The organism is Calditrichota bacterium (genome assembly GCA_016867835.1).
Taxonomy (GTDB): Bacteria; Electryoneota; AABM5-125-24; order Hatepunaeales; family Hatepunaeaceae; genus VGIQ01.
This window is the reverse complement of the sequence record VGIQ01000010.1, coordinates 1-41,953: the sequence shown is the minus strand read 5'-3', so window position 1 is coordinate 41,953 and position 41,953 is coordinate 1. Positions and strand designations below refer to the sequence as shown.

Here is a 41,953-nt window from a genome sequence, read left to right as displayed (position 1 = left end):
CTCCGCAAGCGGATGCCACTGGAAGCAGATCCGACGATTCAATACATCATTCACGACGGCCCCCGCAGACTTTATCGGAGCGACCTCGCCATCGACAGCCCATACAACACCTATCGTCGAACCGGCCTTCCGCCGGGACCGATCAACAGCCCGGGCCTGCGGGCGATTCGCGCCGCCTTAAATCCAGCGGACGTCGATTTCATCTATTTCGTCGCGCAAGGCGACGGTTCGCACCATTTCTCTTCTTCCTATAATGACTTCCTGAAGGCAAAGCAGAAACTGCAAGCCCTTCGACGTGAACTGGCTGCGTCGCGAGGCAGCGATGGATAACCTGCAACCTGCTTCGAACGGGATTATCCCCAAAATTGCCATAGTCGGCTACGGGAGGCTTGGCAAAGCCCTCGCAAGGGCGCTCAGCGAGGTTGAAGACGTCCTCCTTGCAGGGATAGTTGCGCACAAGTTAGACAATGTCGAGCGCAACGGGTATCGGGGATTTTCGAGCATTGGCGAATTGCCGACTGATATCGGGATGGTCATTTTGGCAGTCCCGGACTCAAGCCTTGCAGGGTGCGGAGTCGATGTCAGCAACTGGATCGCTGCAAAACAGCAGCGAGTCGTGGCCGCACACACGGCTGGTGCGGTGTCGTCGGAAGTGCTGGAGCCGGTGCGGGCAGCGGGAGGATACGCACTCGCCTGGCATCCCTTTCAGACCTTCACCGGTCGGGAGGGATGGGAGTCGTTTCAGGGGATTACGGTAGGTCTGGAAGGCGACGATGAAGCGGTCGTCATGGGAATGGCTCTTGCCGTGCGGCTCGGCGCAAAGGCCGCGATTGTCCCTCCGGAGACAAGGGTCTTTTATCACCTCGCGGCGGTTTTCGGATCGAGCCTGATGGTCGCGCTCCTCGAAGTGGCTGTCGATTTGCTTGATAGAGGAGGCTTCACGCGCGCGGAAGCGCTCAAGACCCTTCGACCGCTGGTCGATAAGACCCTCGCCAACTACCACGAGCGAGGCTTCTTCGGGGCTTTAACCGGACCGGTCGTTCGATCTGACGCTGCGACGGTCGCAAGGCACCTGCAAGCCCTTGACGATTTTCCTAATCTGGAGCGAATCTACAGCCTCTTAAGCCGGGAACTATTGAAGCGGCTGCCACCCGACCGGCGCTTTGACGAACTGGCCACCCTCTTGACAAAGACTCCCGATAGATAGCCACCCATGTCATCCTCATATACCGAAAGGAAAGAGGAGGATAGGCGTCCTAAAATGGCACAACGCATTGACGACGAGTGACTGATCTTCCTGATATCTACCGCCGTCTCCACGACCATTTCGGGTATCGCAACTGGTGGCCGGGCGATACGCCGTTTGAGATTGTCATCGGCGCAATCCTGACTCAGAACACAAACTGGCATAATGTCGAGCGAGCCATCTCCAATCTCAAAGCCTCGAATGCGCTTTCGCCCGAAGCGATCATTGCCCTGCCGGACGACGACCTGAAGGTTATTATTCGATCCGCCGGATTCTTCAATCAGAAGGCGGAACGACTGAAGTCAATTTGCCGGTGGTGGTTAGTCAGATCGGGTTCGCCAGTTGATACCGGGACGCTGCGGCGGGAGTTGCTTGCAATAAAGGGCATCGGTCCCGAGACCGCGGACTGTATACTACTCTATGCCCTCGGCAAGCCGGTCTTTGTGATCGATGCCTACACGACGCGAGCCTTAGCCCGGCTGGGGCTATCCAATGGTAGGGTCAAGTATGAGCAATTGAGGGCCTGGTTCCAGCGGCAATTGCCGCCGGATCCGGCCCTCTATAACGACTTCCATGCCCAATGGGTAGCGCTCGGCAAGGAGTATTGCAGAATGGAACCTAAATGTCTGACATGCCCGCTAAGGGAGATTTGCGAGTATGGTAAGCGGGTAAGCGCGTAGGCAGATAAGCGAGCGATGTCTCACTTGTCTTCTTGGATCTGGGGGAACAGGCTCCCCCCCTGATCGCCCGCCTACTTGAGTAAGACCACCTTCTTCAAAGCGATTCCTTGACTCGACTCCATCCACACCCAGTAAGTCCCGTTGGCGGCATCAGCTGCGTCCCATGTAAGGCGTCTCCCTGCAACACCCAAGTTGCCTTCTACATCCCACTCTCTGATCAGTCGCCCGGAAAGGTTATAGATACCGATGCGTGTAGGTTTTGCTTGTAATCCCTCATAAGAGATCGTAAGAGCGGCATTAAAAGGATTGGGATAGATGGCAAAGAGGTGGTCTTTCGGCACGGGATGAGCGTTTTGTTCGACCCTCATCGCTTCGGCCACATCAAGTATGCGAATGCTGCCGGTATCGACCACCGCTACCACATTGTCGGCAAGCAGGGTAAATCCCAGACACGGCGAAAACTCAGCATCGAAGTCATAGTAGCCGACTTCATTAGGCGCATCCGGTGCCGACAAGTCGAAGAGCCGATATCCGTCTTCACCGTTGGCAACATGTAGATGATCTCCCCGTTGCGCCATCTTGTGGACGGGACCTGTCAATTCAATGAATCCGAGGAGCGACTCCTCCCGATCGATAGCCAGTATTGCTATGCCGCTGCCATCCACGGCTGCATAGACCCGATCGACCTCGCCGCCAGAGGCGACATTATAGACCGGCCCGCCAAGGTCGAACGTCCGAACCTGAACCTGATCGGGCTGCCGCGGATCCGAGATGGTCATCGTCGCAAGCCCCCTCTCGCCGGCCGCCCAATAGACTCGACACGAATTGCCCATCCGAAAGACCGCAAGCGACCGTGTCCCGCCTAACTCATCGACCGTAAGGACAAGTTGTGGCGATTCGGGTGCTGATACATCGAAGAACTGCACACCGGCTGCTGGACTGGCAACAAGCATATAGGGCGCCGCCATTGCTCCCAATTCGCCGGCATATTTCACTTGAACGGCTTGGGTCTGGCCATAGGATCCAACCGAGCGGGGCGACGCCGGATTGGCAAAACTGACCACCCGCAGCCCCGCTGAATCGTCTGCCATATACGCCGTTGTCCCCGAGGTGAAGACATCCAACGCGCGACCGGGGGAGTTGTAATTGCCGAGGTTTAACGGGGGCTGTTGTCCCGCCAATTGGATGATCCCCATACCGGCTTCGCCTTTGGTAACAACAAGAAAGAAACCTGATAAGACGGCACTCGAGAACTTTGGATTCAGGATGTAGTCCGGTGTGTCGTAGAATCCAATCACCCGGGTCTGAGCCGGATTGGTCACATCGACGATGCGAAAACCGGCACTAAGATCGGCCAGATAAGCAGCCCCCTCCCTTATGACCACATCACGGGCATTCCCCGGTGAGTCGAAGATTCCCAACAGCATTGGATTGCGGGGGTCGGTAACGTCGGCAATGCGCAACCCGCTTGACCGGGCACAGATGTAGGCTCGACCCTCATCATAAGCCATGCCGATGGCGTTGTCCGGGGTCGCGAGAGATCCGACGACCTGAGGCGCAATGGGGTTGGAGAAGTCAAGCACCTGCAAGCCGCGCGAGTGGGCACCCAGATAGGCGATTCGACCATCAACAGCCACCGCCCGGGTCTGGCCGGGGACAAAGGTGATGCTGACAACTTCAGGGCGGCGCGGATTGCGGATGTCAAGAATCATGACCCCGGCCGTATCGGCGGCTACGACTAAATAGTCTTCAGCCAAAGCGATCTTGCGAATCGAACCGACGGTGTCAAGCACCATGAGCAACTCTGGCTCCGCCGGATTCGCGACATCGACTACCGCAATGCCTTCGACATCGAGTGCCAGATAAGCCAGATCGCCGTTCAGAACGATATCCCAGGCGCGGCCCCGGAGTGGCAACATTGAGACTGCTGTGGGGCGGCGCGGCTCGGAGTAGTCGTAGATCGCCAGCCCATCCGGGCCGGCGGCCACATAGGCAAATTCATCGCGGACCACTACGGCTTCACTGGAAGCATTTCCGCGACAGGTGCCTATCTGAACCGGCTGTTCAGGAACGCTGCAGTCCAGGAAGTGCACTCCTGAAAGTTGCGTTGCAACGACTGTCAGGTTACCGTCAAGGGCGATCCCGACGGCGTTGTCCCAATCGTGGAATATCCTCCCAATGCAGGAAACACCTACCGAGTCCTGCGCCGACACGTTGGCAGCGAGCAGCATGCCGCACAGGCCAATGACTCTTAGAGCGGTGTGCATTACTCTCCCTTTGAATGTCTATAGCAAAAGGTAGGTCAATTCAACCGGAAACTCCAACCGCGTCCATTCATCATTGTCATCATTACCACATCATTACCATCATAGTCCCTGTTCCTTGATGAATGTCTCCAGCCGGACCCTGTTGCGCTTGAGAATCGCCACCACCAGGCCGTGGTTGTGAGCGCCGAGGCTGCGGTCCTTACGGATGCGGTCGGTTTCCTGGCGAAGGGCAGTCAGTTCAGGCAATTGAACGTTGCGGCAGATGTGAAGAAGTGAATCGACGACTGCAATCCCGTGCGTTGTCTCATCTTTCCAGTCTATCAGCAGGTCGGCATAGGTCTCGTCGTGGCACTCGGCGCAGGTCTCACCGCCCGACCGTTTCACGGCGTTCTCTTGCGGCAAATGACAGTCCGCGCATTCCATTCCGGACTCGGACATTGCATCCGCAAAGGCATCGGAACCCCAGGTGGAATCACCCTTGAAGAGCGTCGCCTGCAGCGAATGGCAGTTCTGGCAATCTGGCGACTTGCCGGCGTCGGTCTTATGATGGCAACTGTTGCATTCGTTCCGGGAGAGAGCCAGACTGCCATGCCGTTTCGAGTTGTCATGGCATTTGAGGCAAGCCAGACCATGCTGCAAGACGTGCGGTGAATGGGGAAATGGGCTTCCGGTGGTGCGCTGAACGATCATCGTCTCAACGCCATAGTGACAGGTCATACAGTCGGCGCCCGACTTTGGCAGTCCGATCTCGAACGACCCCGGGTTAGCCCCCGGCCGCGCCATTTGATAGGCGCTTTGCAACTGGCCATAAGCCGTTCCCAACAGCGCCTCGGCATACGGGATGTTATGAATGCCATGTCCCAGATCGACCATCGAGATATTGTAACGGGCTGCTTCAAGCAGAGAGTCCGCCACAGCCCGATGCTCGACGCTCACGCCTTTTACTGCCCCGGCCACAGTCTGCTCGATGCGCTGGATTTGCATGAGCCGCTCGCTGTTGCGACGCTTCCAGCCTTCGAGGATGCGGTCGTAGCCCGGATCGTGGCATGGAGTGCAAACCACGCCTGAGGCTTTGTAGGTGATCCCCTTCTCAGCAAAGCCATCAGCAGCAGAGGCTTGAATGTGACAGCCCCGGCAGTTGAGGCCCGACTGGAACATCGTAGAAGGATGAGGTTCGACGCCCTTGCCACCGGTGCCGGTGAAGAGATCGACCTGCACTCCGTGAAACCCGGGATGGCAGTCCTCGCACGACGGCTTCACTTCATCGGTGCGCGAAACCGAGCGATGCAGAATCTCCTGGTGGCAGTTCTGGCACTCGACCTTGTGCTCGGCAATGTGCTTTCTGTGGACGAACGGCGTATCGTCGAACTTGTTGATCTTGCCGAGGTCCGCGTGGCAAAATGAGCATCGTTCCTTGCGCACTTCGCCGGTCCCGACCTGCATTGTGCCGTGGCACCTGAGGCACGACACCCCCTGCTCCACTATCCGAACGTGATCGAACTTAACTGAAGCGCCGGTCGGCGATGCTATCGGTGCGTCATGGCACTTTGTGCAGCGTGAAAGTTCCCCTGAGGCATCGCCTTTGAAGTGGCAGGTGAAGCAAGTTGTCTCGGTTACCGATATGTGCTCGCCTTGAACGATCTGGCTGTGGCATGAAGTGCAGCGCAGAGTCTTGCCGAGTCGATCTTCGGTCAGGTGCGGCTTATGGTCGAAGATGATGCCTTCCTTGAACTCAACCCGGCCTTCGAGCAGCCGCGTCTCGTGGCAGCCCGGCCTAAGGCAGGATTCATCCGAGACCTCTGCCCAAGGCTTGGAACGCTTATAGATGCCGGTTACATAGTTCACTACCATCGACGATGCTGTGAACTTCTGCTTGAGTGCGCTCTTTATGCCGGGAGGAAAATGGCACATCGTGCAGGCGACGCCCTGGTGCGACGACTCCTCCCATGACGCGAAGTAGGGCCGCATGTAGTGACAGGTTACACAAAACGTCGGCTGCGACGTCGCCTCGACGAAAAGCGTCATCAATACCGTCACAAGGACGAAAGCCACAGAAACGACCAACAGCGTCCGCTTCCAACCCCAACGTTGAAAGCGTTCGACGATCTTCCTGACGATCCGGATAGGAAGGCTCAGGATGCCGTAGGCGATATTTATAATTTCGCGGAGCATTATCGATTATTCGAACTTGAACTTGGTTCGTGCACGCCGGACGCCTTCGTCCGGTGTGTAAAGTGGAGACGTGGTGCGGGCGGACGAGGACGTCCACCCTCACCGATCGTTGCGGTTGCAACAAGTGCTCCAATCGGGGCTGCCAGAAGGTATGTCAGTACCATCTGCGGCTACTTTCGGACCTCTCATTCTTCAAAAGTGAGGCAGGCTCCCGGTTGGGAGCCCGCCTTAATCCACTTCTATCACCGTTCATTTGGCCACAAACCGGTTCTCATGGCACTCAACACAAGTGGACCGGTCGATATCCTGTGTTCGGTGGGTGGTTGACGAATGGCATTGGGTGCAACTTAGACCAGCACCTTCGACATGCAATTCGTGCGAGAAGGTCGCTCCTGAAAAGGGCATTTCCGCCGCCGGAGGCCGGGCGGTATGGCAGAGCATGCAAGCCGCATCAGCACGCGTTAACAATTGCGGCGGCGTCGGCCGCGACGTTCCCTTTGCCACTGCTGCCGAATCAACTGCGGTGAATATCTGCCGCGCCAGAGAAAGCGCATAAAACGGATTGTGGACCGCCTTGCCTTCTACCAGAAGATCGAAGTTAACCCGGGCTTTACGCAAAGCCTCGCTTACGAACATCCTCTCCCGATTCTGGTAGGAGGATGGAGGCGCCTTGACCGCTGCCACCAACGGGCGAAGTTCGCTCACCAGACGATCGAAACCGACTTTCCAGTCGTCGAGCATCCGGTCGTAGCCGGCACCATGGCAATAGACGCAAGTCTGTCGCTTTTCGGCAAAGGTCGATTGACGCGGCATTCTTCCGGGCAGGTTCATCTGCACTGCCCCCGGCGTATGGCAGGCTTCGCACGAGACGCGCGACAGGAACATCGCATCGGGGTGATCGGCTACGCCTTCACCACCGGTGCCCATGAACATCTGCATCGTCGCACCATGTTCGGGAGCGTGGCACTTCGCACAGTCGAGCGACAGCGCGCCGGACATTTCAACCTTGCCATGTTCGATTCGGTCGTGGCATCGGAAGCAATCGACACCCTGCTCGGTGATATGGAGCCGATGCACGGCATCAAGATCCCGCCGGATATCGACCCGCGTCTTATGGCATTCGTAGCATTTTGCTTCCGGAACCGCCCCCCCGCCACTCACGACTGACACGTGACAGGCCGAGCAATCGATGCCCTGACCGCTGCCCTCCGGACCAACATAGGACTGATGGTTGAACTGGAATCCCTGATGTTCCACCTTCACCGTCGGTATGCCATGGCAGGCATTACAGGATGTGAATGCGCGTCCCTGGGCTGCCTCCATGAAGTGGCAGAGATAGCAAGCCTCGTTGTCAACCGACAACTTCGAGTCGGGCATACCGGTTGCATGGCAGGAGGTGCAGCGCAATTTCTTGCCGCGACGCATCTGCCCGAGGTGATGTTCGTGGTTGAACTTGATGCCGCGCTGGTAGGTGATCTCACCGACAAGGGTTGACTCGTCGTGGCACTTAAGGCAAGTGGCGGCAGTTACGTTGGCATGCGGACGGCTGCGGTAGGAGTTGGTCAGATAGCGCAGCAGGTAGGTGTCGATCAATGTCCGACGACCGGGGTGGCACTGGGTGCAGTTGACATCCCTGTGCGCCGAATTGCGCCATTGGTCGTAGAAAGGCTGCATATAGTGACAGACCAGGCACGACTCCGGTCGCGCCGAGTAGAAGTAGTAGCCGCCATTAACGATAGCAACGAAGATGACGATTCCACCGGTTGTCAAAAGCAACGGCTTCCGATGCTCGACGACCACCCGCCATAAATCTATGAAAAAGCGAATCATGAATAAGTGCTGAAGGGCTTCTGATGAGGCCTTGAACCCGGAATGGTGGCGTTATCCCACTTCATTGTTCACTCTTCGTCTTTCGTCCCTGGCTCTCTTTCTCCATCTCCTCGAGTTCGAGAGGATGCTCATCTTCCATCTCCTCGCGGGTTAGTTTGCCGTTAATGAAGACTTTGCTCATCGGAAACTTGGCCGGCGAGAAATGGACATTGTAAAAATGCCAGACGATGATCGCGAGCGTTGCCAGCAGTGCTTCATCGGAGTGCGCTTCCTTGGCGATGTCGAGCATCCACTTCGGGATGAACTTGAGGAAGAAGTCCTGAAACCAGAGCAGCGATCCCGACGTGATCATGATGACCATACCCCAATAGACCGCCCAGTAGTCGAATTTTTCGATGTAACTGAACCGCCCAAAACGAGCCTTCTCCTCAGTCAAACCGACATAATATTTTAGCATCAGGATCCAGTCGCGCAAGTCCTTGAAGCGGGGAAGTAGAAGGAACAAATCCCGCCGGCCGACCCGGGTGAGCGATATGTAGAGCAAGTGTGCCAGTCCGACACCAATCAGCAGCGTTGCGCCGACCCTATGGACGATTGCCGAGACCTCTATGCCTCCCATCAAGTTCATCACCCATTGAGAAAGCCGGGCATCATGGAACTTCAAGGGGAGCCCGGTAACGATGAGAATAAGCACGGACAACGCCATTACTCCATGCTGGATGCGGGTCGAGAGGTTGAAACGGAGATAGGTCTTCGATTCGACCCGAGGATGCGATACGTGAGGTTCAGTTAGCGGGGCTTGAGGTTTGGACAGCGCCCGACTCTTTGCAGACGCCATCGCAGTGATGATCTGGCTGAGGCGCTCTTCGCCCACTTCGGTCGCGAGCGCTTCGAGCAAGTCCCTCCGACCGGCTTCATCGTCAAGGCCGGCTTCGGTCAGGATCCGGTCGAGAGAGTCACTCACGACTTGTGCACCCGTCGCGTCAAAAGGCGTCGTCTAAGGTCGAGGATGATATTGATGATCAAGACGATAAGCGTCCCGATGGTGAGATACTTGAAGAACGATGCTACATAGTATATTATTCCAGCATCTTTGCTCGCGGCATCTATATGAATCCGTCCCCGGGCATAGTTGGCATTGGCTCCCGGGTGGCATGAGCCGCAGGTTGCCGGGATGTTAGCCGGATGGATCCGGGACTTCGGGTCGCTCGAGGGAAGGATGTCGTGATGTCCATGACAACTGGCGCAACTGGCTGCACGATTCTGGCCGAACTTGACGGCAATGCCGTGATAACTCCCTTTGTAAGTTTCGACCTGCACCGTCCGGACACCGTAGGATTCCTTCAAAGCCTCTGAAGCGTGGCAGGCTGAGCAGGTGTTCATAACATTTCGGGTCGTAACCGCCGACTCGGGATCGTCCGGCGGTCGGATGTCGTGTTCGCCATGGCAATTGATGCAGGAGGGAGCATCCCGGTTGCCTGACTCGAGTTGGGTGCCGTGAACCGACAGCCGGAACTCGGCATAAGCCTCGGTATGGCAGCGACCGCAGGTGGTGGCAACTCGCTTATGCCCAAGAGGGTTCGCTTCGTCGGTGCGGCGGTGGACGTTGTGCCCGCCGTGGCAGTCCTGACAAATCGGCGCTTTCCGGTTGCCCGTTGCCACTGCCCGACCATGGACCGAGTGTCGATATTGGTCGTATAATTCTCCTTGAGGAGCGCCTGATGGATTGCCAGAGAAGTGACACCGGCTACAGTCAACACGCTCAAGGACAGGTGCATGCGGCAGCGTCGTCACCGTCGAGTGACAATCCGTGCAATTCCAACGGGAGTGAACCGAAACATCGAGTAACCTCACATCGACGAAGAGGCTGTCTATCCGACCATCCTGCCAACGCTTTACAAAGTCCACCTTGCCATGGCAGAATAGACAACGCGACGAGGGCGATGCAACCGCCTGTATCTGTGCATTAAGTGGACTCCAACCGGTCAGCACAAAAGCCGTCGCGATCGTCGTAAGTGTCGGGCATTTAAGGCTCTTTGAAAGCCAGTTGCACGACGATAAGAAGAAAAGTTTCGTCATAGTCAGCATCTATGGGACGACTTCCCGGGGATGCTCTCGAGATTGCCGTTCCCGCGAAATGCGACCGGTCAACCAGGCATTGTCCATCGGAAAACGACCCGGCGAGAGATGCGTCGAATAGAGGTGCCATAAGACGATGAAGATCATGAGTTCGACGCCCTCCCCGCCGTGAATCACCCGTATAAGGTCGAGCGCCTGCTTTGGCATCATACCGAGGATGCGATCACCCAACAGCAGCATCAATCCCGAGAGCGCCATGAGGATCGAACCGGTTGCGATGATCCAATACTGCGCCTTTTGGCCGAGGGTGTATCGTCCCCAATCGGCACGATACGGCTCACCACGCAGTTTCGTCTTCAGCGCTTCCCACCACCGTCGGGTATCGCCCTTCTCCGGCATGAGTGCGAGGAAATCGTCGTGTCCCCTCCGGGTGAAGACGACCCAGAAGAAGTGCCAGACAATAGCCGCACCGAGCAGGGCGGCACATATCCGGTGCAAAATTCCGCGCGCTCCGAATCCACCTTCGAAGGACATCAGCAATCTTCCCGGCCCGGTGTCGTAATATCGGTAAGCCAGCCCGGAGAGCGCCAATCCAATGACCCCCAGAGCCATCAACGCATGTTGAATCCTCCAGACGAACGGAAACCGGAGCACCGATGACGCATTCTTAACGTTGTTCTGAGTCGAAGGAGAATCCATACTACCTCCTGCCTCCTTCCCGGGATCTCTCCTTACGGCGCGCCCGGGCAGATCCGGTATGTTCAATCACGATATAAAGGAAGAAGAGAACCATCAGGGTGCCTATGAACCAAGTGTAGAACTTCCGGACGTAGAACATCCCCGGTGAACTCTGCTTTTCAGCCAGGACGTGGACACCTCCCCGGGCGAACTGCTCCCCTGCCCCGGGATGGCATTTACCGCAAGTCGAGGGGATGTTTGCCGGATGGATCGAAGAGCGCGGATCGCTCGAAGGCCGGATCGAGTGAGCGCTATGGCAACTGGCGCAATCGGCCGCTTCAGCCCGGCCGAATTTGACAGCAATACCGTGATAACTGTTCTTATAGGTGAGCAGCCGGTTGCGCGAAAAGCGATATTTGCTCTGCAGTTCTGTCGACTCGTGGCAGGTTGCGCAAGTGGCCGGAAGATTGCGGCGATAGACCGGCGACTCAAGGTCGTCATGCATCCGGATGTCGTGAGCTCCATGGCAGGTATTACAGCGCGGAGCATCAAGGTTTCCGGCTTGCGCCTGCAACCCGTGGATAGATTCGCTCCACTCGGCTTCCTGGGCAGCATGGCACCTGCCGCAGTTCGTGGTGGTAGTCGCAGGATGGTCGGCGATGGCCAGGGCGGTACCATTCGAATGGCAGGCGAGGCAGGCGGATCCGTGAACCGAACGTTCCATCGCAGTGGTATCGACGAGCATCCGGCTCGCTTTGGTCGGGGTGAGGCGTTCCACCAGACGATTGGAGCGGCTATGACACTCTATACATGCAGCATCGGTCGGAACGTGCGCATCCGCCGCTATCACCGGACCTGCCGCTGCTATCGCGACCGATATGATACTGCAGGCAAGAGGGGCATGCAACAACTTCACTGCAAAGCAAGACTTTATAGGCAGAGACATTCCGCTATGAGCGATCCGTTTCACCGTTGATTGTAGATTGTCGCATCTTACAATAATCGCGCCAGCAGGTTAGTGATGCAGGTGATGATGTTGAGAAGAATGATGATGACAAGGTGTTTATAAGGAAACCTCTACTTGCGTCTTTTCACGCAATGAAAGCATTGCATCAGCCAGCTGAGCCCACGCAAAACCCTTCCTAAAGTTGGGTTTTCGACCATTGAATTAGCGAAAGCCGTTGACCGATTGGATGTGGAGTCAATATATTAAAGGTTCAATCAAATGACTCCCTGCAACAGGCAGGATTATGAAAACAAGAATTGTGATGCCCCTGTTCGCACGTCCGTCAATCCTCTTACCTGGTGCCGGTGGTGCAGCGATCATCGCGCTGATGACCGCCGGTATCGTCAACGCCGAGCCGGTGAATCTAAGTCTCTCCCTGGGCGACGCTCTACGTCTGGCCGGTGAGCATGACATTGCACTCCAGTCGTCGCAACTCGACATCGAGGAGGGCGACGCGACAGTCGGTGAAGCCTACTCGGCTGCCATGCCGACGATTAAGGCAACGGCTGTAACCGGTAGGTATGTCGTGGCGCCGTCGAGTTACATTCCGGCCTTTGGAGGCCGGATTCGCTTCCAGCCTGTGAACGATATAACCGGGCAGATGTCCCTCGATCAGCCGCTCTGGTTGGGTGGTAAAGTTGGACTGGCGGTTCAAGCGGCACAGACTTACCGGAAGATCGCCCGCGAAGGCCATGCCGCCGCCCGTGCACAACTGAAGTCAATCGTCATTCACGACTACTTTGGCCTGGCGCTGGCTCGAAAGTCGCTTGAAGTCGTTGAGGAAACCTACGAGCAGGCCGGACGGCATGTCAACACCGCCGAGCAGATGTTCAACGCCGGCGCGGCAAGCCAGTTCGACCTCTTGCGCGCCCGCACCAACCACCGTCTGATCGAACCGGAAATTGCTCGCGCCCGCCAGGCCGTCGCTGTTGCCGAGACGAACCTGCGCAATCGGCTCGGGCTCGATCCCGACAGCCGCATCATCCTGACCGACGAAGTTGCCATCGGAGCGGTATCCACCCGGCTGGGACTTAAAGAAGCGCTGTTCAGTGCCCGCGAGTCGCGGCCGGAGTTTCGCCAGATGGACTTGAATTACGACCTCCGCTCCCTTGCCCTCAAGGTTGAGGAGCGCTCGCTCTACTGGCCTAACTTCTTCCTAAATGTAACCTATCAACTTCAGGCTTCGCACGACCATATCGCCGAGGTCGGTCCTCCCGACTGGTCGCGAGGATTGCGATTCCAGATCGTCGCCAGCGTCCCGCTCTTCGATGGCTTTGCCACCGAATGGCGCATCGAGAAGGCTCGACTCGCATTGCGTCGGGTTGAACTGATGCAGCGCCAGTTAGAGGAAGGCATACGCCTCGAAGTAACCGCTCTGCTCGCCGAGCGTCAGCGCGCAGCCGAGAGCGTAGCCAGCAGCCACGCCGCTGTTGAACTGGCGGTCAAAGCGTTCGAGATTGCCGAACTGCGCTTCGCCCAGGGCGTCGGCACCGACCTCGAAGTGCAGGATGCGCGCCTGGCACTCAGCAACGCCCGGCTTGGCATGCTAAGGTCGGAGTATGACCTGCGCGTCGCCGATGCGGAATATGACCGTGCTGTGCGCAGCGATCAGAACTTCTAAGGACTTCTCTCTATGGGGCACCTTGTTGCCTCTTGTCTTCATTAAGGATTACGACTCGAAATGAGACGCCTATTCCTCTGGCTGGTCATCGTCCTACTGGCTGGCCTGATGGCTTTCCGGTTCCTGCAGCGGCGCCAGGCCAAAGCCTCGCGCACCATCTATGAAATTCAATCTGTCGAAGGCTTTCCGGTCAAGGTCGCACCTGCGGCTTCAGGACAATTCAAGTTGACCCGGCGGGTATCAGGCACCATTGTCGGTCGCGCCGAAGCGGAGATCGTTCCGATGATCGGCGAGTATGTTGCGCGGGTAATGGTGCGTGAAGGCCAGCGTGTCGATGAAGGCGCTATCATCTGCGAACTCTCGCGCGAGAATCCCTCGGCGTCGTATCAACAAGCCAGGTTGGCCTATGACAACGCCGTCCGGGAGTATGACCGGATTTCGGCGCTCTTCGAGAAGGGCGCAGTATCAAGGCAGGTCTTCGACGGCGTCACACTTGCCCGGGACATCGCCAAGCGGAATTACGACGCCTCTGAGCGGCTGCTGACCCTCACCAGTCCGATAGGTGGCGTAGTTACCGAACTTAAGGCTGAGCCGGGACGCTTTGCGGCACCCGGTATGCCACTCGGCAAAGTCGTCGCGAGCGACAAACTACGCTTGCAGGTCGAACTACCGGCCGGCGATCGCGGCCTGCTGGAAACCGGCACTCGCTGCAGGGTCTTCGCGGACGGGAGCGAGTCATCCGGGCGCGTTGAACGGCTGGCTTTTTCGGCGGATAAGGAGGCACGCTCCTTTACCGCCTGGATTGCCATCGACGAGCGTCCCGATGCGGTCTCATTCAGTCCCGGTCTAATGGCCGAAGCCGAACTTTACGTTTTAGATCTGCAGGAGGCCATGCAAGTCGAACCTGAGGCGCTGCAACGTCATGGAGACCGCTGGTTCGTCTATGTCGTTGAATCCGACCGGGCGCGTCGCGTTCCGGTTGTATTGGGCGGGCGAAATCACGCTGCAGCCTGGATTCAGAGCGGACTCGAAGCCGGTGCTCAGGTCGTCGTTTCCGGCGCAGAAATCCTCGAAGACGGCGCCCGGGTCCGCATCATTAACGCAGGTTAGGCGGTAAGTGAAACTCGCTGACATATCGATCCGCCGTCCTATCCTGATGACGATGGTAATAGGCGCCTTTGTGGTGATGGGGCTTTTCTCGCTTACCCGGCTCGGAATCGACATCTTTCCCGACGTCGAATTCCCCTTCGTCGTCGCCACGCTCATCTACCCCGGAGCCGGACCGGAAGAGATGGAACGGCTGGTCGCCGAACCGGTCGAAGAGGAGATCAGTTCCATCGGCGGCTTGAAACATGTAACGTCGATCTCGCAAGAGGGTCTAACCCTCGTCCTCTGCGAGTTTGACCTGAAGATGAGTGTCGATCTCGCCGCTCTCGACGTTCGCGACAAGATCGACCTGATCCGCTGGAAACTGCCCCGGGATTTGCAGGATCCGGTGATTCAGAAGTGGGATTTCGCCAGTATGCCGATCATCGACCTGGCGGTAACGTCACCGCGGGCGCTGGAGGAGACCTTCGAAATCGCTGAGGATGACGTCAAGCACGGACTTACCCGTATCCGCGGTGTTGCCGGCATCAACCTGACCGGTGGCAAGGAGAGAGAGATCCAGGTTCATCTTTCGCGCCGGCAGCTTCGGGAATATAACCTCGCTCCCGAAGCGGTAACCGCCTTCATCGGAGCCGCCAATCTCAACATCCCGGCCGGGCACATCTCCCGTCGCAAGAGTGAGATTTCCATCCGGATGCAGGGCGAATTTCAGAACCTCGCTGACCTGGAAGCGCTTGAGATTCCTCTGAAGGAGAATCGCAAGGTGCGCCTTGACCAGCTCGGCTGGATCGAAGACGGCTTCAAGGAGGTACGCGAACGCGCCACGTTCAACGGCGAATCGTCTATCGGAGTCGGTCTCATCAAACGGTCGGACGCCAATACGGTTCAGACTGCCGCTGACGTATTCAAGGAACTCGAGAAAATCCGCACCGCACTCCCGCCCGACGTCAAGATCGACATTGTCCGGGACCGGAGCCAATTCATCAAAGACTCGGTCGATGACGTCTTCGGCAACCTGATCATCGGCGCTCTACTGACCGCCGTCGTCCTCTTCATATTCCTCCATAGTTTACCCGCGACGGTGATCGCGGCGATATCGATACCGACATCCGTCATTGCGACCTTCATCCTGATCGACTTCGCCGGCTTCACCCTCAACTTTATGTCTCTGATGGGACTGGCAATCTCGGTAGGAATCCTGACCGCCAATTCCATTGTAGTGCTGGAGAATATCGAGCGTTATCGGCAGATGGGGAAGTCGTCCCTTGAGGCTGCCTCCATTGGCACCAAAGAGATCGCGCTGGCGGTTACAGCCTCGACCCTGACCAATGTCGTCGTATTCACGCCTATGGCCTTCATGTCGGGGATCACGGGGCAGTTCTTCAAGCAGTTTGGGCTTACCGTAACCTTTGCCACGCTCTTCTCGCTGCTGGTCTCATTCACCTTGACACCGATGATGGCGTCACGACCGATCAAGAAGGTCATTTACGCTACGCTTGGAGTTCTCATTTTTCTGGTGGTATGGTGGAGATTGGGCATCGATCCGGCGCTGCTGCTCCTGATGGTCCTGGCCTTTACGGCATTAGCCCAAGGTTATGGCTGGCTCGATAAGTTCGCTCAGTGGTGGGATAGGTTGGACTTGATCTGGCGGGAGGAGTATCGCAAAATCCTCACCTGGGCACTGCGCCATAAGATTGCGACGCTCGGGCTGGTGACGCTGCTATTCTTTGGGTCCTTTGCTCTTCTCATATTCGGGTTCATCGGCGCCGAGTTTTTCCCCAAGACCGACACCGGGACCTTCACAGTAGTCGTTGAGATGCCGATTGCAACCGCCCTCGGTGAAACCGATGCCGTTGTAACCGACATAGCCCGCCGCATTACCCGGAAACCATATGTAAAGTCGGTCTTTGCATCGAGTGGCAAGACCGAGTATAGCGGGCAGGGCACGGGACAGGGCGTCGAGTTGGGAATGGTGATCGTCCGAATGGTCGATCAAGAGTTTCGGCCCATGAAGACATCCGAGTTTATGGACTTACTCCGCCCTGAGTTGGCCAATATCCCCGACGCCAAGATTCGGGTCAAGGAAGCCGACCCGATGGGCGGCGGAGGCCAGTCCGACATGCAGATCGAGATCATTGGCCGTGAAACCGAGCAACTGCTGGGACTGGCCGACAGTTTGATGAGCCGGATGCACGTCCTCGGCGGGCTGATCAACATCGAATCGAGTTGGAAGATCGGCAAGCCGGAGATTCGCGCGCTGCCGCATCGCGAGCGCGTCGCCGATCAAGGACTCTCAATAGCCAGTCTCGGTATGACACTCCGCCACCTGGTTGAGGGCGAAGTTGCATCGAAGTTTCGGGATCGCGGCGAAGAACACGACATCAGGGTCCGTCTCGATCCTGCCGAGATTGCCTCTGGCGAGGAGATTGGCGCTCTTTATATAAAGACCGGTGACCGACAGGTGTTGCTCTCAGATCTGGCCGAAGTAGGCTACGCCGAGGGACCTTCCTCGATCTCACATAAGGACAAGAACCGCATCGTCTATGTCTATGCCGATATCGGCGTAGGGACGTTGGGCGAGAAGGTCGGTCAGTTGCGCGCCTATACCGATCAACTGACCCTGCCCGAAGGCTACACAATTCACTATGGCGGTGAAGCCGAGCAGATGGCGGAGTCGTTTGGGGAACTGCTAAGAGCGCTCCTCCTCGCGACGATCCTCACCTATATGTTGATGGCGGCGATCCTGGAGTCGTTCAAGCATCCCTTCACAATTATACTGACCCTGCCGTTGGGGCTGATCGGTGTACTCCTGGCGCTCTTCCTGACCAACAACACCATCTCTCTCTTTTCAATGATGGCAATGGTGATGCTGGTCGGGATTGTCGTCAACAACGGCATTCTGCTGCTTGATTATACTACCACCCTCAGGCGCCAGGGAGTGCCCATCGACGAGGCGATCCTGCAAGCCTGTCCGGTGCGGCTCAGGCCAATCCTGATGACCAACCTCGCCAGCGCTATCGGAATGCTGCCGCTGGCTCTGGGGCTTGGCGCCGGTGGAGAATTTCGGTCCCCGCTTGCAATCGTCTCGATAGGCGGGCTCGTCTCTTCGACGGTCTTCACTTTGGTAGTGATTCCGGTGATTTACCGGATGTTCGAGGGGAAAAAGGCAACGTAACGCCGGCTTTCGCCGGTTCATAGCAAGCCGTCAGGATGACGGCGTTATTGAAAGGAAACGCTTGGAGAAGGTAGATAGACATCGAGGAGTGGTCGAAAGTTTCCTGCCGCGTAAGGGCTACGGATTCATCAAGTCTGAAGGTCTGCCGCGGCTCTTTGTTCACTTCACGAGCATCAGGGGAAGCGGCTTCAAGACCCTGGAAGTTGGCGAGGAGGTCGAATTCTCATTGCGCAACACTGAACGGGGGCTGCAAGCGCTCGATGTCGAAAGGCTCAATCCTCCGGAACCCCCCGCCCAGGACGCTACACCGGTCGGAAGCAGGTCCTGGTAAATGAGTGAGCGGGTAAGTGAGCAAGCGAGTGGTCCACCCTCACTCACTCGCTTATCGCTCACCCGCATACCCGCTCACTCCCTTAGGAGCGGCAACACCACCCTTTTCCCCTTCAAATGCCGGTGCCGGGCAGCCAGATCGATGCGGTCGATGAAGTCGCGTTGTCCGGGATGGCAGGTCGCACACCGCGCCAGATCAGGTTGCCCATTGATCTCCGCCTTGGCATTGTGACAGGTGATGCAGAGATTGTGCATCGCTTCGACGTAGCCTGGAGCCTGATAGTGATGGAACTCAATCGTCGAGCCTTCGGCAACTAAGTCGCTGTGGCACTTGGTGCACTTGGGAGCGTTCTCAGATACTTTCGGCTCACCGCGAGCATGGCATTCATAGCAACCGAGATCGGCCCCGAACCGTGATGAATGCCAGACATGACCAAAGGCATCGGTCGGCCGGTACATGTCGCGATGGCAGGTCGCGCAGCCGGTGTTGGCATCGCGGGGAAGGTTCATGTGATGACACCGGACGCAGGTCGGATCCGACTCGCGATCTCCGATCAAGTGCCCGTCGGTAAAAGTCGGAGGCGCCTCGTGACATTCGATGCAAAGGTCACCCCGCCATGCTCCGCGCATATGGTTCTTGTGCGAAAAAATCGCTCCAAATCCGTCGATGTTGCCGTCGATCCAGAGCGTATCACCACCGCGGGCGCGATGCACCGGCGTCTCTTCGATTCCTCGGCTCCGCACCGTCGCACCGGACATTGCCGCCAGCCCAAATCCCGCCAGTAGAATGAAGACCATCGTCGGATCGAATTTGAGCGCGGGGATTAAGCCGCTTGACCATCGGCCTCCAGATGTTCCAGGGTAGGCCCAGATCGAAGAGTAGTCCGATGATGACTGCTATATAGCCCAGAAACGCCGTCAACACCGCCGGCCGGACGATAGGATGAAATTCCTCCCGGCGGAAGATATAGACCGTGGCGGTGATGACGAAGCCGCCGGCAGCGAGCGCTACCCCGCCCATCACATCGAACCCAATCCAGAGCCCCCAGGGCGTCCCGTCGGAGAGATTGGTCGTCGCTCCCAAGCCAAAGAAGAGGCGCATGATCGCCACCGCACCGCCGAGGCCCGTAATCCCCCATAAGCCCAGTTTGACGTTACGAACGCGGGTCGTCATCGCTGCCTCCTTCAGATTCCCCGCCTTCGTGACAGAATGACTCGCTCCTCCATCTCCCTCACCAGCCTTCATCCGCCTCCGAATGATCCAGTGCAAGCCGGTCATAAAGATCCCCATACCGACGAAGGTGTAGGGAACCGCTTCCATCGCCGGAGCCGTAAGACGCGGCAGCGGCTCGCGAGACAATTTCTGGCCGTAAGTGAGGAAATCGAGATCGATGTGGCTGATGTAGATCACCGCCGTCCCGCCCACATCGTGTTCGCCCCATATCTTGTCGATGTAGCGATCGGGGTGCAGAGCAATGCGCTTGCGTGCCTCTTCAAGAGATCGGCGCGCTCGCCAGATATGGTGGCTTTGACCGGGCAGGTGCTGGTGCAGGCCGGCTGGAGCCCCTGCTCGATGCGCTTATAGCACAACACACACTTCGCGACCGTCGGGACCCGGCTCTCCCATTTGTAGCGCGGTATCCCAAACGCGCACGACATCATGCAGTAGCGGCAACCCGTGCACTTGTTGGAGTCGTAGATCACCGCACCCGATTCGTGCTTGTGAAGTGCAGCCACCGGGCAAACCGATGCGCAAGCCGGTTCGAGACAATGCCGGCACTGCTTACGAACAAAGACGCCGTCGGTTTCGAGCACTGCCGTCCAGTTGTGCGCCGAGAGTCCGTCCTCGAGCACCCACCGGCGCGGCAGTTCGTCTTCGAGTTCGTTGGCCTTCTTGCAAGCCATTACGCACTGTCTGCAGCCGATGCAGTGCGTAACATCGGTCAGAATTGCCTTCATATTAGATATCCTCCGCGGCCAGCCCGGTCTTCAAGAACCAACGCCGTAGAGCCGGAACCGGCGAAAGCGCTACTGTTGCGACTGCCAGTGGTTCGAGGATGCAAGCCGCCATCCGCGTGAACGGCAGCGCCAGCATCACCAGGTTGCCGCTATAGACATGAATCAAGAGTGAGCCGTAATAGACATTGGGCGTCACGTCAAGGTTGACGCAGATAAAGCCGCTAATAAAGGGTATTATCAGGAAGATCGGCCATATTAGCCCCTTTGAAGGGCGCAGTTGACCGACGATGATGCGCCCGACCCGGATGGCAAGCAGTGCGATGGCAGTCGCTATGAGCGCTATCGTCAGCATGTCCGAGAGTCGCTGTGAAATAGGCAGCCAGGCGAAGCCGACGTTTTGCTTCCATTGAATCACATGCGCCGGTAGAAAGAGCGGCACCAGAATCAGGCTTACATGGAAGATCAGAAGGATGACAGCCGTAAAGGGATTCTTCAAAGACGCCATCCAACGGTCCCGACCGGACCAGAGACCTTGTGGCGATGCGGCGCCGTTCTGTCGCATCGCCGCCAGAAAAATGATCCGTGCCAGTCCCAATAGCATTAGGCCAAACGAGAGTCGAAAGAGCGGGCCTCTTCCGAATGCAATCCAACTTTCCATCTTGCCTTTGATAAGGAGTGTGAGGTGTTCAGACTCATACTTTGCGAACGCCGTGCCACGCCATTCAAGGCTATTCGTTATCGTATTAACTATATGCAATTGCAAGCGCGCGTTTTTTCGCCTTACAGACGGGTCATTGAGGGATACTACACAGGTATTCGTTATATTATAATCATAACGAGAGAATGCTCGCTCTCATTATCTCGTCTAATGGTATGTATAGTGAGTGGGGACGAAAGTCAGAGGGGTTTGGGAAGCCGGAAGGAACAAACGGCAGGTTTCTTTGTCAGTCAATCGTCATTATTAATGGGTGCAGTATCATCTTGTTTTGTCCCCCCGCTCAGCGGGGGTGTATAGTCTGGGGAGATGGGTAACAAACGTGCGGGGAGATGGGTGACACAATCGTATCGCATGACAGGTCACAAAAGGAGGTCTGTCATGCCGGACTGGGTTCCCGCCTTAGCGGGAACGACGATCTTACCATCACCTTTCACTTCAAGCAATCATTGGTTATAGGAAGCAGCGTTACTATCATTATTATAAAATCTTAGGATTGCCCGCTTCCCGTCGAACCACCCGTAACTACCCTTTCTGATCCAGTCCCCGATGGCGAGCATCCCGCCGCTGCTGTGAGGCAGCCATTCGGCTTCATGGCGATGCCCCATGACGACGAAGTCAAAGCCCCGGTCGATGACTGTTCGCGCATACTTGCGGTAGTCTTCGGCAGTCGTCCGTCCGGCTTCACCGAAATGGCTGCGCGATGTTCCGGAGAGACAATATGCGAGGTAGATACCGAGGTCGGGGTGGATTAGACGATAGAGGTGTTCGGTTGGCCCCCATCGGACGATGCGGCGCAGGAGTCGATAGCCGCGATCGCGCGGTGCCAGTCCGTCGCCGTGGATCAGGTGGAAGCGTTTCTCGCCGATGAGCGCATCGACCGGCTGCCGCGAGATGCGTATTCCAACCTCGTTCTGCAGGAATTGCCCGATGTGCCCGTCGTGATTGCCACCAATGTAGAGCACTTGGACGCCTTGACGGCACAGGCCGGCGATTGCCTCAAGGACTGGAAAAGCCGCACCCGGAACGACGCGACGCCATTCGAACCAAAAGTCAAAGAGGTCGCCCAGCAGCACAAGTGACCTTGCCGAAGGTCCAACCTCACGTAGAAATTGAATCACCCGGCTGCGCCAAGTCTCCTGCCCCGGGCGGACGACAAGCGGGATATGGCAGTCAGCCAGGAAAAGAGCCGGGTAGGGGAGTTCCAGCAGGTCCGATGCTTCCGGGTGGGCTGACTCACTCATTGGCTAAGGTCGAGACGGATGATACGGTCCTGAACCGGTGACGTTACCAATGGGCCGTCGGCTTTCATATAGATGTTGATCTCCAGCCGGACACCAAAGCCCGATAGGTAGATACCCGGTTCAACGGTGAATCCTATGCCCGGTATAAGGTTGCGGCGGTCATCGGTTTCGAAGTTGTCAAGGTTGACGCCAAGCCCGTGAACATGATCGCCGGGCGAGAGCGAATGTCCGGTTCGGTGGAAGAAAGCCGCACCATATCCAGCAGCGTCGATGACTCCTCGCGCGACATTATCAAGATCGCGGCCTTGCAGCCCTTCCCCTTTCAAAGCCGCTTCCTCGACTCGCATAACAACGGCATCCCGCGCCGACCGAACGACGTCGAAGACCCGTTGCTGTTCCGCCGATGGCTCGCCCCACTTGCCAACCCAGGTGATGTCGCTAAAGATATGCTGCGATCCGGGAGCACGAGCCCAAAGGTCGATCAAGACCCAGTCGCCTCTTTGGATCGTATGGTGCCGCGATTCGGTGGGATAGTAATGCGGGTCGCCACTTCTTTCGTTGGTGGAGACAACCGGCATCTCTTCAGTTTCCAACCCCAGCCGGTCGAATTCAGTGAGGATGAACCTCTGAACATCGAATTCGTTTATTGTGCGGTCGGCAATCAGCGCTTCCCGGATCATTGCGAAGGCATTATCCTTGATCGCAGCGACTTGTCGCGACACTTCAAGGTGCCGCGCCTGTGCTTCCGGCGACCATACTGCTGTAACTGCCTGGATCAGATTCCCGGATGAGACGACTTCAATATCTCTTGAACGAATGTTCTCGATAGTTCCGGCATCGACATAGGCTACTGCCGGCAACGCGCCATCCGGGACATACTCCATTGCCAGGCGTTTGACGCTCTCGAGGCATTTGTCAAGCAAGCGGCTTAATTCCTGCCGGTCGCCATAGATATGAAGATCGGCATCCAGCGGTGGCAGCATCGTTGCGTCGATCCGGTGCGCGATACAAAGGGGTCCCTTATGGGGTCGTAATAAAAAGTAGAGCCGTCGTGTGGTCCAGGGCTTGAGACCCAGGATGCGGGCAAGTATTGGATTCGAGCCGCGGAAATCGTAGATGAGCCAGCCGTCCAGTTGCGCGGCGGTGAGTTGTTCCCCGATTTTCAAGAAGTCTTCCAAGTCACTCCTTATCGGGTAGATGACGTCGGCGGGAGGTGTTGACCGAGACCATCTTGCTCGATACTTGACGGCTCTTGTAGAGGGCTTTGATGACCTGCCTGGCGATTGATTCTTTACGCCTGCCGGATTGCATCGTTACGGTAGAACCCCCGGGCAGCGACTGCTTTAATTGGCGCTGCAGGCTCTTGGCTGCTTGCGGCGTCAGGATGATCATCGGGCCTTCGAAGTCGCCTCCGGGCTTGCCGGTTCGTTCGCAAGCCAGATAGAACTCGGCTTGAGTGTGACCTATGCGGAGGCGGGCGATGTCAATAGATTTCAGCGGCATGCTCTCACCTTCCAAGTGAATAGTCGATCATTGCCCGGAGCAGGGCGCGCTCGGAGTCGGGATCGACGAGATCGGCGCCGAATCCGCTGCTATCGGCGCCGGTGCCTTCCTCGAACTCGGGCTGGAAACCAGCCAGGACCACGTAACCGGAGCCGTAGGCAGTTGTTACCAGCGATGGGGTGCCAGTTTGTCGATAAAGATAGATGACTTCCGTCCGACTGGGATCAGGGTTGGGAAATTCGGGCCCCCACCGGTAAAGGGTCTGATACCCGGGCGCGCCGGGGATCAGTAATGCTCCGGTGCGGCGGTCGATATCCGTCATCGAATGCTGCGGGTAGGGAGCGATAAGGTCGACCGGCCAACGGGCAGGTGTGGTGAGCAGTCCCAGCCCGGCTTCGCTGCTCACAGTTGGTCCGGCTAATGCAGCTCCGCCACCAAGCCCGATGAACCCTCCTTCCGACGACACAAATGACCGGATCCGGTCGAGCCCTACTGGTCCCAGCGACTCGACCATTTCCCGGGGATCACCTCCCGGGACGATCAAAGTGCGAAAACGCCCTGCTCCACCCCGCATCAGTGAGCTTATACCGAGCGTGTCGAAGTCAATCTGAAGCGCACGCAGTGCGGTCCGGGTGGCAATAGCGCTCTCGACCCAAACGCCCGGCCCCCAGTAGAGACCAACGTCCCGCTCAACCTCCCTTGAGCCGCCTTCGTCAACTGCGCAACTTGCCAGCAGCAACAGAACCGCGGCAGGTGCTAATAGTCGCCACCATCGTCGTTGCCTGAAACGATCGGTAGTTTGGAGTCGTCGCTGCAGCAAAGTATCTTTCAAGTTATGTTCAGGTTGAATCCAACGCAAGCCATGTCTTTAATGCCGCAAGATTCTGAGATCGTGCGCCTCCCTGAATGGGTTGGCGAGATTCGCTTTGCCCTATCGCTCCGTCAGGACGGTCAGATGTCCTTCAAGCGCGCGCCGAAAGAGGTCGTAGCAGCCAATCGCAAGCGCTTTCTGACCCGGTATGGCTTCGATTGGGAGCGGGTTGTGGCGGGTGAGTTAGTCCACAGCGCCGGGATCGCGGTCGTAACGCCGGAGGATGTTGGGCGCGGGGCAATGCGCGACAACGGACTACCCGGTATCGACGGAATGATAACCACTTATAGTGAAGTTACGATGCTTACCACCCACGCCGATTGCGCGCCGATCGTAATATACGATCGGGTGAAACAGGTGCTGGGACAGGCTCACGCCGGATGGAGAGGACTGCGATCCGGCATCATCCCGGCTCTGGTAGATGCTATGGCCTCAAGAGGGGCTTTTCCTAAGCGGATGCAGGCTTGGATCGGGCCGACTATCGGGAAGTGCTGCTATCCGGTGGGGCCGGAGGTCGCGGATCAGTTTCCAGATAATTGTAAAGCAGTGAACAGCGGGCAGACGCGACTCGACCTTCCTTCTTTTATCCAGCGTGAGTTAAAGGCACTCGACCTGGCGCCGGAGTCCATCACCGACTCCGGCATCTGCACGTCCTGCAATCTACACTTCTCATCATACCGGCGAGACGGAACTGCAACAGTGGCAATGGCGCTGGTAACCGGCCTATTCCGGTAACGTCGGCGATTCAATGAAAAAAAGGGCACGGTAGAGGACCGTGCCCTTTAACTGCACCTACTTCGCCAGACCCTTATCGGCCGCTACCTGAGACGACCTGCGAATGGCGATTGACATCATAGGCGGGAGTTACATCCCGCGGAAGTGAGTCGCTGCGGCTGTTTCCGCTATCCCGGCGCGCCTCAGCCACAGATGGAACGTTGACCGACGCCGCATCGGCCGGTTGCGTGACAGGCAGAGCGGGAACGACGGTCGAGTTCGTTACCGGCGGGACTGTAGCCAGCCGGGTGGGCGAAACGGCCGGTTCGGGTAGGATCATCAACAAGCCGATAGCCAAGCCGGTAGCCAGACCAGCCCCCACAACCGTCCATCCGGCCCGACGCATGGATGCACCTGATCCGCGCCGACGCAATGACCTCAGGGCAACGCCAAGATCATGCTCAAACTCGTTGTAAGGCTGATAAGGACGCAATTTCGCCAGCCGCCGGCGCAAGTTGGCAGCATCGGCAGTAAACGTAGCACAATGCGCGCAAGTGCGGGAGTGATCGTCCATCCCTCGCATCGCCTCGCCGGCGAGTTCCTTATCCTGCCAGGCCTTGAAATCGCGCTCAAATAGTTCGCAATTGATCATAACTTCCTATTGGTTTCCGTTATCCGCTGATTGGACAGACCGGTTTTTGTCCTGTTCGTCCTCCCCTGCCGTGGCGCTCAGAGGAGATCCTTCAACCGTTCCTGGAGACGCGCCCGTCCGCGGTTGACCCGCGACTTCACAGTCCCCAAAGGTATCTGTAGTATTGAACCTATTTCTTCATACGAAAGTTCCTGCACATCGCGCAGGACAATGACTTCACGAAAGACGAGAGGCAGTTTGGCGATCTCGGCATCGACGCGGCGCTGAATGGTGCGTCGTTCGAGATCTCGTTCCGGATCGGCATTGTCATCGACTATATCGAGGGGTTTCTCATCTTCCCGCGAGTTGCCGCTCTTACCGCCACCGAGAAAGACCCACCGACGAATCTTCTGTCGTCTCAGTTCCGACTTGGTGAGGTTGCCGGCGATGGTATAGATCCAAGTCGAGAATTTAGCTATCTCGCGGTAACTACTCCGATTCGTCCAGACCCGGATGAAGGTCTCCTGAAGAATGTCTTCACTGAAGGCGGGATCGCCGAGAATGCGATAGATAAAGTTGAAGAGCGGCCCCCGATAGCGCGCTACGATCAGATCGAAAGCACCGTCCTCCCCGCTCTGAAAGCGGCGAATCAACTCCTCATCGGTTACGGTTCGATCGTTCACGCTATTCCCGCCGCCTTGGCGCGCATAAGTCCCGTCAATTCAATGATGATCCGATCGATCTCGACCTCCTCGTCGCGTTCACCGGACTTGATGGCGAGATCGGCGTCGTGGAGTCGAATGATTGCCCGTTCAATGGTGTCGCGCGCGATTCCCCGGACCAGGCCAAGGTGTTTTTGGAAGACGAAATCCTTCAGGCCAAGCAACCGTTTCGCTTCGTCGATCATTGCCCGCTCCTGAGCCCGCTTTACGAACCACAACTGCGAGAAGAAGCGGAAGAGGTCTCCGATCAACTGGGTTGCTTTGAAGCCGCCCCACAACCTCAACGAATCGCCGGCCTGGATCGCCGCGACCATATCACCTCGACCCACCGCATCGGTAAGCCGGTACCGTTGAATGACGAAGCCTCCGCCGCCAGCCTCTTCGATAGTTCTCCGGGTGATTTCTCCGCCCATTGAAACCATCAAAGCCAGCCGGTCGAGTTCCTGCACCAAATCGCGCAAGCCTGGCCAGGGAACGTTTCCGAGATGATCGACGGCGTCAGCGGCAATCCTGTAACCAATGCCTTGCAAGTAACGACGAATCCACTCTCCCAGTTCCCGCGTCCTTGGAGTTTCGCAATCGACGACAGTTAAATTTGCGAACTTGCGCCGAAAGAATGCCTTTCGACGGTCGGCATCGGCGGCTCGCAGAATCAGCAGCCCGTCCTCGGGAGGCCGTTCGAGGTAGCGATCTACGGCGTCGAGCATCTTGTCCGGAAGTTCGTGTGCCTGCTTTACGACTACCACCCGCATCCGCGCAAAAACGGGCGGTGTCGTCAACGCCTCAGCCAATCCGGACGGCTCACGACCGTAGAGCACCGTCAGGTTGAGTTGTCGTTCGTCGAGAGGCAGCGCAATATCCACCAGCGCATCGGATCCGGTTTCGGCGAGGTAATCCTCACTTCCGGTGAAGAGATATGCCGGGAGAAGCGACCCGGCAGTGAGGTGCTTCTGAAAGTCGGAGTAGTTCAAGGCAAGAACAGGGGATGCAAATCTTTGTTTATATTAATGATAATGTCAAACCGATGGCTCGATGGAGGAGTCTTATTAGCAGCCCAATCCCGCCATACCGGATAGGCACTATCGCGTGCTCCGGCAGTTTCCGCTATTGTGCTGCATTGCGGACGAACCAGCGTGAAAGTTCCACCATTTGGGCTTCCCCCAGCATCCGTTCGGGGTGCCATTGCACCCCGAAGGTAAAGCGGTCGTCGGGGCAATGGACGGCTTCGATCACTCCGTCGTTGGCAGCAGCCAGCGGCACAAGCCCGCGTCCGAGGTCTTTGATCGACTGATGATGGCTGCTGTTGACCTGAATCTCATCGCGTTCCAAGACTTCGCTCAGCGGCGAGTGGCGGGTCAGGAGGATGCTATGGAACGATTCCCTGCCGTCTTCCCAATTATGGTGCTGAAGCGCGCCTTCAATCTCCGTCGGGACATCCTGATAGAGGCTTCCGCCAAAAGCCACGTTGATCACCTGCATCCCCCGGCAGATGCCGAGCACGGCTCGGGATAGTCCGCGCGCGGCTTTTACCAGTTCCATCTCGAACCGGTCCCGCGCCGGATCGCAGTTCATAGATGCATGGTTCGACTCACCGTAAAAAGCAGGATCGACGTCGCATCCACCGCTGATGAGGATGCCGTTCAATCCGGCGACGATAGCCGGCGCCGCATCTGGCGATTCGACCGGTGGAAGCACCACCGGGATACCTCCACCGGCGAGAATGAACTGGCAATAAGGGTCATGTAGATAGTGCACCTTGACGCTGGTCGAAAAGGTGCGTTTGGGGTCGTTGGGCGGGCTCATGTTGGCACTGATGCCGATGAGTGGCTTCATAGAGGAACCTGATTATTCCTGTGTTTCATAGACTACATTGCCTCGGGCGATGGTCATCACCACCCGGGCTTCAGACCAATCGGCGAGATCGGAACTGACGCCTTCGACGATAGTGAAGTCGGCCTGAAAGCCTGGGTCAATGCGTCCCCGAAGGCTCTCCCAACCGGTGGAAGCAGCGAAACCGGTAGTCATTGCGGCGATTGCCTGGCCGGGGAATAACGCCTCGGCTGGATCGAAAAGTCGGGTTGGCTCTGCATAATACCCAGCCTGATTGATGGCAACATGGAGGGCTTTAAGCGGGTCGGGAGTAGAAACCGGCCAATCGCTTCCTATTGCAATGGGAACTCCGGCGCTTTGCAGAGATCGCCATATGAACGACCGCCTGCATCGTTCCACACCTATCCTCTCCGCGAGCCAGACCTGATCGTCCAACAAGTGAACCGGCTGGATGGAAGCCGTCGTCTTCGACCGGGCGATACGTTCTGTTCCATTCCTGGGCAACATCTGCAGATGCTCGATGCGGTGCGGCGCACTCGACGAAACCGGCGTCTCGGCCAGAATCCGGGCGGCTTGATCGACCGCCTGGTCGCCAATAGCGTGCAGCGCCATTCTCCAGCCAAAGGAGGCGCCGGCGCGGCACAAATCAAGAAGTTCCGTATCGCCAAACATCAACATCCCGACGGAGGTTGGGTCATCAGCATAAGGCTCGAAGAGCGCAGCTGTCCGCGATCCGAAACTGCCGTCGAGGAAGACCTTCAAGGTCTGCACCTTAAATTGCCGTCCCGGTGGCGGCGGGGGCGATGCGCCGTCCCAATTCTCGAAACGGCGCCAGGCATCGATATCAACTGCCAAGCGACTTTCTCGGTCAAGGTAGTCATAGACTTCGGCATTTCCGGGATCGAGGACTTCGCAGACTCCGGTCAAGCCCCGTGAGACCAAATGGTCGATACCGCCTTGAATGAACCGCTCCCGGTCGTTTGGAGTAAGTTGCGGTCGAAAACGGGTGACGAGATCGATTGCCGACTCGCGGAGAATACCGGTTGGGCGTCCGTTGACATCGGTCTCTATTCGTCCGCCAGTTGGAACGTTGGAGGCATTGTCGATGCCTGCCATCGCGAGTGCCGTCCGGTTGACGCAACAGGTGTGCAAGTCCTTCTGATGCACTGTCGCCGGAATCCCGGGGCAAGCATCTTCGAGCAGATCGGCGTTCAACAATCCGTAGCGAGATTCCCAGTTAAACGCTTCAATCCAGCGGCGCCCGGCGCTTTCAATTGCACGAAAGGACTTCTCAATGACCGCTCGAATTTCATTGCTTCCCAGACCGGTAAGATTAGGGATCGCGAGCGATTGACCGCCGGCGGACAAATGGAGATGAGCATCCGCAAGTCCGGGTAGGACAATTCGCCCGTGCAGATCGATGATGAGACAGCCGTCGGCGGTGTTGCCAAACCCATTGCCGCGCGGTGCAAGACCGAAAAGACGCTCACCCCGAACGAGCAGATCGGATGCCTCGAGTCGAAATCCAGTTCTTTCGGGTCGATAGACGCGTCCGTTCGTTAGAACGAGTCCCCTCAAGCCATCGCGGTCTGTAGCGGAGTCGGACTTCACTCGTTTAGCGTGCCAGTTCAACGGCGCGAAATTCGCGGATCACCGTCACCTTGATCTGACCCGGGAATTCGAGGTCTGCTTCGATCCGCCGGGCGATATCGGCGGCAAGTTGCGTCGCGTCGCCGTCGGATGTCCGCTCCTGCTCTACCATCACCCGAATTTCACGCCCGGCCTGAAGCGCATAACTCTTAGCGACTCCGCTGAAACCAGTAGCAATCTTCTCCAGGGTCTCAAGCCGTTTGATGTATCCTTCAAGGCTGTCGCGCCGGGCACCGGGACGGGCTCCCGAAATGGCATCGGCGGCCTGCACCAGGCAGGCGATGAGCGACCCGGCTTCGACGTCATCGTGATGCGAGGCAATCACATTCAGAACGGCTTTCGGCTCGTTGAAGCGGCGAGCCAGATCCATTCCCAATTCGACATGGGTGCCTTCGGTCGTGCGGTCGATCGACTTACCGATGTCGTGGAGCAGCCCGCAGCGAGCGGCAAGTTTGGCGTCAAGCCGCAATTCCGCCGCCATCAGGGCTGCCAGTCGCGCCACCTCAATCGAGTGCTTGAGGACATTCTGGCCGTAACTGGTGCGATAATGAAGAATCCCGAGATGCCGCAAGAGTTCGCTATGCAAGCCATCGACGCCAACTTCAAGAGCTGCCTGTTCGCCCAGTTCGATGACCTTGACTTCAAGTTCATCCTGAGCCTTGTGAACGACTTCCTCAATGCGTGCAGGATGGATGCGACCGTCGGCAACCAGTTTTTCAAGCGCCAGCCGCGCCACCTCCCGGCGAAACGGGTCGAAGCCGGAGAGGGTAACTGCTTCGGGGGTATCATCAATAATTACTTCGCAGCCGGTGGCGGCCTCGAAGGCGCGAATGTTGCGTCCTTCGCGCCCGATGATCCGCCCCTTGATTTCGTCGCCGGGGATATTGACCACGGTGACTGTAGTTTCGGCGGAGTGATCGGCAGCGGATCGCTGAATGGCCTGGACGACGATCTCGCGCGCTTCCCGGTCAGCCTGCTGGCGGGCGCGTTCGCGAATCTGACGGATCGAGTCGGCGGCTTCGAACCTCGCCTTCTCGATCAACTCCTGCTTGAGTTGTGCCAAGGCGTCGTCCTGACTCAGCCCGGCTACCCGGTCCAGCCGACCTGCGGCTTCATCTTTGAGTCGTGCCGCCTCGGCCCGATCGATCTCAATACGCCGGGCACGCTCGCGCAGCTCCCGGTCCGCGACTTTCATCTCCCGTCCGCGCTTTTCAAGGGCTTCGACCTTTTGCAGATAGAGCCGCTCCTTATCGCGGATGGTCCGTTCCAGCCGGGTCAGGTCGGCGCGCTTGGTCTCGAAGTCATTCTCAAGTTGGGTCTTGAGTTTAAGATGATCGTCGCGGATTTCAAGCAGTTTTTCACGACGGAGGTTTTCTGCGGCACGTTCGGCGTCGGCGACTATCCGGGTAGCCTCATCCCGGGCTGCTGCTTTACGGGCATGATCGACGCGATCCTTGACGAGCCATCCGATCGCCAGCAGCCCGACTGCTGCGACGACCATTCCCAAGGCAAGCAAGAGACTGATCATAGTATATCGGCCCTGGTATTGGTGAGATAGAGAGCCCGCTCCTGCCGTTCCTGAAAGAACCTATCCTGATAGGGTGGGTGCCGCCCTACACGTTTTTCGCCTCCACCGACCGGCGGCAGATCGAGAGGGGAGACTTTGGGGTCGCCTCACAAACTACCTCCGGTATCCGCCTCATGAACGAAGCGAACTGCGGTCCGCAAGCGACGTTTAGAAACGCGCTCCCATAGGTTCTAACTGTTGGTTCTTTATGGAACTGTGGCAAGAGCGGGCTGCTTCTACAAATCCCGCAGTCGAGGAGCATCTACAAGTTGTTGATGCCCTGATTCAGCGCTTCCGATAGTTCTCGCGCTTTCTCCTCAAATTCACTCAGGATTCTATCCTTTTCGCGCCTCAGCGTGAAGAGTTCATCGGCGATATTGAGCGCCGCCAAAATCGCTATCCGGGCGGGAGTCCGAATAGCGGTCTGCTCCTCGACCAGGGTCATGCGCTCATCGACAAAGCGGGCTACATTGCGGATGTAGTCCACATCGCCGGAAGCGCGAATGGGGTATTCCTGGCCAAAGATCGTCACCGAGACGGTCTCGTCGCCATTATGATCGGCACGGTTCATAAGTTCTTTATTGTTCACCGTCCGGCCATTTCCGAATGAGTGCCATAATCGTGACGGCCTTCCGCCCTGCAAGTGAGCGAATGCGCCCGGGCAGGTCGCAGGTAAACAACCTCAATGGCGCTAAAAACCTTCCAACTTGGCCAGCAACTCATCTACCTTGGCCCGGATGCGCTCTTCCTTGACCGGATCGCGAGTGTTTCGCCGGGCCTCCTCAATGCGCTCGGCAAAGTCGTCGTTCTGACTGCGGAGATCGGTGTTCTCGGCTTCGAGCCGGATCACGCGCTGGGCCAGGTCGTCGCGTTCGGTGCGCACCTGACGATAACCTTCAAGCAGTCGGGTAACCTGCCGCTCAAGCGACTCCAATGCCGAAAGTTCCATAAGGTTGACTTTATCTATCCTGTCTGTGGTTCGAGTTGACCTTGCAGTGCGGGACCGGATATCCGGATGACGGCAACTGCATCCCTACTTCTTATCGCATCAGCCGCGGAGTTCGGCGGCGAACTCAAGCTTCGCCGCAGCGACCATTCCGTTCACCAGTTTATCGACTTCACCATCGGTCAGGGTTCGATCATGGCTTCGGAAGATAAGGTGAAAAGCCAGCGACTTACGGCTGTCGCCAACTCCACCTCCTTCAAAAAGATCGAACAGCCGGGCTCCGACAATCAACTCCCCGCCAGTCCTCTGCAGTAAGTCCTCGACCCGACCGGCTGGAACTCCCTTTTCGACGACCAGTGCTAAATCGCGCAATACCGCCGGATAGCGCGGAAGGGGATGATAAGTCGTTGTCCCGATCGGCGAAGCCCCCAGCAGTGGCTCGCCTTCAAATTCCACATACCAGACCGGAAAGTCGGCATCGAACCGACGGGCAAGATCCGCCTTGAGAGCGCCGTAATGCCCGACAATTGCCGACGTTCCCGTTTCTCCGCGACTTAAGGTCGCGCCGGTGGAAAACCCCTCAGGAACAAGGTAATCAATCTGACTGACATTGTCAACATCGAGCAGACGAAGCGCGTCGAGCGCCAGACCCTTCACATGGTGAATCGTCCAATTGCATCCGGCATCCCCCCAGGACTTTTCGCGGAGATAACCGGCAAGAATGATGCCGAGTTTCAGTCGTTCGACTGGCCGGGTCGAATCATTACCAGCCTTTTCGAAGGTGCGCCCCCACTCGAAGAGCCGGATCATCCGGTGGCCTTGATTGAAGTTCCGGACCGCGGCTTGAAGTAGGCCGGGCAGCAGACTGGCGCGCAGGAACGCAAGGTCGTCGCTGATGGGGTTGATTAGTCTGTGGGCATCAGCGTTAGCCTTCGATCCGCTTCCATCCGACACCGGCACCAAAGTCCAGGGGATCGCTTCGCGCAAACCGAGTTGCACCATAGCGTGCTTGATCTGGCTGACTCGCCGGCGGGATCGGTCTTGAGCCGGATCGCGCACCAGTGGCAGTTGCGACCTAACCGCCGGCACGACGGCGTCGTAACCTTCGAGGCGGGCGACTTCTTCGATCAGGTCGGCTTCCTCGTTCAAGTCGTGCCGCCAGGAAGGGACGGTAACCGATAGTCGTTCCGTGCCATCGCCTGACGATTGAGATTCGACTTCGCAGCCGAGCGCTTTCAAGTGAGACGCCATCGCGGCGTCGTCCAGGTCGAGGGTGAGCAGACTACGACCGCGGGAGGGGCGAAAAGAGACCAACCTGGGTTGAAAAGCAGCCGGCTGAACGTCAAGCGCTTCCTCAACCGGTCGACCGCCTGCCAATTCTGCCATCAACCAAGCTGCACGGGCGGCGACATAGGGTGTCGCATCAGGATCGACTCCCCGTTCGAACCGGCGTGACGAATCGCTCACCAAGCCAAGACGCTGCGAAGTCCGTCGAATGCCCGTCGGCTCGAAGACCGCACACTCAATCAGAACGTCCCGGGTGGCGTCGTTGATCTCGCTATTGAGTCCGCCCATAACGCCGGCAAGTGCGATACCCTTCACCGGATCGGCGATCAAAAGGTCTTCGGCTGTAAGCAGACGCTCCCTGCCATCGAGTGTGGTGAAGCGCTCGCCTTCGGCTGCATTACGAACGATGACCCTGCCTTGTTCAATCAGGCGATAGTCGAAGGCGTGAAGAGGATGGCCGGTCTCGTGTAGCAGGAAGTTGGTGATATCGACGATGTTGTTGATCGGTCTGAGGCCGACTGCGCGGAGCCGGTCTTGCATCCAGAGCGGTGCGGAGGCGACGGTCACGTCTTCCACAAGCCGTGCGGTGTAGCGGGGGCAGTGTTGAGTATCCTCGATCCTGATCTCCAGCGGCAGGGAACCCACACCTAATGCTCCGCTCGCAAGAACGTCGTTCGTTTGCTGCCTTGACAGGCCGCCGGTTAATGGCAGGTTGAGCGAAATGCGCAATTTGGCCGACAATTCCCGGGCGATGCCAAGGTGTGAAAGGCAGTCGGGGCGGTTGAAGGTAATGTCTATGTCGAAGACCCAGTCCCTCGGCGCGAGGTGCTCTTCCAGCGGAGTTCCTACTGGAAGGTCATTGGGCAGCACGAGGATGCCCTTGTGTTCGTCGGAAAGACCCAGTTCACGCTCGCTACAGATCATCCCATGCGAGAGGACGCCGCGCACTTTGCGCGAGGTAATCTCGAAACCTCCGGGGAGCCGGGCGCCCGGCAGGGCAAATGCGATGGTTTGGCCCGCAGCGACATTGGGCGCGCCGCAGACAACCGGGAGCGCTTCGTCCCGGCCGGCTTCGACACGGCAGAGCGAAAGGTGGTCGCTGCCTTCGATAGGTGCGCACTCGAGCACCTTGCCGACGACGATGCCGGTCCATGCGGCACCGACTGTATCGATTCCATCGACGGCATGCCCAAGGGAGGTAAGGATATCGGCAAGGGCTTCCGGCGACTGGTCAAACGGCACCAGATCGCGGAGCCAGTTGTAAGAGAATTTCATCCAGTCAACGACAATAATGATAAGAACTCGCTATCAATACGAGTGCGATTTGTATTAGTTCTTTGGTCAGGAGTCCCTGCGAATCATTTTTCGGTAAGTCGGACGCTTCCGGTATTCTATCCTAATCCTCCACCTTGAGGCGTCTGGACATCAATTCCATCGTCGCCTTGAGGGGATCGACGTCCTCGAAGAGGATCCGGTGCACCTGCTCGACGATCGGCATTTCGACCGCTTCCCGGCGCGCCAGATCGTAGGTCGAACGGGTTGTCCGGACGCCTTCGGCGACCATCGTCATTCCAGCCAGTATCTCACTCAACTTACGGCCCCGGCCCAACGCTTCACCGACAAACCGGTTGCGGCTGTGGCGGCTGGTGCAGGTGGTGATAAGGTCGCCCATCCCGGAGAGACCGGCAAAGGTCGCCGGTCGTCCGCCTAACTTAACGCCGAGCCGGGTGATTTCGGCGAGGCCGCGGGTCATCAGCGCGCCTTTGGTGTTGTCGCCGAAGCCAAGCCCGTCGGCGATGCCGGCTGCAAGCGCAATTATGTTCTTCAGCGCACCGCCTAATTCCACCCCTACAACGTCATCGTGGGCATAGACTCGAAAGCGCTCGTTGGAAAAGACCTCTTGAACCTTGTGTGCTGAGGTTAGATCGCAGGATGCCGCGACCACGCTCGTCGGAATCCCCTTGATCACCTCTTCGGCATGCGACGGCCCGGAGAGGGCAATGACCTGTCCGGGGGCGATTCGCTCCTTCCAAACATCCAGGAGGACTTCCGTCATCCGCAGAAGCGTCGTCTCTTCAATGCCCTTGACTACCGACACTACCAGTGCGTTCCGCCCCGGGCCATCGGGCATAATTGCCGCTACGCGCCTCATTGCATGTGAAGGGACCGCCATGACCATCAGGTCGGCAACGCATTCGGCGCTCAGATTCTCGATGGGGGTCAGATTGTCGGGAAAGGGATATCCCGGCAGAAACTCGCGATTCTCACGCTCCCGGATCATCTGCCGGACGAAGTCGGGACGAAACTCCCACAGAAACACCTCCCCGGCCCGACGCGCCAGCATGATTGCCAACGTTGTCCCCCAACTCCCGGCTCCGGCTACGACGATACGCATCAGAATCGCACCATCCTAAGCCGAACGTGCCTGCCGGGTGAGGCTCTCGTCATGTCCGATGCGCAACTCGCGCCTCTCCAGAAGGCGTCGCAAGTTGGAGCGATGCGTCCAGGTAAGGAGAATTGGCAGGATCATCCAGGCGCTCTTATCCTTCAACTGACCGCTGCCGAAAACGAGAGCCTGCCCGGAGTAAAAGAGAACCGCAGATAATGCGGCTACGGAAGCGTATCGGGTCAGAGCCGCAACGACCAGCCAGAGTCCCAGTGCGATCAAAGCAGCGAACGGCATCACTGCCAGCCCCATTCCCCAGGCGACACCGGCGCCTTTCCCGCCGCGAAACCTGGTGAATGGCGACCAAATGTGCCCGATTACCGCAGCCAGGCCGCCCCAAGTCGGTAAAGTCTCCCAGTTGCCACCAGTTAGCGACTCGGTCAGTAGAACCGCCAAAAAACCCTTTCCGGCATCGAAAGTAACGACGAACAAGCCCCAGCCCAAGCCGAAAACTCTCCAGACGTTGACCGCACCGGGGTTGCCGCTGCCGAACTCCCGAACGTCTCGTCCCAGAATAACCTTGCTCACCAGAACCCCGGTTGGAAAGGAGCCTATCAGGTAAGCCAGAAGGAGCGATGTGACTGCCGCTGCCATTAAATCGCTTTCACGACACCGACTTGCATCGGTGCAAACGTCCATTCACCGGATGCCAATGCCTGCCTCGCATCAGGGGGGCTTAGTGCCGCCAACAGGCCGATCCCCATGTTGAATGCCGGGCGCACGGCGTCATCAGTAAGACTTCCGGTTCGCTTTAAGTAGCCAAAAATCGGAGGCACCGGCCATTCCCCCCATGAGAAAACCGCTTGCAGACCATGAGGAATGATCCGGTGGGTATTCCCTTCCAAGCCTCCCCCGGTGATATGGGCGAGACCTTTCACCCTGTATGCCGACCGCAGAGCCCGAATTTCCTTTAGGTAACAACGATGCCCGGCAAGCAGTGCCGCGCCAACAGTCGATCCCAATTCGCTCACATAACGGTCGTAGCCGATGCCGGCGTCGGACAGGACGCGCCGTGCCAGACTGAAGCCGTTGGTGTGGAGTCCCGAGGAGGGAAAGCCAATGAGAACATCACCTTCGACAATAGTCTCACCATCAATTCGATCGGCCTCGTCCATAATCCCGACAATTGTCCCGACGAGGTCGATTTCGCTCTCTCGATAGACCCCCGGCATTTCGGCAGTTTCGCCTCCAACCAAAGCAACATCCCACTCCTTGCAGGCTTTTACAATACCGCCCACAGCGGCGAGAGCGGCATCGGAATCGAGTCGGCCCATCGCGATGTAGTCGAGGAAGAAGAGCGGCTCGGCGCCGCAGACGGCGAGGTCGTTGATGGAGTGATGCACCAGATCGCACCCGACTCCTTCGAGTTCCCCCATCGCCAATGCGACCGAGATCTTCGTTCCAACGCCGTCGATCGATGATACCAGAACCGGCTTGCGGTAGCGACTTGCATCGAGGGGGAATGCTCCGCCAAAGTGCCCGATCCGGCGCCCGTCCTTCCCGAGTCGTTCCTTGATTCCGGCGACGACCCGATCGCCGGCGGCAATATCGACGCCGGCTGCGCGATAATCCACTATGATTCCTACCAGATGAGCGAATTGCGCCAGAGCATATTGGTATTGCGGACGCGCTGGGAGATGATTGATGCGAGGTTGCGCATCAGGAGATAACCGATGCGGGGACGGTCATCGAGCAGTTGCGCAAGTCGGACGTATTCGAACTGATGGCAGACGACCTCGTCTTCGGTGCGAACAGTCGCCGATCGCGGTGAACCATCGACAAGCGAAAGTTCCCCGAATATCTGACCGTCCCGCATCGTATAGATGACCTCTTCCTTACCGATTTCGGTTGGGAGGGTCAGCCTGATAGAGACTCGTCCTCGTGAGATTACAAAGAGATCCCGCGACTTGGAATCCTCACGGATCACCTCCGAGCCTTTGGGAAAGCGTCTCTCTTCCGCCACAGAGGCGAGCGCCGATATTTCCTCTTCGTTGAAGTCGCGAGTCAAGCCGGCGGCACCAAGGAGTTCCTCGAATTTCATTCTATCCTTCCTATCCGGGCTCGTTGATCCGTTTCAGCGCCTGCCCGAGGTCGGCGCAAATATCCCTGGCATCCTCAATCCCCACCGACAGCCGGATGAGCGTTTCGCTGATTCCGGCTTGCTCCAACTGTTCAGTGTTGTAAGATGAGTGCGTTGTTGAAGCCGGGTGGCAAATAAGGGTATCGCAATCCCCCAGACTGACGGCAAGGGTGCAGAGTTCAACTGCATCCATGAGTCTCTTGCCGTCTTCGCGGCTGCCTTTGATGTCGAAGGCGAGCATGCCCCCAAAATCGCTCATCTGATGTCGCGCCAGTTCATGCCCGGGATGAAACCGGAGCCCGGGATAATAGACCTGTCGAATCCGCGGGTGAAAGGTCAGATACTGGGCTACCTGCAGTGCGTTGCTCGAATGCCGTCGCATCCGGACGGCGAGGGTCTTAAGTCCCCGCAAAAGCAGCCAGGCGTTGAACGGACTGATACAACTGCCGATATGGTTGAGGGTCTCCTTGCGCACCTGCTTGATAAGTCCTGCCGAACCAACGATGATGCCGGCCACCGTGTCGCCGTGTCCGCCGATGTATTTCGTCGCGCTATGAACGACGACATCGGCGCCAAACTCAAGCGGACGCTGTAAGAGCGGGGTGGCAAAGGTATTGTCCACCACCAGAAGGATGCCGTGCCTCCGGGCGATTTGAGCACAGGCTTCGATGTCGATGATGTCGAGCGTTGGATTGGCAGGGGTCTCGATGAACAGTAGTCGGGTCCGGTCGTCGATAGCGGCTTCGAGTTCGTCCAGATGTGTAGCGCGCACTTCACGAGCCTCTATACCGAACCGGGGCATCAGCCCGATATTCATTGCATGCGTCCCGCCATAGACCGTAGCCGACGAAACGTAATTGTCTCCGGTCTTGCAAAGCGTCAGGATGACGGCGACTTCAGCCGCCATTCCCGAAGATAGAGCGAGCGAGGCTTCACCCTTTTCGAGAAATGCCATCTCGCGCTCGAGACACTCCTCAGTCGGGTTGCCGAGACGGGAGTAAATGTAGCCCTTCGCTTCGCCACGGAAGAGTTGCTCGCCGTGATCGGCATTCTGGAAGGCGAAGGTAGAACTTTGATAAATAGGTGGCGCGACGGCGCCGGTGCGTGGATCGATTCCCTCTGAACCGTGTACGCAGAGGGTGTCGAAACCCCATTCCGGTTTGATCATCAAGGCTCCGGTATGATTGACATCAGCAGGATATACGGCTCTCGCTGCGGAAATGAGTATTACGACGCGGCGATAAGTTCTATTAGGACCCCTCCGGTCGAACGGGGATGCAGGAAGGCAACGCTTCGGCCTGCTGCGCCCGTTCGCACCCGTTCGCCCACCAATCGGGCACCCTGCCCGACCAACTGTTCGAGCGTCGAATCTATATTTGGAACGACGATTGCTATATGGTGCAAACCGGGGCCGTTTCGCAAGAGAAATCGTCCCACCGGGGTGTCGGGCCCTAGCGGTCGTATAAGTTCGATCCTTGTGCCTGCGGTTGCAATGAAGGAGACCTCAACACCTTCGCTTGCTATGGACTCGCGTCCGGCAGCCAGCCCGAATTGGCTATAAAGGCTTTCACCGGCATCAAGATCCTCCACCGCAATGGCAATATGATCGATGGCGCAGCCGGGCGGCAGATTGAGATCAACGGGAAGCATAGTTCAATATAGGAACCCCAAGCAAGGCGCGCAACCTAAAGGGCTTACCGAACTGCCCTGTGCCGTGTCGAAATCCCTTTCAAACTCGTCACAAAGATCATCACCCAATGACTCCCTTTACTCCGCCTGAGGCGATCCGTTTCGAGCCGTACAAGATAAAAGTAGTCGAGCCGATCGAAGCCGCCTCGCCGCTCGATCCGTCGTCGGTCGCCCGTCGGGAGGCTCTCCTGCAGGAAGCCGGTTATAACCTCTTCAACATTCCGGCACGCGACGTTACGATCGATCTTCTGACCGACTCCGGCACCGGCGCTATGTCTCAGGAGCAATGGGCAGCGATGATGGTGGGCGACGAGTCGTATGCGCGAGCAACTTCATTCGACCGCTTCGAAGCCGCAGTTCGCGGCGTAATCGGCGAGGCCTTTCACATCATCCCGACCCATCAAGGACGCGCCGCCGAGAATATCCTCTTTCACGTTCTTGGCGAATTCGCCTGCGAGTATCAACGCGACATTGCAGGTGCAGAGTGCGTTGTCTGTTGCGACGGGCGAAAACCCCTGCGGCGTCGCATCCTGATCAACTCTTTCTTCGACACCACCGCCGCCAATGTGCTGCTCCATGGCCGTTTGACCGAGGATGATCGAAACGGATCGTCTGCCGAAGCATCACTCCCGCCGGCTCGTCGCCGCCGACAGGACCAAAGGCTCAAGATGGCGAGCCTCATCACCCGCAATCAACTGGTCGTCGATCAGAGCCAGCAGGACCGCTTCGAGCACGGTATTTTTGGCGGCAACATCGATCTGGATGCACTGGAACGACAACTGGGGAATCCCGACCATCTCGCTGCTGTGATGATGGTAATGCTGACTATCACCAACAACACCGGAGGCGGCCTGCCGGTATCGCTCAGCAATATGCGGGCGATGCGGCAGATGATCGATCATTACGGCTCCCGCCTCGAGCCGGTCTTGGACGGACTCCCACCGCTGCCTTTCTTCTTCGACGCCGCACGTTTTGCAGAGAATGCCTGGTTCATTCAGCAATACGAGCCGGGGCACAAGGGACGGCCGGTCGCCGAAATCGCCCGGGAGATGTTCTCGCTCGTCGATGGCTGCACGATGTCTGCCAAGAAGGATGGTCTCGTCAATATGGGCGGGTTTATCGCCACCAGGCACCCGGTACTGCGCGATCGCTGCCGGGAACATATGGTCGAGATCGAGGGCTTCTACACTTATGGCGGCTTATCCGGTCGGGACCTTGAGGCGCTGGCTGTCGGTATCGTCGAGGGGGTTAATGACGCCCGACTTACCCAGCGCATCGGGCAGGTGCAACGGCTTTGGAGCCAGTTGCACGATAGCGGCATTCCGGTCAAGTCGCCCTGCGGCGGGCACGGCGTCTTCCTTGCCGGTCGCGCCTACTGGAGCGATGCCGATCGCATTCGCATCGCACCCGAAGACCTTCCCGGTCAGACACTTGCAGTGATGCTCTACCGGGACTATGGTATCCGTTCGTGCGAAATCGGCACGGTGATGTTCGGTGATTGGGACCCCGCAACGGGACGAGCCTCCCGCGTTGCGCCAGTCGAGGATTATGTTCGCCTGGCTTTGCCGCGACGAGTCTATACCGATGCCCACCTTGACTACGTTGCCTCTGCTATCGTCGATCTGCATCGCAAGCGCAGCCAAATCCCTTGGCGGGGAATGAAGTTCATTCACCGTCCTGAAGCCCTCCCCCACTTTCTCTCCCGATTCGAACCGTTAGTGCGCTAATCGCGCTTGGAGGGAAAACAAACACCTGCCTCAACGCGGTTGGCAATCAGTTAACAGACAGGTGTGCACCATCCCCTTGATTGAGGCGATGAGTGTTCGTATCTTAGACCATCTAAGCCTCATTATCGATGCGGCATCAAGATTGAGCGCAATGCCTGTTTTTAACAACCTGATACCGCTT

At 57.7% G+C, this 41,953-nt stretch carries 39 protein-coding genes; 9 read left to right on the top strand and 30 right to left on the bottom strand.

Annotation, left to right across the window (positions count from 1 at the left end; genetic code table 11):
• The 3 genes from mltG to FJY67_02315 form a co-directional block, all read left to right on the top strand.
• A partial coding sequence (mltG, locus tag FJY67_02325; protein MBM3328296.1) for an endolytic transglycosylase MltG occupies positions 1-330 on the top strand: 330 nt, incomplete at its 5' end.
• Positions 323-1,207, top strand: a complete 885-nt coding sequence (locus FJY67_02320; GenBank protein ID MBM3328295.1) for a DUF2520 domain-containing protein — start codon at positions 323-325, stop codon at positions 1,205-1,207. The genes mltG and FJY67_02320, both read left to right, overlap by 8 nt.
• A 77-nt stretch (positions 1,208-1,284) precedes the next feature.
• Positions 1,285-1,926, top strand: coding sequence for an endonuclease III domain-containing protein (locus FJY67_02315; GenBank protein ID MBM3328294.1), 642 nt, complete (start codon positions 1,285-1,287; stop codon positions 1,924-1,926).
• Between the two features lie 71 nt (positions 1,927-1,997).
• On the opposite strand, the gene FJY67_02310 is transcribed toward FJY67_02315, so the two are convergent.
• The 7 genes from FJY67_02310 to FJY67_02280 form a co-directional block, all read right to left on the bottom strand.
• Complete coding sequence (locus tag FJY67_02310; GenBank protein ID MBM3328293.1) at positions 1,998-4,193, bottom strand: T9SS type A sorting domain-containing protein; 2,196 nt, start codon at positions 4,191-4,193, stop codon at positions 1,998-2,000.
• Between the two features lie 99 nt (positions 4,194-4,292).
• Positions 4,293-6,365 (bottom strand): hypothetical protein, encoded by a 2,073-nt coding sequence (locus FJY67_02305; protein MBM3328292.1) that lies wholly within the window; start codon positions 6,363-6,365, stop codon positions 4,293-4,295.
• Between the two features lie 249 nt (positions 6,366-6,614).
• The gene (locus FJY67_02300; protein ID MBM3328291.1) at positions 6,615-8,195 is read right to left on the bottom strand and encodes a hypothetical protein; all 1,581 of its coding nucleotides are present in this window, start codon (positions 8,193-8,195) and stop codon (positions 6,615-6,617) included.
• A gap of 61 nt (positions 8,196-8,256) precedes the next feature.
• Positions 8,257-9,159: a cytochrome b/b6 domain-containing protein gene (locus FJY67_02295; GenBank protein MBM3328290.1), complete on the bottom strand. Its 903-nt coding sequence runs from the start codon at positions 9,157-9,159 to the stop codon at positions 8,257-8,259.
• The gene (locus FJY67_02290) at positions 9,156-10,283 is read right to left on the bottom strand and encodes a hypothetical protein (protein MBM3328289.1); all 1,128 of its coding nucleotides are present in this window, start codon (positions 10,281-10,283) and stop codon (positions 9,156-9,158) included. The genes FJY67_02295 and FJY67_02290 overlap by 4 nt, the downstream gene beginning before the upstream one ends.
• Positions 10,284-10,973: a cytochrome b/b6 domain-containing protein gene (locus tag FJY67_02285; GenBank protein ID MBM3328288.1), complete on the bottom strand. Its 690-nt coding sequence runs from the start codon at positions 10,971-10,973 to the stop codon at positions 10,284-10,286. It lies immediately after the preceding gene.
• A 1-nt stretch (position 10,974) separates the two neighbouring features.
• Positions 10,975-11,868, bottom strand: coding sequence for a hypothetical protein (locus tag FJY67_02280; protein MBM3328287.1), 894 nt, complete (start codon positions 11,866-11,868; stop codon positions 10,975-10,977).
• Between the two features lie 334 nt (positions 11,869-12,202).
• On the opposite strand from FJY67_02280, the gene FJY67_02275 reads away from it, so the two are divergent.
• The 4 genes from FJY67_02275 (at position 12,203) to FJY67_02260 (ending at position 18,192) form a co-directional block, all read left to right on the top strand.
• Positions 12,203-13,579 carry a TolC family protein gene (locus tag FJY67_02275; GenBank protein ID MBM3328286.1) on the top strand — a complete coding sequence of 459 codons (1,377 nt, stop codon included), beginning with the start codon at positions 12,203-12,205 and terminating at the stop codon, positions 13,577-13,579.
• Positions 13,580-13,639: 60 nt separating this feature from the next.
• Positions 13,640-14,689, top strand: coding sequence for an efflux RND transporter periplasmic adaptor subunit (locus FJY67_02270; GenBank protein MBM3328285.1), 1,050 nt, complete (start codon positions 13,640-13,642; stop codon positions 14,687-14,689).
• Positions 14,690-14,696: 7 nt separating this feature from the next.
• A complete protein-coding gene (locus tag FJY67_02265; protein ID MBM3328284.1) occupies positions 14,697-17,861 on the top strand; it encodes an efflux RND transporter permease subunit in 3,165 nt (1,054 codons plus the stop codon).
• 61 nt (positions 17,862-17,922) lie between these two features.
• Positions 17,923-18,192, top strand: a complete 270-nt coding sequence (locus tag FJY67_02260) for a cold shock domain-containing protein (protein MBM3328283.1) — start codon at positions 17,923-17,925, stop codon at positions 18,190-18,192.
• A gap of 74 nt (positions 18,193-18,266) precedes the next feature.
• On the opposite strand, the gene FJY67_02255 is transcribed toward FJY67_02260, so the two are convergent.
• The 8 genes from FJY67_02255 to FJY67_02220 form a co-directional block, all read right to left on the bottom strand.
• Positions 18,267-18,989: a cytochrome c3 family protein gene (locus FJY67_02255; GenBank protein MBM3328282.1), complete on the bottom strand. Its 723-nt coding sequence runs from the start codon at positions 18,987-18,989 to the stop codon at positions 18,267-18,269.
• A complete protein-coding gene (locus FJY67_02250; protein ID MBM3328281.1) occupies positions 18,883-19,437 on the bottom strand; it encodes a hypothetical protein in 555 nt (184 codons plus the stop codon). The genes FJY67_02255 and FJY67_02250 overlap by 107 nt, the downstream gene beginning before the upstream one ends.
• 161 nt (positions 19,438-19,598) lie before the next feature.
• On the bottom strand, positions 19,599-20,150 hold the full coding sequence (locus FJY67_02245) for a hypothetical protein (GenBank protein MBM3328280.1): 552 nt from the start codon (positions 20,148-20,150) through the stop codon (positions 19,599-19,601).
• 1 nt (position 20,151) lies between these two features.
• Positions 20,152-20,808: a hypothetical protein gene (locus FJY67_02240; GenBank protein MBM3328279.1), complete on the bottom strand. Its 657-nt coding sequence runs from the start codon at positions 20,806-20,808 to the stop codon at positions 20,152-20,154.
• A gap of 503 nt (positions 20,809-21,311) precedes the next feature.
• On the bottom strand, positions 21,312-22,109 hold the full coding sequence (locus FJY67_02235) for a UDP-2,3-diacylglucosamine diphosphatase (GenBank protein ID MBM3328278.1): 798 nt from the start codon (positions 22,107-22,109) through the stop codon (positions 21,312-21,314).
• Entirely contained in the window at positions 22,106-23,275 is a 1,170-nt protein-coding gene (locus FJY67_02230) for a M24 family metallopeptidase (protein ID MBM3328277.1), read from the bottom strand. Before FJY67_02230 ends, FJY67_02235 begins: the two co-directional genes overlap by 4 nt.
• A gap of 13 nt (positions 23,276-23,288) precedes the next feature.
• A complete protein-coding gene (locus FJY67_02225) occupies positions 23,289-23,612 on the bottom strand; it encodes a hypothetical protein (GenBank protein ID MBM3328276.1) in 324 nt (107 codons plus the stop codon).
• Between the two features lie 4 nt (positions 23,613-23,616).
• Positions 23,617-24,444, bottom strand: coding sequence for a hypothetical protein (locus FJY67_02220; protein MBM3328275.1), 828 nt, complete (start codon positions 24,442-24,444; stop codon positions 23,617-23,619).
• Between the two features lie 3 nt (positions 24,445-24,447).
• Here FJY67_02220 and FJY67_02215 point away from each other — a divergent pair, with 3 nt between their 5' ends.
• The gene (locus tag FJY67_02215) at positions 24,448-25,218 is read left to right on the top strand and encodes a laccase domain-containing protein (GenBank protein ID MBM3328274.1); all 771 of its coding nucleotides are present in this window, start codon (positions 24,448-24,450) and stop codon (positions 25,216-25,218) included.
• Between the two features lie 73 nt (positions 25,219-25,291).
• Here FJY67_02215 and FJY67_02210 read toward each other — a convergent pair whose 3' ends face one another.
• From FJY67_02210 to mce, 15 genes are all read right to left on the bottom strand, one after another.
• Positions 25,292-25,849: a hypothetical protein gene (locus FJY67_02210; GenBank protein ID MBM3328273.1), complete on the bottom strand. Its 558-nt coding sequence runs from the start codon at positions 25,847-25,849 to the stop codon at positions 25,292-25,294.
• 77 nt (positions 25,850-25,926) lie between these two features.
• Positions 25,927-26,511, bottom strand: coding sequence for a sigma-70 family RNA polymerase sigma factor (locus FJY67_02205; protein MBM3328272.1), 585 nt, complete (start codon positions 26,509-26,511; stop codon positions 25,927-25,929).
• Positions 26,508-27,521, bottom strand: coding sequence for a DNA polymerase III subunit delta (gene holA / locus FJY67_02200; GenBank protein MBM3328271.1), 1,014 nt, complete (start codon positions 27,519-27,521; stop codon positions 26,508-26,510). The genes FJY67_02205 and holA overlap by 4 nt, the downstream gene beginning before the upstream one ends.
• A 133-nt stretch (positions 27,522-27,654) precedes the next feature.
• Positions 27,655-28,383: a gamma-glutamyl-gamma-aminobutyrate hydrolase family protein gene (locus tag FJY67_02195; protein MBM3328270.1), complete on the bottom strand. Its 729-nt coding sequence runs from the start codon at positions 28,381-28,383 to the stop codon at positions 27,655-27,657.
• 12 nt (positions 28,384-28,395) lie between these two features.
• Positions 28,396-30,012, bottom strand: coding sequence for an amidohydrolase family protein (locus tag FJY67_02190; protein ID MBM3328269.1), 1,617 nt, complete (start codon positions 30,010-30,012; stop codon positions 28,396-28,398).
• Positions 29,996-31,558: a ribonuclease Y gene (gene rny / locus FJY67_02185; protein ID MBM3328268.1), complete on the bottom strand. Its 1,563-nt coding sequence runs from the start codon at positions 31,556-31,558 to the stop codon at positions 29,996-29,998. The genes FJY67_02190 and rny overlap by 17 nt, the downstream gene beginning before the upstream one ends.
• A gap of 301 nt (positions 31,559-31,859) precedes the next feature.
• Entirely contained in the window at positions 31,860-32,186 is a 327-nt protein-coding gene (locus FJY67_02180; protein ID MBM3328267.1) for a cell division protein ZapA, read from the bottom strand.
• Positions 32,187-32,288: 102 nt separating this feature from the next.
• A complete protein-coding gene (locus FJY67_02175) occupies positions 32,289-32,546 on the bottom strand; it encodes a hypothetical protein (GenBank protein ID MBM3328266.1) in 258 nt (85 codons plus the stop codon).
• A 99-nt stretch (positions 32,547-32,645) separates the two neighbouring features.
• Positions 32,646-35,105 carry a phenylalanine--tRNA ligase subunit beta gene (locus FJY67_02170; protein MBM3328265.1) on the bottom strand — a complete coding sequence of 820 codons (2,460 nt, stop codon included), beginning with the start codon at positions 35,103-35,105 and terminating at the stop codon, positions 32,646-32,648.
• 121 nt (positions 35,106-35,226) lie between these two features.
• Positions 35,227-36,225, bottom strand: a complete 999-nt coding sequence (locus FJY67_02165; GenBank protein ID MBM3328264.1) for an NAD(P)-dependent glycerol-3-phosphate dehydrogenase — start codon at positions 36,223-36,225, stop codon at positions 35,227-35,229.
• A gap of 15 nt (positions 36,226-36,240) precedes the next feature.
• The gene (plsY, locus tag FJY67_02160) at positions 36,241-36,915 is read right to left on the bottom strand and encodes a glycerol-3-phosphate 1-O-acyltransferase PlsY (GenBank protein ID MBM3328263.1); all 675 of its coding nucleotides are present in this window, start codon (positions 36,913-36,915) and stop codon (positions 36,241-36,243) included.
• Positions 36,870-37,922, bottom strand: coding sequence for a phosphoribosylformylglycinamidine cyclo-ligase (locus FJY67_02155; GenBank protein ID MBM3328262.1), 1,053 nt, complete (start codon positions 37,920-37,922; stop codon positions 36,870-36,872). Before FJY67_02155 ends, plsY begins: the two co-directional genes overlap by 46 nt.
• Positions 37,859-38,317: a cyclic nucleotide-binding domain-containing protein gene (locus FJY67_02150; GenBank protein ID MBM3328261.1), complete on the bottom strand. Its 459-nt coding sequence runs from the start codon at positions 38,315-38,317 to the stop codon at positions 37,859-37,861. Before FJY67_02150 ends, FJY67_02155 begins: the two co-directional genes overlap by 64 nt.
• 10 nt (positions 38,318-38,327) lie before the next feature.
• Positions 38,328-39,524 (bottom strand): aminotransferase class I/II-fold pyridoxal phosphate-dependent enzyme, encoded by a 1,197-nt coding sequence (locus tag FJY67_02145; GenBank protein ID MBM3328260.1) that lies wholly within the window; start codon positions 39,522-39,524, stop codon positions 38,328-38,330.
• Between the two features lie 59 nt (positions 39,525-39,583).
• Positions 39,584-40,006 (bottom strand): methylmalonyl-CoA epimerase, encoded by a 423-nt coding sequence (gene mce / locus FJY67_02140; GenBank protein MBM3328259.1) that lies wholly within the window; start codon positions 40,004-40,006, stop codon positions 39,584-39,586.
• 107 nt (positions 40,007-40,113) lie between these two features.
• Here mce and FJY67_02135 point away from each other — a divergent pair, with 107 nt between their 5' ends.
• Positions 40,114-41,772, top strand: coding sequence for a tryptophanase (locus FJY67_02135; GenBank protein MBM3328258.1), 1,659 nt, complete (start codon positions 40,114-40,116; stop codon positions 41,770-41,772).
• Positions 41,773-41,953 lie beyond the last annotated feature (181 nt).

Excerpts from the sequence above, each read along its gene's own strand:
- FJY67_02235 (MBM3328278.1), bottom strand. The coding sequence starts at position 22,109 with ATGAGTGAGTCAGCCCACCCGGAAGCATCGGACCTGCTGGAACTCCCC.
- FJY67_02250 (MBM3328281.1), bottom strand. The coding sequence starts at position 19,437 with ATGAAGGCTGGTGAGGGAGATGGAGGAGCGAGTCATTCTGTCACGAAG.
- FJY67_02285 (MBM3328288.1), bottom strand. The coding sequence starts at position 10,973 with ATGGATTCTCCTTCGACTCAGAACAACGTTAAGAATGCGTCATCGGTG.
- FJY67_02170 (MBM3328265.1), bottom strand. The coding sequence starts at position 35,105 with ATGAAATTCTCTTACAACTGGCTCCGCGATCTGGTGCCGTTTGACCAG.
- FJY67_02245 (MBM3328280.1), bottom strand. The coding sequence starts at position 20,150 with ATGAAGGCAATTCTGACCGATGTTACGCACTGCATCGGCTGCAGACAG.
- FJY67_02240 (MBM3328279.1), bottom strand. The coding sequence starts at position 20,808 with ATGGAAAGTTGGATTGCATTCGGAAGAGGCCCGCTCTTTCGACTCTCG.
- mce (MBM3328259.1), bottom strand. The coding sequence starts at position 40,006 with ATGCTTCCCGTTGATCTCAATCTGCCGCCCGGCTGCGCCATCGATCAT.
- FJY67_02305 (MBM3328292.1), bottom strand. The coding sequence starts at position 6,365 with ATGCTCCGCGAAATTATAAATATCGCCTACGGCATCCTGAGCCTTCCT.
- FJY67_02210 (MBM3328273.1), bottom strand. The coding sequence starts at position 25,849 with ATGATCAATTGCGAACTATTTGAGCGCGATTTCAAGGCCTGGCAGGAT.
- FJY67_02290 (MBM3328289.1), bottom strand. The coding sequence starts at position 10,283 with ATGCTGACTATGACGAAACTTTTCTTCTTATCGTCGTGCAACTGGCTT.
- rny (MBM3328268.1), bottom strand. The coding sequence starts at position 31,558 with ATGATCAGTCTCTTGCTTGCCTTGGGAATGGTCGTCGCAGCAGTCGGG.
- FJY67_02270 (MBM3328285.1), top strand. The coding sequence starts at position 13,640 with ATGAGACGCCTATTCCTCTGGCTGGTCATCGTCCTACTGGCTGGCCTG.
- FJY67_02135 (MBM3328258.1), top strand. The coding sequence starts at position 40,114 with ATGACTCCCTTTACTCCGCCTGAGGCGATCCGTTTCGAGCCGTACAAG.
- FJY67_02165 (MBM3328264.1), bottom strand. The coding sequence starts at position 36,225 with ATGCGTATCGTCGTAGCCGGAGCCGGGAGTTGGGGGACAACGTTGGCA.
- plsY (MBM3328263.1), bottom strand. The coding sequence starts at position 36,915 with ATGGACGTTTGCACCGATGCAAGTCGGTGTCGTGAAAGCGATTTAATG.
- FJY67_02320 (MBM3328295.1), top strand. The coding sequence starts at position 323 with ATGGATAACCTGCAACCTGCTTCGAACGGGATTATCCCCAAAATTGCC.
- FJY67_02175 (MBM3328266.1), bottom strand. The coding sequence starts at position 32,546 with ATGGAACTTTCGGCATTGGAGTCGCTTGAGCGGCAGGTTACCCGACTG.
- FJY67_02310 (MBM3328293.1), bottom strand. The coding sequence starts at position 4,193 with ATGCACACCGCTCTAAGAGTCATTGGCCTGTGCGGCATGCTGCTCGCT.
- FJY67_02300 (MBM3328291.1), bottom strand. The coding sequence starts at position 8,195 with ATGATTCGCTTTTTCATAGATTTATGGCGGGTGGTCGTCGAGCATCGG.
- FJY67_02275 (MBM3328286.1), top strand. The coding sequence starts at position 12,203 with ATGAAAACAAGAATTGTGATGCCCCTGTTCGCACGTCCGTCAATCCTC.
- FJY67_02195 (MBM3328270.1), bottom strand. The coding sequence starts at position 28,383 with ATGAAGCCACTCATCGGCATCAGTGCCAACATGAGCCCGCCCAACGAC.
- FJY67_02225 (MBM3328276.1), bottom strand. The coding sequence starts at position 23,612 with ATGCCGCTGAAATCTATTGACATCGCCCGCCTCCGCATAGGTCACACT.
- FJY67_02145 (MBM3328260.1), bottom strand. The coding sequence starts at position 39,524 with ATGATCAAACCGGAATGGGGTTTCGACACCCTCTGCGTACACGGTTCA.
- FJY67_02215 (MBM3328274.1), top strand. The coding sequence starts at position 24,448 with ATGTTCAGGTTGAATCCAACGCAAGCCATGTCTTTAATGCCGCAAGAT.
- FJY67_02150 (MBM3328261.1), bottom strand. The coding sequence starts at position 38,317 with ATGAAATTCGAGGAACTCCTTGGTGCCGCCGGCTTGACTCGCGACTTC.
- FJY67_02255 (MBM3328282.1), bottom strand. The coding sequence starts at position 18,989 with ATGGTCTTCATTCTACTGGCGGGATTTGGGCTGGCGGCAATGTCCGGT.